Source organism: uncultured Sphingomonas sp., assembly GCF_937859915.1.
In the GTDB taxonomy this organism is placed as follows: domain Bacteria; phylum Pseudomonadota; class Alphaproteobacteria; order Sphingomonadales; family Sphingomonadaceae; genus Solisphingomonas.
This window is the reverse complement of sequence record NZ_CALMAW010000033.1, coordinates 1-54775: the sequence shown is the minus strand read 5'-3', so window position 1 is coordinate 54775 and position 54775 is coordinate 1. Positions and strand designations below refer to the sequence as shown.

Genomic DNA, 54775 nt, shown 5'->3' with positions numbered 1-54775 from the left:
ACGCTCGTTCAGCAACGGCAGGATCGGCGTGACGGTATTCTCGGTGAAGAGCTGGAGATTGCCCATGATCACGATCACGAAGCCGACGCTATACCCCAGCGACGACACCAGCGAGACCCAGGGCGCCTCGGGCAGCGCCATGTGGAGGAACGCCTCGGCGAGGATGGAGGCGCAGATCGCAACACCGGCGGCGAAGCCCGAGAAGAGCAGCGACAGGACCGGTCGGTCGAGTTCCTCGTCACCTTGGAGGCGGATGACCTCGTGGACAACGCGGGCGGATCCCGCCTTACGCTCGGCGACGGACTCGATCTCATGCTCGGACAAACCCGGCGACGGCTTGTCTTCCGCGCCGTCACGCTCGTCCGCTACATCCGTCACATCTGATCCTTGGAAGACCGGATGCTCGATATCCGGCTTGGTCGACCGAATCCGCGGCGCGGGAACCGGACGGAGGTCCGTCGCTTAGCGATCGCCGCCGGGCTTTTGCTCGACCTGTTCGGGTTTCGCCTTGGACTCGTGGCTGTCGTGCTGCTGTTCTGCCGCGGTGGTGCCATCGCGATGACGGTTGATGTCGCCGTGGCGCGCGCTGCGATGCAAGCCGTCGATGTCCGAATGGGGGCCGGAGGGCGGAGGAACTGCCATGGGAAACTCCTGTCTAAAAAACGCGAAACCTTATTCCTGCGGTTCGCGAGTCGAGCGATCGGGATGCGGAATGTCATCCTCGCCTTCGGTGGTTTCGCCCTCGAGATCATCCGGTACACCGCCGGGTAGCCCGCTCACCGGCGTATCGTCGACATCGAGATGGGCAAGATTGGCCGCGCTGTTCTCCTGCTCGGCCGCGTGATCGCGATCGCTGCCCGACATATCAATCCTCCTTCGCGGTCGCATTCGGATTGGCGCCACCCGAATAGGCGATCTCGGATTGGCCGCCATGGCCGAGGAACGAGCCCGGTCCGTTCGTCTTGCCCGGCTTGCCGCTGTGCGGATTGGGGTAGGCGCCGCCGCCCGATTCGCCCGCACCGCCCTGCCGAGACGCAATCTCGGCGCCATCCCCGGCCGTGGTACCACCGCCGTCGGCCTGCATGGGCTGCTTGTCGCTCATCGCGCTGTCCTTCCGCTATGGGGTTAAGCTGTCATGAAAACGCATCAGCGGCGATATCGGGCCCGATCACTCGCCAGGCGAGCGGTGCGATGACACCGTCAGCGGCAACCCGTGAGCCGCGAGCTCAGCAGCACCGCCAAAGATCGAGCCGGTACTTGTCGTGCCGCTCGCCATGCACCTCGGCGAACCCGTCACCCAGCGTCGCGCGCAGCGCGTCTACGGCCTCGTCGCCGCTCAGCGGATAATCGGTTTCGCCGATCCAGTGGACGAGCAGGAGGTGGCCGCCCGACCGCGTCGCGCGCTGAAGATAGGCGGCCGCGCGGTCGAGATCGCTACGGTCGAGATAATAGACGACCTCAGACAGCAGGATGAGGTCGAAACGTTCGTCGGGCATGTCCTGCGGTAGCCGGCGATTTTCGAAACGGATGTGCGACAGGTCGGCGCAGCGCGCGCGCGCGGCATCGAGCGCGGTATCGGACACGTCGACCGCCAGCAACGCGTCGCACCGCGCACCGAGTTGCGCGGTCAGCACGCCATTGGCGCAGCCGACCTCGAGCGCCGCCGTGAACCGGTTCGCGGGCAGTGCCGCGATCGTCCGCGCATATTTTGCCTGTTCATACGGGCTGGTCTCGAAACCCCAGGGATCGCCCTTCTCGCGATAGAGCTGCTCGAAATACTCGGGGTCGATCGATGTTTCACGACGCATGGCGGCTCCTTCGGGTGAGCAGGATGAGGCGCGGGCGCGCGGCGAGGTCGCTCATTGCCTTGGGCAGGCGGAACGGGTCCTGCGCGCCGGCAATACGCGTGCCGGTCTGGCTGCGATGACGGGCGATCGCGCGGCGCTGTCGCGTCCGCCCGCCGGCGACGTCGACGGACAGCGCCCGATAGCCGCGCAGCAGCCTGTCGACATCGGGCAGCGTCCATCCCCATACCAGATATTCGTAGAGCCGTCCGCGCAGCTTACGCGCAACGGCAGCAGCAAGCTCGGCAGCCGCCTCATGGTCGCAATGCGGCTCGCCACGCCAGGTCACCGCAATCGCGCGGATGCCGCGATACCGGCACCATGCGACGAGCGACCGGACGGTGCGCTCGAAGGCAAGGCTGCCGCGGGGGTGCGGCGCAGAATCCGGCCAGTCCAAATGGCGCGGCGCCTGTACAAGCCCGAGCTGGCGCAACGCGTCGCGCGCTTCCGCCGCCCGCGTCCAGCCGACGCGCGTGGGGCTCCAGCCGGGCGCCCCGCAATGCGATCCGGTGCCGTCGGTGAGGAAGGCGACATGCGCCTCGCCGCCCGCGCCGGCGATCTGGGCGAGCAGACTGCCGGCGCCCAGGCTTTCGTCGTCGGGATGCGGCGCGATCACCAACCAGGGGCCATGGCGCACCGCGTCGCCGATCGAGGTCCGCCGCGCCCGCAGCACGAGCCGTGCCCAGGCGCGCGCGCCCGGCGCTACCACCAGCGATCCTCGCCCCAGCAATCCGCCTCGAGCCATGCAGCGGCGGCGCGATCGCGCGCCTGGTCGGGCACGGGTTGGCGCAGGTACAGACCGAGGTCCCGCGTGATCCGGTCGATCGGATTGCCCGTGAAGAAGGACGCGGTGCCGACCGTGCGCGCCGCCGCCTCCATCAGCGCGAGCCCCGCCTCCTCGACGACGCCGCGGGTCATCAGCACGAACGCCACCGCCTCGTCCGCCTGGGCCTCGGCGAGTTGCGCGGCACGGCGCACCCAGTCGCCGGCACTGCGTACCGCGACGATACAGGCGGCGAAGCGCGCGCGCTGGATCGGATCGGCGCCCTTCCCGGTTGCAACGAGATGGTCGCGCAGATGCCGCGCAAGCCCTTCTACCGCGCCGAGCTGGACCGCGGTGAACCGCCACGCGCCCGCGCTGAAGCGCGGTTCGGTCTGATACACGTCCGGGCCACCGATCAGACTGTCGCCGCCCACCACGAGCCCCGAGAAATCGAACAGTCCGCTGATCGTTCCCTGCATGCCGCGGACGCGCCAGCCGTCGATATCGGCGCGCTGCTTCTCGGTCGAGAGGTCGACGCTGACGAGCTGCCTGGTGCCGTCCGCGCGCTGCGCGGTCACCAGCGCGCGGTCGACTTGGCCGGCACCGGTCGCGAACGATTTTTTGCCTTCGAGCCGCCATTGGTCCGGACCGAGCTCCAGGATGCGCAGACCCGGCGTCGGCTCGGTCGCCCAGACGCCGAACAGCGCGCCCCGCTCCGCCGCCTGCGCCATAGTCAGTTGCTGCTCGGCGCTGCCATAGGTCGCGACCAGCTGGAGACCGTTAACATGGCCCTCGAACAGTCGCCCGACGCTAAGATCGGCCCGCCCGATCAAGCGAAGGACATCCAGCAGGTCTTGGGCTTCGGGACCGGGCGCGACGCCGGCAAACGCTGTCCATGCGGTCGTCGCGCGCAAGGCCGCGATCCGCCCGGCGGGAAACGCCTCCTGGTCCCACGGCTCGCGCTCCCACTGCGCGACGAGGTCGCGGATCACCGACACATGATCGACCGAAAACGCCCCCACCCTATGATCCACTCGCTGATCCTCCCAATCCGGTGACATATGATCGGGCCGCGACACGGAAATGCCTCGGCTCAAAGACTGCATGGCGCAGATGTTGCTGCCCCACGAACGCGGCAGCCCCGTGCGAGTTCAGATCGCGCGCATCACAACGCTATGTCCGCCACGCAAGGGTGCGACCGATCGCCGGGACCGCCCACCATGGTCAGTCCGGGCGCCGGCTTTCCCTCGCGTCTGCGTTCAGGCGATGCCGACGCCACGCCGACACTTGATCATTCGTCCTTCACCATCCATATACCATCCACAGGGATGGTGGAGTCGACGATATGGCGGGCGTGCCGACAGAGCTGAGAGCCAAGGCCGACAGCGAGAAGATTACGATCAACCTCGGCTATGTCGATCTCGGTCATATCGATCTGCTTGTCCGCGAAGGCTTTTATGGCAATCGCACCGATTTCATCCGCACTGCGATCCGCAACCAGCTCGACCGCCACGCCGAGGCCGCGACCAAGTCGATCCGGCGGCTGCAGCTCGATCTGGGTCTGCGACACATCACGCGTTCCGAGCTCGAGACGGCGCAGAACCAGGGCGAGCAACTGGATATACGGGTGTTGGGACTGGCGACCATCGCGCATGACGTCTCGGCCGATCTTGCGGCCGAAACGATCGCGTCGCTGACGATACTCGGCGCGCTGCAGGCGAGCGCCGCGGTCAAGGCCGCGCTCGCCGACCGTATCCACTGATTGATCGAGCGGAGACCGATATGCGCCTGCCCCCATCGATGCTCGAAGCGACCCGCCTCACGCGCGAAGGCCGATTGAGCGAGGCCGCGGCGCTGCTGCGCGGCCTGCTCGTTTCCGCACCGACATCCGCGCCGGTGGGCGATGCCACCATCCTGCGACACCAGCCCGCGCGCCTTCCCGGCACGGCCGACCCGATCGATCGATCCGCGCGCGCGCCGGAAGCCGCCGCATCTCCGTGCTTCGAAGCGCTCGTCTATGCTGGTGCGCACCGCCGCCTGACTTACAAACTTTATATGCCGGCGAACGCAGCGGCCGGCGCGCCACTGCTGGTGATGCTCCACGGCTGCACCCAGACCCCCGATGACTTCGCCGCCGGCACGCGCATGAACCGGCTGGCGGACGAATACGGCTTTCTCGTCGCCTATCCCGAACAGACGCGCTCGGCCAATGCGTCGCGCTGCTGGAACTGGTTTCGGTCGGGCGACCAGCGTCGCGACGCGGGCGAACCGGCACTGATCTCGGGGATGACGCGCGAGATCGTCGACCGCCACGCGATCGATCCGCGCCGCGTCTATGTCGCGGGTCTGTCGGCAGGCGGCGCGGCGGCCGCGATCATGGGCGAGACCTATCCCGACCTCTATGCGGCGGTGGGCGTCCATTCCGGGCTGGCGTGCGGGGCGGCCAGCGACATGGCCGGCGCAATGATGGCGATGCGGCGCGGTGGCGCGCAAACGCAGATGCGTCCCGCGGCGACCTTCGTCCCGACGATCACTTTCCATGGCGATCGCGACACGACGGTCGACAAGATCAACAGCGACGAGATTATCGCGCGCGCCCGACATGGGGAGGCATCGGCACTGACCTTGGAAACGGTCCGGGGCGGCACGCCGGGCGGACGCAGCCACGTCCGCCGGATCCTCCGCGATCCGCAGGGGCGATCGCGCCTCGAGCAATGGACGATCCAGGGCGCGGGCCATGCCTGGGCGGGGGGCGATCCCGCCGGCAGTTATACCGATCCCACCGGCCCCGACGCGTCGCGCGAGATGGTGCGCTTCTTCCTCGCGCAAGGCGGCTGATCGTCGACACGCGTCCGCGCTAGGCCGCCCGAAAGCTGCCGCCTCGCCGGACCGGTCGACGGCTAGCGCTGCCGCGCCGGGCGAGGTTTCGGCATGGGTACGGTCGAGACGCCGATAGCTGAAACGCCAGCCGCCATCGGCGCCGCGCACATAGGTCTCATGATAGAAGCCGAATCCGCGCAGCCATTGTTTCTCGCCGTCGCGATGCCAGAACAGATTGTCCTCCATCGCCCAGATCCCGGTTGCATGGTCGCGGTCGCTGAAAGCGATCACCGGCGTATGGCTGTGATGGACCGTGGTGACGCCCGCGAGCAGCGCGTCGAGCGCCGCCGCCGCCGCCGGCCCGCCGACAACAGGCAAGTCGCCGATCGACATCGCGACATAGTCGTCGGTGTGGAGCGCGGCGTAGGTCGCCCAGTCCTTCCGGTCGACGGCATGGTCGCGCCGCGCCTTGAGGTCGTGGATCGCCTGGATCGCGACCAGGCGATCGAGATCGGTCATGCCGTCGGGACCATGCACATCCTGCTCCTCGAACGTAGGCCGGCTCAGCGCAGCGGCATGACATACACGTCGAGATGCCGCAGCTTGCCGCCCTCGGTGAATTCGTAGATCGTCACCGTGTTCGACACGTCGAGGACGCCGCCGATCGTATTGCGCTCCTCGAGCTCGAGCACCACGCGTCCCGGCACCTCGGTGATGTGGCGCAACGTCCCTTCCCACGCGGCGGCGCCGGCATATTGCGTCACATAGCGCTTGTAGGTCGGCCAATCGATGACCTCCGCCTTCGGCCCCATGAAGACCCCGATGCGCTCATAAGCGCCGGTATCGACGACGTCCTCGATCGCCGCCCAATCGGCATCGGACAGCGCGCCGCTCTTCGCCTTGGTCATGATGGCGGCGAACGCCGCGCTATAGCGCAGCACCGCGCGCGACAATCCGCTATAGGTCTCGGGATCGGGCATTTCATTGGCCATGTCGCTCTCCTTTTATGGGCGGTCGCCGGTTCGTGCCGCCTGTTCAACGCTTGATCGGCTTCGCCGGATCACAGCATGATCTGGCCGCCATCGGCATTGATTGTCTGGCCGGTGACGTAGCGTGCCTCGTCGCTCGCGAGAAACAGCGCGATCGGCGCGATGTCGTCGTCGGGGCTGCCGAAGCGACCAAGCGAGATCTCGTCGAGATATTTCTGCATCCGTACCGGATTGGCCTCGAGAAACCGCTCGGCGGCGGGACTCAGCGCCGCCGGGTTGATCACGTTGACGCGGATGCCGAAGCGTCCCCATTCGCGCGCCGCCGAGCGGGACAGCGCGCGCACCCCCTCCTTGTTGGCGCCATAGATGCCGTCGCCCGGTTCGCCGTAGATGCCCTGCCGGGTGCCGAAATTGATCACCGACCCGCCCCGCTCGCGCAGATGCGGGAACGCGGCCTGCATATGGTAGAGCGTCCCGAACAGGCCCGACCCGAAGGTCAGCGCGATCGAGTCGTCGGTGATGTCCTCGATCTTCGCCTGCCGGGTCGACTGCGCATTGTTGACGAGGATATCGATCCGGCCGAACCGCTCGATCGTCTGGGCAATCGTCCGCTCGACGTCCTCGCGCTGCGCGACATCGGCCTGCACGCCCAGCACCTGCGCGCCGGATGCGGCGAGATCGCGCGCGGCCGCCTCGATCGCGTCTGCGCGTCGGCTCGACACCACCACGGCCGCCCCCTCGCGGGCGAAGACGCGCGCCATGGCGAGCCCGATGCCCTGGCTTCCTCCGGTCACGATGGCGACCTTGCCGGCCAGACGGTCCATCCAGAGCCCCTTTGCTTGATCATATCGGCATCCACGGATCTTCCGTCCGATCTCCGGCGATTAGGCGGTCGCTCAAACTTTTTGCAAGAGCCGGCGTCGGCCATGGCGATACATCACCAGCGCGATAGTCACGGCGTCCGACTCGCATGGGCCGGAATTCATGCATATGCCTAACCCGATGAACCTTGGTCAGGCAGAGGAGGATCGGCCGCGCAGTGGCGCAGCAGCAGCGCGGATGCCAGTGCTGCCGCGTGCGGAGTGGACCGAGGCCGCGCGCGACGTGTTTGCCTTCTGGGGCGAACCTGGTGCGCGCGAGAACGGCTCGAAGACGAACATGGTGATGGTGCTCGCGCATCATCCCGCGCTGGCATTGTCCTATTATCATTTCGGCCAGCACCTGCTGATCGATTCGACGCTGCCGGCGCGGGCGCGCGAGTTGGTCGTGCTGCGCGTCGCCTGGCTGGTCCGCTCGGCCTATGAATGGCACTATCATGTCGGCTACGCGGTAACCCTCGGCTTCACGCTCGATGAGATCGCCGCGATCGGCATTGGGCCCGACGCACCGGGCTGGAACGACATCGATCGCGCAGTGCTGCGCGCGGTCGACGAACTTCACGGATCGTCGCAGCTGTCGGACCGGACCTGGGCCGCGTTGGCAGCCCCGTTCGACCGCCGGCAGATCATCGATCTGGTCTTCACTATCGGTAATTATGTGATGCTGAGCTGGGCGATCGCCGCGCTCGGCATCGAGATAGAGGACGGCATCGATCCGATCGGCTTCGATCTCGTCACCGCGTCCGGTGCCAAACCTGCCGCGCGGCAAAAACCTGGGGAGGGCGAGGATTGGACGTCGAACAGCGGCTGAGGCGCCTCGAACGCCGGCTGCGCGCCGCCGAGGACCAACTCGAGATCCTCGGACTGCTCAACAGCTACGGCCCGCTCGTCGACAGCGGCGCGTCGGGACCGGCCGCCGCCCTGTGGGTCGAAGGCGGCGGCTATAATTTCAGCGGCGGGCTGAGCGGCGGCACGCGGATCGCGGCGCCGCACGATCTCGTCGCGATGTACGAGACCGCCGGCCACAAGGCGCTGGTCGAGACCGGCTGCGCACACCTTACCGCCACGCCCCGGATCACGATCGACGGCGACACCGCCACAGCGGTCGGCTATTCCTTCGTCGTGCTCCGCGAGAGCGAGCGCTGGTATCTCTGGCGCGCGGCGATCAACCGCTGGACGCTGGAGCGCACCGCCGATGGCTGGCGCATCGCCGAGCGTTTCAACCGCGCGCTCGACGGTTCGGCCGAATCGCATGAGACGATGCGCGCGGTGCTGAGCTGATGACGCGGTTCGCGGGCCAGGTCGCGATCGTCACCGGCGCCAGCACCGGGCTTGGCCCGATCCTGGCGAGGATGCTCGTCGACGAAGGCGCCAAGGTCGTGATGACGGCGCGCCGCTTCGAGCTGGTCGAGGCCGCGGCGGCGGCGATCGGCGCGCATGCGGTGGCGCTGCGTGCCGACGTCACCAACGAAGCCGACGTCGCCGCAATGGTCGAGGCCGCGATGGTCCGCTGGGGCCGGGTCGACATATTGATGAACAACGCCGCGGTGCCCGGCACCGACAAATTTATCTGGGAGCAGACGCTCGACAATTGGAACGCGACCTTCGCGGTCGACGTCACCGCCGCGATGCTCTGCACGCGCGAAGTGCTCAACCGCTCGATGCTGGCACGCCGGTCCGGCGCGATCGTCAACTTCTCCTCGGGCGCCGGCTGGGATGGCATGCCGCGCAAGAGCCATTATTCCGCCGCCAAGGGCGCGCTGCGCATCCTCACCAAGGTGACCGCCAAGGAAGTCGGCGAATTCGGCATCCGCTGCAACTGCGTCGTGCCGGGCGCGATCGAGACCGAACTTATGGCGAATTGGATTAGGCGCAGCGCCGCCGAGCGGGGCATCGACGACGCCGAGATGCGCCACCAGACGATGGCCACAATGGCGCTCAAGACCTACAGCACGCCCGAAGACGTCGCCAATCTCGCGCTGTTCCTGGCCTCGGACCAAGCGCGCACGATCACCGGGCAGTCGATCAACGTCGACGGCGGCCAGGTCATGTCCTGAGGAGACGCAATGACGCTCGACGACCTGCTCGCCCGCGAGGGCATCCGTCAGACGATGGCGGCCTATACCGCGGCCGGCGACCGGCTGCGCGAGGACGAATTCATCGCCGTCTTCACCGAGGACGCGGTGCTCGAATCGGAGGGGGTGCCCGAGCGCGACCTGTTCCGCTATGCCGGCCGCGAAGCGATCCGCCAGTGGATCGCGCGGTGGCGCGAACCGCCGCAAGGCACCAGCCGCACGCATCAGGCCAGCTTCGTGCGCCACCATCTCTCGACCTGCCATATCGAACGCACCGGGCCCGACAGCGCGCAGGCGCGGACCTATTGGGTCGCGTGGACCGACATCGGCCCGGATCATGCCGGCTATTATCTCGACACGTTCCAGCGCGACGGCGAGCGCTGGCTGATCCGTCACCGCCGCATCCGCCGCGACTGGCAGGCGGCTAACAGCCTGTTCACCACCGCGGTTGCGCACTCGCGATGACACCCGCCATCCAGGAGGGCATGATGCTTGCCACCACCGACCTCGCCCCCGCGATCGGCACTGAAATCCGCGCCGACCTCGACACGCTGCTCGGCGGATCGCACGCAGCCGCGCTCCGCGACCTGCTCGAGCGCCGCGGCGTGCTCGTCTTTCCCGCGCTCGATCTGAGCCGCGAGCAACAGGTCGCCTTCGCGCGAACGCTCGGCGATATCGTCGGCCAGGGCGAAAACGGCATCTTCAAGGTCACGCTCGATCCCCGCGAGAATGTCGTGGCGGACTATCTGCGCGGCGCCTTCTACTGGCATATCGACGGCGCGATGGACGACGTGCCGACACGCGCCTCGCTGCTCACCGCGCGCACATTGTCGGACAGTGGCGGCGAGACCCAGTTCGCCAATACCTATGCCGCTTACGATGCGCTGCCCGAAGCGGAGCGCGAGACGCTCGACCAGCTGCGGGTCGTCCACAGCTTCGAGAGCGCGCAGATGATGGTCTATCCCGAGGTCAGCCATGCCGATCTGCTCAAGTGGCGCGCCATCTATGCGCCCAAGGTGCATCCGCTGGTCTGGCGCCACCGGTCGGGCCGACGGTCGCTGGTGCTCGGCGCCAGCGCGTCGCACGTCGAGGGCATGGCGTATCAGGAGGGGCGCGATCTGCTGCGCCGTCTGCGCGACTGGGCGACGCAGCCGCGCTTCGTGTATCAGCATAGCTGGACGGTGGGCGACCTGGTGATCTGGGACAATACCGGCACGATGCACCGCGTCACCCCCTATGCGCTCGACAGCGGACGGATGATGCACCGGACAACGCTGGTCGGCGAAGAGGTGCTCGCCTGATCATCGGAGGAGAAGCGGGATGACCCTGCGCGAGAGATACGGGCCCTGGGCGCTGATCACCGGCGGATCGGAGGGCGTCGGCGCGGCGTTCGCGCGGCAGCTGGGTGCGGCTGGCATCAATCTCGTCCTCGTCGCCCGCGCCGCCGCGACGCTCGATGCGCTTGCCGACGAGATCCGCGCGAGTGCGGGCGTCGAGGTGCGCACGCTTGCGCGCGATCTCTCCTCGGAGGATACGTTCGGGGCGATCGTCTCGTCCACCGACGGGCTCGAGATCGGGTTGCTGGTCCACAATGTCGGCGCGGTGTTCGGGTCGGGGCCGTTTCTCGATGGCGATCTTGACGACGTCCGGCGGACGCTTCGGGTGAACGCGATCGGTCATGCCACACTATCGCTACAGTTCGGCAAGCCGATGGCGGCGCGCGGCAAGGGCGGCATCGTGCTGGTCGGATCGCTGGCCGGTAACGCCGGCGGCGCTTCGATGGTGCTCTACGGCGCCAACAAGGCGTTCGCACAGAATTTCGCCGAAGGGCTGTGGGCGGAGCTCAAGCCTATCGGAGTCGACGTACTGTACGTCGTGCTCGGCGCCACCGACACGCCCAAGCGCGCGGCCTTGAACATCGTCGACGATCCGAGCACCATCGTCGCCGACCCCGCGGACGTCGCGCGCGACGCGCTCTCCAATCTCGACAACGGCCCCGTGCTCGTCCCGGCGCATCTCGAGGACGGCTTCCGCTTCTTCACGTCGGCGCCGCGCCGTCAGGCCGCCGAGGCGATGCGCGACTTGCTCGCGGGCTTCCAACCGGGGATCGGCCGCGACGATGGGTGACGTCCGAAGACGCGCCGCCAAGACACCCGGCGCGGCCGACAAACCGACCCGAACCGCGATCCTCAACGCCGCCGAGGCGATCATGCGCGAGGAGGGCTATGCCGCGGTCAGCTCGCGCCGGATCGCGGCGACCGCGGGCCTCAAGTCGCAGCTCGTTCATTATTATTTCAAGACGATGGACGAGCTATTCGGCGCGCTCCTCGCCCGCGTCGAGGAGCAATATTTCGGTCGGCTGGCGGCGGCGGCGGCGGCGAGTGCCCCGCTCCACGCGGTCTGGGCCATGCTGATCGACGAGAATGGGCCGCGGCTCACCAAGGAGTTCATCGCGATGGTGACGCATCGTCCGGTGCTACGCCGCGAGATCGCCGGATCGGCGGAGCGGACCCGATCGCTGATCACCGCGCTGATCGCCCGCGCGCTGAACGAGCATGCCCCCGATCATTCTCCGCCAGCGAGCGTATTGGCGGTGATGATGGAATCGATCGGACGGCTGATCGTGTCCGATGCGGGGCTCGGGGTATCGGCCACCCACGACGAGACGATCGCTTTTGTCGAAAGCCAATTGGCCCGGATCGAACCGGTCGCGTCCAAGACACCGGGTCGACGCGCCGCCGGTGCGAAACCGTCGTAAGCCCGCAAAGGGTCGTCAGGCGGGCCATCCAGCCTTCGACAGCCCGTTGGCAGCGCGCATAAGGTCCGTTCCTCTGGAGGATCGGCATGACCGCACATCTCAAGATCGACTTCGTATCCGACATCTCCTGCCCGTGGTGCGTCATCGGTTTGCGCGGCCTCGAGCAGGGACTCGCCCGCGCGGCGGACGCGGTCGCGGCGGAGATCGTCTTCCAGCCGTTCGAGCTCAATCCGGCGATGCCGCCCGAAGGCCAGAATCTCGCCGAGCATGTCGCGGAGAAATATGGTTCGACGCCCGAGCAGTCCGCCGCGAACCGTGCGATGATCCGCGAGCGTGCCGCGGCGCTCGGCTTCACCATGGCGACGACGCCCGACAGTCGCATCTACAATACGTTCGATGCGCACCGGCTGCTGCATTGGGCGGAACTCATCGGGCAGCAGAAGGCGCTCAAGGAGGCGCTGTTCGCGCTCTACTTCAGCGCGGGGCGCAACCCGTCGAACCATGACGACCTCGTCTCGGCGGTCGAAGCGGCGGGGCTCGATATGGCCGAGGCGCGCGCGATCCTGGCATCCGACCGCTATGCCGCCGAGGTGCGCCAAGCCGAGCAGCTGTGGCAGTCGCGGGGGATCCACGCGGTGCCCGCGGTCGTGATCAACGACCGCTATCTGATCTCGGGCGGCCAGCCCCCCGAAGCGTTCGAACAGGCACTGCGCAACATTGCCGCCGAGTTGGCGGTGCCGGCCCAGGTCTAGCGCGGTGGGCCAGACCGCCTCGGCAAGTGGCGTATGAACGCCACGCTCCCGCCCCCCGACATCACCCAGTCGATCGCTTCGTTCGAGGCGTGGATGGCTGATCAGCTCGGCGTTCTGCTCGTCGCCGACGAACTGCGTTTCAAGCATGAGCAGATGCGCGCCGACGTCTTCCTGTTCCTGCGCGGCAGCTGCTGGCGCTGGGCCGAGACCGCCGCCTTCGCCTGCCCGACGCTGGGCTTAGGCCCGGTGGCCGCGTCCGTCGGCGATGCGCATGTGGGCAATTTCGGGGTCTGGCGCGATGGCGAAGGCCGGCTGGTCTGGGGCGTCAACGATTTCGACGAGGCGGCCACCATCCCCTATCGGATGGACCTCGCGCGGCTCGTCACCAGCGCCGCCCTCGCGCGCGGCGACGAGGACGCCGACCAGGCGGACATCGCCGAAGCCGCGCTCGACGGCTACGCCGCCGGCCTTGCGGACCCCCGCCCCTGGGTGCTCGAGCAGGACCATGGCTGGTTGCGCGACCTGTTCTCGTCGAGCGACAAGCAACGCATCCGGTTCTGGGCAAAATTGCGCGACGCGGCGCCCGAACAACATGTGCCTTCCGCTTATCACCGCGCGCTCGACGCCGCGGTCGGGCCGTCAGTCGGCGCGACCGCGTTCAGCCGCCGCCGGGCGGGGGTCGGCAGCCTCGGCCGGCCGCGCTTCGTCGCGCTGGCCGACGATGTCGGCGGCCCAATCGCGCGGGAGGCCAAGGCGTTGCTGCCCTCCTGTTGGGATCGTGGCGCCGCCGCGGGCCCGCAATATGCGCTTGCCATCAGCCGCTACCGGGCACCCGACCCGTTTCTTCATGCGGGCGATGGCATCGTCGTGCGCCGACTGGCACCGAACAGCCGCAAAATCGATCTCGGCGCGCACAAGCGCCGCGTCCGCCGGCGTCTGATCGGCGCAATGGCGCGCGACATCGGGGCGATCCACGCCGCCGACGCGGCCAGCTGCGCGGCGATCAGTGCGCACCTCGCCGACCACGGCCGCCAATGGCTGGCGCAGGCGGTGCGCATCATGGTCGACACGACGCGTCGCGACTGGCTCGGCTATCGCGCCGCCGTGCGATAGCAGCCGCGACGACGCTAGCCCGCGGTGTTCAGCAGCCTGTAGCCGATGCCGAGTTCGTTGACGATCAGCGACGGCCTCGCGGGGTCGGGTTCGACCTTCTGGCGCAGGCTGCGGATCAACACGCGCAGATATTCGACGTGCCGCTCATAGTCGTTCGCCCAGATCGTCCGCAGCAATTGCTGGTGCGTGACCACGCGCCCGGGAAAGCGCGCCAGCTCGGCGAGCGCGATGAATTCCTTGGGCGTCAGGTGGACTTCCATGCCGTTGCGGACGACGCGGTGATCGGCGAGATCGATGCGCAGCGAACCGGCAGTGACGACCGACTGGCCGCCGTCCGCGATCAGCCGGTTGCGGAGCGCCGCGCGCACCCGTGCGAGCAGCTCTTCGGTGTCGAACGGCTTGGTCACATAATCCGCCGCCCCCAGATCGAGCGCGGCGACCTTTTCGTCAGTGGCGTCGCGCGCGGAGACGATGACGATCGCCGCGCGCGACTGTTTGCGTATCAACGGGATAAGCTCCAGCCCATCGCGGTCGGGCAGGCCGAGGTCGAGCAGGACGAGCGCCGGCGCGTCGGACGCCACCCTGTCCAGCGCCTCGCGGCCGGTCGCGGCCTCCTTGACGCGGTAGGACGCGCGCTCGAGCGTGACGCGCAGCAGCCGCCGAATCGCACTCTCGTCGTCAACGATCAGGATGATGGGTTCGTTGCTCACATTGAGCCCTCGCCGATGTCCCGCACGAGCAGCCTCTCCGGGAAGTGGATGTTGAAGCGGGCGCCGGGGCGATCGCTGCGATTGGCGGCGTCGACGGTTAACCCCATCGCCTCGGCGAAGCCCTTGACGATCGCGAGGCCGAGTCCGGTACCCGCCTTGGCCCGGTCCGATCCTTCGATCCGTCGGAAGGTCTCGAAGATTTCCTGCTCGCGCCCGACCGCGATGCCGCCACCCTCGTCGAGGATCGACAGCGTCAGCCGGTCCGGCGTCCGGCGCGCCGCGACCGTGATCGGCGTGCCGGCGTCGCCATAGCGGCCGGCATTGTCGAGCAGATTGAGCAGGCAATGGTGGAACAGCTGCGGGTCGACCCGCACCATCGGCAGATCGGGCGCGACATCGAGCCGGAGGTCGTGGCCCTCGAGCGACTGCCTGGTATCGTGGACCGCGCTGGCGATCGCGTCGGTCAGGTCGGTTGCCTCGACATGAAGGGTAAGCGCGCCCGCCTCGACGCGCGCCATGTCGAGCAGATTGGCGACGAAACGCTGCAGCCGCCGCGCCTCGGTCTCGACGCCATCGAGCAGCGCCGACGGCGCCTCGCGGCGCATCTCGGCGAGACCGCCCAGGATCGAGGTGAGCGGCGTGCGCAGATCGTGGCTGACCGACGACAGCAGCGCCGCGCGCAGGCGATCGCGATCCTTGAGCTGCGAGAGCTCGCGCATCTCGCTTTCGAGCTGGAGCCGTTCGAGCACCAGCACGCCCTGGTCGACCAGGCTCATCAGCAGCGGCAGCTGATCCGAACGGACTGGACCGGTGCCATCGTCGCGGGCGATGCCGATCACCGCAAGCCTCCGGCCCGCCGATGTCAGCGGATGGAACAGCCAATCGGAGGCGGTGAGCGTGTCCGAGCCGCGGCCGGCAGGCAGGCCCTTGTCGAGCGACCATTGCGCCGCGGCAAGCTCGATGGTGGCAAGCCGGTCCTCGGGCGGATTGGCGGCGGCGAGAACTGGTCCCGATGGCGATGGCAGCAGCAGCACCGAGCGCACGTCGAACAGGCGCGTCAGTTCGGCGCAGATCGCCTGTGCGAGTTCGTCCACATTGGTCGCTGCCGTCAGCAACCGTGCGAAGCCCGCGATCGCGGCATTCTGGCGCGCGCTCGATCCGGCCAGATCGGCCTGGACCTTGGCGCGCGACGCGAGACTGCTGGTCACGACACCGACGCCGAGCAAGACGAGCAGCGTCACGAGATTTTCGGGATTGCTGACCGTGAAGCTGTAGACCGGCGGCAGGAAGAAAAAATTATACGCCGCCGACGAGGCGAGCCCGGCGACCACGCCCGGCCACAGGCCGAACCGCGTCGCGGCGACCATGACCGGGAGCAGGTAGAGCAGCGCGACGTTCGCAAGCGCGAGGATATGGAACAGCTCGGTGCCGAGCGCCGTGACCGCCGCGATCATCAGCCCAATCGCCGAATAGGTCCGGCCGAGATCGCGCCGGTCGACCGTGCCCCGCCACCGTCTGGGCGGTGCTGCATATCGTTCGAGCGGCAACACGTGCACCGCAAGGCCCGGCGTCTCGCGGATCAGCTGGTCGACGACCGAGCCGTGGCGAAACTCGAACCAGCGCGAGCGCGCGGATTTGCCGACGACCAGCTGCGTCGCCCGGGCGTCGGCGGCATAGTGTTTCAACCCCTCGACCACCGAGGTCGCCGGCATGGTCGCGACCATGCCGCCAAGTTGCGTGACGAGGTTGAGCGTCGCCGCCAGTCGCAGCTGCTCGGCCTCGCCGAACGAGCGGCTGCGCGGCGTCTCGATATGCACGCCCGTCCAGGGCGCGTGGAGCGCGTCGGCGATGCGCTTGGCGGTGCGCACCAGTGTCTCGACGCCGGGCTGTTCGCTGACCGCGACGACGACGCGCTCGCTGCCCGCCCAGGTGCCCGCGAGGGCATGGCTGCGCACATAGTCGAGCATCTGGGCATCGACTGCCTGCGCCGCGCGGCGGAGCGCGAGTTCGCGCAAGGCGGACAAATTGGATTTGGAAAAGAAATGGCCGAGCGCACGGCTGGCCTCGTCGGGAATATAGACCTTGCCGTCCTTGAGCCGCTCGATCAGCTCGTCGGGCGGGATGTCGACGATCTCGATCTCGGCGGCCTCGAGCACGCGGTCGGGTACCGTCTCGCGGACGCGGACGCGGGTGAAGGAGGCGACGACGTCGTTGAGGCTTTCGAGATGCTGGATGTTGATCGTCGAATAGACGTCGATGCCGGCGACGATCAGCTCCTCGACGTCCTGATAGCGTTTCGGGTGGCGACTGCCCGGCGCATTGCTGTGCGCCAGTTCGTCGACGAGGACGAGCCCGGGCCGACGCGCAAGGATCGCATCGAGATCCATTTCCGGAAGCGAGCGGCCGTGCCACTCGATCTCGGTACGCGGCACGACCTCATAGCCGCGGGTCAGCGCCTCGGTCTCGATTCGGCCATGCGTCTCGACCACGCCGATCACCACGTCGGCGCCGTTGCGGCGCCGCGCCGCGCCCTCGGACAGCATCTCGAACGTCTTGCCGACGCCCGGCGCGGCGCCAAGGAAGACCTTGAGCCTGCCGCGGCCCTCCCGCGCGGCGATGCGCAGCAGGGCGTCGGGATCGGGTCTGTCGGTGTTGCCGGCTGTCACCGGCCTGCTGTAGCGCCGAGCCGGTCGAGCTGTCGATTGAGCGCGAGAACATTGACGTGGGCGTCGCCGAGAAAGGGCAGGATCGGCGTCTCGATGGCGCCCTCCACCAATGCCTCGACCCGCGCCTCGGGCAGCCGACGCGCGGCGGCGACCCGCCGAACCTGATACAAAGCCGCCTCGGGGCTGAGATCGGGATCGAGCCCCGAGGCGGAGGCCGTAACCAGGTCAGGTGGGATGGAAACCCCTGGCACGGGATGCAGATTCGCGATGTCGCCCTTGATCCGGTCGACCAGTGGCTGACTGGTCGGGCCGAAATTCGATCCGCCCGAGGCCATTGCGTCATAGCCCTTGCCGGCCGCCGACGGGCGAGGATGAAAATAGCGGTCGCTGGCGAAGCCCTGCCCGATCAGTTCGGAGCCGACGGCCTTGCCATGATCGACGACGAGGCTGCCATTGGCCTGATGCGGGAACACGGCCTGCGCGACGCCGGTCATGGCGAGTGGATAGGCGATGCCGAGCAGGACGGCGAACAGGCCGGTCATCACGAGCGCGGGGCGGAGCGAGGAGGTGAGGTCGTTGTTCATCTGCTTTTCCTTGTTCCCCGGCGTAGGCCGGGACCCGGGCGCCGCACGCGCAGCGCCTGGAACTCTGGGCCCCGGCGTTCGCCGGGGAAACGTTCAGGCAAGACCGAGGCCAGTGACGGCCAAGTCGATGAGCTTGATGCCTGCGAAGGGCGCGAGAATCCCGCCCAGCCCGTACACCGCGAGGTTGCGGCGCAGCAGCGGACCCGCGCCGATCGGGCGGTACTTCACCCCCTTGAGCGCGAGCGGGACCAGTAATGGGATGATCAGCGCGTTGAAGATGATTGCCGAGAGGATCGCCGACTGCGGCGTCGCCAGACGCATCACGTTGAGCACCGCCAGCCCTGGATAGAGCACGACGAACATCGCCGGGATGATCGCGAAATATTTGGCGACGTCGTTCGAGACCGAGAAGGTGGTCAGCGCCCCGCGCGTCATCAGCAGCTGCTTGCCGAGACCCACGATTTCGATCAGCTTGGTCGGATCGCTGTCGAGGTCGACCATATTGCCCGCCTCGCGCGCCGCCTGGGTGCCGGTGTTCATCGCGACGCCGACGTCCGCCTGGGCGAGCGCGGGCGCGTCGTTGGTGCCGTCGCCGCACATCGCGACGAGCTTGCCGCCCGACTGTTCCTGGCGGATCAGCGCGAGCTTGTCCTCGGGGGTCGCCTGGGCGAGGAAATCGTCGACGCCCGCCTCGGCCGCGATCGCCGCGGCGGTGAGCGGGTTGTCGCCGGTGATCATCACCGTGCGGATGCCCATCTTGCGCAGTTCGCCGAAGCGCTCGCGGATGCCCGCCTTGACGATGTCCTTGAGGTAGATCGCGCCGAGCAGCCTGCCGTCGCGCGCGACCGCGAGGGGCGTACCGCCGGCGCGCGCGATCTCCTCGGTGGCGCGGCGCAGATCGGCAGCGGGGGCGGTTTCGCCCGCGCCGGGATTGGCCTTGAGGATCGAATCGACCGCGCCCTTCTGGATCAGCGTGGCCCCCATCCTGACGCCCGAGATCCGCGTCTGCGCGGTGAAGGGGATGATCTCGGTACCTTCGGGCAGCGCGGTCGCCGTCACGCCGAATTTTTCGCGCGCGAGGACGACGACCGAACGGCCCTCGGGAGTCTCGTCGGCGAGGCTGGCGAACAGCGCGGCTTCGGCGAGTTCGGCCTGAGTGACATTGGAGACGGGCCGGAACTCGGTCGCGGCGCGATCGCCGATCGTGATCGTGCCGGTCTTGTCGAGAAGCAGCGTGTCGATATCGCCCGCCGCCTCGACCGCGCGGCCCGACTTGGCGAGCACGTTGAAGCGGACGAGGCGGTCCATGCCGGCGATGCCGATCGCCGAAAGCAGCGCCGCGATCGTCGTCGGGATCAGCGTGATCAGCAGTGCCGCCAGCATCGCGACGGGCACCGAGCCGCCCGCGTAGGAGGCGAAGCCCGGAATGGTGCCGACCGCGATGAGAAATATGATCGTCAGGCCGACGAGCAGGATGGTCAGCGCAATCTCGTTGGGCGTCTTCTGGCGCTCGGCGCCCTCGACGAGCGCGATCATGCGGTCGAGAAAGCCTTGGCCGGGATCGACGCTGACGCGCACTTTGATCTCGTCGGAGATCACCCGCGTGCCCGCGGTGACGGCGGAGCGGTCGCCGCCCGCCTCGCGGATCACCGGCGCGCTTTCGCCGGTGATCGCCGCCTCGTTGACCGAGGCGACGCCCCAGACGACGTCACCGTCCGACGGGATCAGCTCGCCGGTCGTCACCAGCACGACGTCGCCGACGCGGAGCGCGCTGGCGGGCACGTCCTCAATGCGGTCGCCCTTGACACGCTTGGCGGTCAGCTCCGCCTTGGTGGCGCGCAGCGACGCCGCCTGCGCCTTGCCGCGGCCTTCCGCGAGCGCCTCTGCGAAGGTGCCGAACAACACCGTCAGCCATAGCCAGACGACGAGCTGGAGCTTGAACCCAACCGACAGCCCGTCATGCCCGATGACGAGCAGCACCGTCATCAGCGTCGCGACGACGCCTGTCGTGAACATCACCGGGTTGCGGATCAGTTCGGAGGGATTGAGCTTGCGGAAGCTGTCGCCGACCGCGGGCAATATGAGGTCGGCGGTAAACAGCGATTTGGTTGCGGTGCGCGCCATGGCTCCGGTCCTCAGAAGGTCTTGCCGGCGATCATCGCGAGATGATCGGCGATGGGGCCGAGCGCGAGGCTCGGCAGGAAGGTGAGACCGCCCAGGATCAGCACGATGCCGACCAGCAGGCCCACCCACAGCCCGCCCGTGGTCGGGAAGGAGCCGGCGGTCTCGGGCGTGTATTTCTTCGCGGCGAGCGAGCCTGCGATGGCGAGCATCGGCACGATGATGAAGAAGCGCCCGACCCACATCGCGATCCCGATCATGCTGTCGTAGAAGGGCGTGCTCGCGGTGAGCCCCGCAAAGGCCGACCCGTTGTTCCCGACCGCGGAGGTGAAGGTATAGAGGATCTCGGTGAAGCCGTGCGGGCCCTTGTTGAGCGGTCCCGCCAGGCCGGCGCCGACCACCGCGCTTACCGCGGTGAAGCCGAGGATGATCAGCGGCAGCACCGCGATCGCCAGCACCGCGAGCTTGACCTCGCGGCCCTCGATCTTCTTGCCGACATATTCGGGGGTGCGCCCGACCATCAGCCCCGCGACGAACACCGCGAGGATGGCGAACAGCAGGAAGCCGTAGACGCCCGCGCCGACGCCCCCGACGACGACCTCGCCGAGCTGGATGTTGATCAGCGGGATCATGCCGCCGAGCGCGGTGAAGCTGTCGTGCATCGCGTTGACCGCACCGCACGAGGCGGCGGTGGTGACCGCGGCGAACAGCGCCGAGGCCGCCGCGCCGAAGCGCACCTCCTTGCCTTCCATATTGGGTCCGGCGACGCCGAGATGGTGGACGATCGGGTTGCCGCCGGCCTCCTGCCAATAGCAGACGCCCACGCCGACCAGGAAGATCATCACCATCGCCGAGAGGATCGCCCAGCCTTGCCGGGTGTTGCCGACCGCCTTGCCGAACGTCCAGGTGAGGCCGAAGCCGATCAGGAAGATCGAGAGCATCTGGACGAAGTTGGTCGCAGCGCTGGGATTCTCGAACGGGTGCGCGGAATTGGCGTTGAAGAAGCCGCCGCCATTGGTGCCGAGCATCTTGATCGCCTCTTGCGACGCGACCGGGCCGAGCGCGAGCGTTTGCTTGGCGCCCTCGAGCGTGGTGATGTCGACCGAGCCCGCCAGCGTCTGCGGCACGCCGCTCGCGACCAGATACAGCGCGTAGACGATCGAGATCGGCAGCAGCAGATACAGCGTGATGCGCGTACAATCCGCCCAGAAATTGCCGATGGTTTCCGCCTCGCGCCTAGCAAAACCGCGGAAGAAGGCGAAGGCGAGCGCGATGCCGGTCGCGGCGCTGAGGAAATTGTGAATGGTCAGGCCGAACATCTGCGACAGGTTCGACATCGTCGATTCGCCCGCATAGCTCTGCCAATTGGTGTTGGTGGTGAAGCTGATCGCGGTGTCGGCGGCGAGATGCTCGGGCAGCGCCGCCAGCTTGTTAGGGTTGAGCGGCAGCACCCCCTGCAGGCGCAGCACCGCATAGGTGAGCAGCATCAGCACCGCGTTGAACACGAGCATGTGGACCGCATAGCGTTTCCAGCCCATCTCCTCGGTCGGATCGATACCGGAAAGCCGGTAGAAGCCGCGCTCGACCGGGCCGAGCACAGCGTGCAGCGGCGTCCGCCGGCCTTCGTAAAGCGCGTGGAGCCATAGCCCCATCGGTTTGGTCAGCGCGAGCAGGACGCCCACGAAGACGAGGATGAGCAGCCATCCCTGGATTGTCATAGCTCCGCTCCTCTCAGAAGCGTTCGGGGTGCAGCAGCACCGCGACGAGGTAGAATAGAAGGCCGATTGCGGTGATCGCGGCCAGCCAGAGGTCGAGGGTCATGGCGTTTCCTCAGATGCTGTCGCAGAGGCGGACATAGGCGAGCGTCGCCGCCAGCAATCCGAGCATGATCGCGATCCAGATGATGTCCTGCATCGAACAGCTCCTTCAGCAGGCCGGGCGCGGCGCAGAAGTCGCCGACCGTCGCGGCCGACGCCCGGACGCCGTAACGGCGTTCGCCGGTTCGATTGCGGAAGAGGATCGCATCCCGTCGTCGCGCTGGCGCGGGTCGTGAAGCGGTATCGTATGAAGGCTGGTCATGGTCGTCCCCGTCAGCCGCGGATCGGACGCCGGGAACCGGTGTCCTATCTGCGAGGACAACTCATCTGACGGACGACGCGTAGGAATCCGAGACAGGACGCCGAACGTCTCCATAGGATTTCCATAGAATTCTATCCAAGCAGCCGTTTTTCGACGATCCCAGGGCTCGCGCCACGACCGACGGCTAGAGGCCGGCCTTGTCGAGGATCGCGGCGAACTCGTCGTTCATCTCTTCCGCATCCTTGGGCGTCAGGCGATTGAGTGCGGTCTGGATGCGGGTCTGTGCGACCTGCAGCGCCTTGTGACGGACTTCACGCGTGACGTTGGTCCGCCACGACCGGCTCTCGCCGAGCAACGCTGCCCACTTGGCCTCCTCGACCGCCAGGATGGAGAGTGCCAGTCGCAGGCCGTCCCGCCGCCCCTGCGCATAGTCATAGGACATAAGGATGCTTCCTGTTCGACCGTCGGCCCGACGACGCGTCGTACCAGAACGACAGCGCGCCCTGCCTAATACGCCCGCATGGGCGTGATCAAGCCGAAGGCCATTTCCCTCCGCCGATCCCGCAGCAACAGCGCTGTTCCATGCGCGCGCCGCCCCGCGGGATTCGCCGAAAGTGGTTTTGCGAATCAGCGCGAACTGTGATGTTACTGGCCAGGGCCGATGACCGATGGCCACGAAACAGCATGACTCGGTCGCTCCCGCTTATGTCGCTGGCGGGGAACTGGGGACGACGATGATGCTTGTGAGCGGTGATTTCCCCGAGATTGGCGCCTCCCCTACAGACACCGTCGCCGTCATTCAGGTGGCCTTGGTGGAGTCGTTCGGCAGCGACGCCGGTCGGGTCGCTCAACAGCAGGTCGCCAGAGGACAGCATGATCCGCAAATGGCCATATTGTGGGCGTCGGTTAACGACGGCTTGAGCGGCTGAGCAGCGCCGTCATCGCCCCGAAGCGTCGCGGAGCCGCGTGAGCAGGAAGGCGCTCAGCCAGGTTCGCGCGGCGTCCTCGGACATGAACGCCTTCGACCAGCGGCTGTCCATCGCCCGCCGGATCTGTAGCTTTGCCAGACTCGACGACACGATGATCGCGAGATGGTCGCCTTCCTGATAGACCAGACGATTGAGGCGATAGTAGCGCTCGATCACATCCTGACTTTGGACCCCGGTCTCCCGACGATCGACCATGACCAAAGCCGCGCCATAGGTCGACCGTGCCGCCGTGACGAAGCGCGTCAGTTCGACGTCGTAGCGATCGCAGTCCTTCGTAGTCCAGAAGCCGTGGAAGACGGAATGGACGACCCCTGTCTGCGGCTCGACGTGCAGGGTGAAAGCCGGATCCTCGACCCGCCCAAGCACCGGAATGGCAATGGCATCAAACTTACCCACAACATCCACCACGGTTGAACGCCTAGACTATCCTCCTCCCGAAACAGGATATTTCCGTTAAGTCTTCCCTACTTGCGCGCTACGGCCGCAGCGAAACAGACTAAGGTCTATGGCGCGATCACCGATGAGCTCGTCGACCATGTGCCCCGTCAGCGGCCGGCCGCATAGGGGCCGATGATCGTTCCGACAAAGCCGCCGGCCTTTTGCGTACTGAGAAAGCTGGCGTCGACATCGGTTGCGAGCGTGCGGGATTTGCCGCCGACGATGAAGATGGCGCTGGCCCTGCCACCGTTCAGATGGAGCGACAGCGTCACGTGGCGCCCGGTCAATGGCGCCGCCGCGACCACGCGTTCGCCGCTGTCCTTCGGCCGAACGATCAGCACGACCTCCACCCTGCCCTCGCGACGGACCAGTCCGAAGAAGAGATAGGCCTCGTCATTCTGCACAGCCGCAAGGCCAGCGCGATCGCCCGTTTGCTGCGGGCGGTCGTCGAGGTCGATCGACACGGTCGCGACCGCGGTCTGCTGGCGGCGACCCACGAATCCGGGCACAGACCGGAGATCGCCCAGCCGGCCGGCCGGTTGGAGACGCAGATGATGGTCCGCCACGGTTGCGAAGGCGTCCGACGGCCCTCGGATCCCGATCCATTGCAGGCCGAGCCGGCCGCCTTCGAACTCGTCCCGATAGGTCACGTCGCCGGCGAGGGGCACGGCCGGCACCGGGTCCGGTGGAAGCATCGGACGTTTGGCGGCGAACGGAATGCGTTGGCCGTGCGGCAGGATGACCGGCCAATCCTGCGGCCAGGTGACCGGGAGCAGAAACGTCTCGCGCCCGCTATTGTACAGGTCCGGCGCATAGGGCCGGACCGCCAGGAAGGTCGCCCACCAGTCCCCAGCCGGCGTCGTGACGAAGTCGGCGTGGCCGGCGCTGCTCACCGCATCAGCGCGGGTGGCGGGCAGGTCCCGCTGGGTCAGGATCGGATTGCCGGCGAATGGCGTGAACGGCCCGGTCGGGCCGGACCCGCGAAACACCACCTCGGAATGCTGGTCGGCGGTGCCTCCCTCGGCGGCAATCAGATAGACATAGGCGCCGCGACGGAAGAGGTGCGGGCCCTCGATCCAGACCGGTCGCTTGGCGATGTCGGTGCCGCCATTGACGATCTGGGTACGGGCACCGCTCAGCTTCAACGCGCGCCAATCGAATTGCTGAACCCATATCGCGCGATGGCCCTCATAGCGCGGGGCTTCGTCGGGTGGGCCATTATTGACGATCCAGGCGCGGTCGCCGTCCCAGAAGATCGAGGGATCGATGCCATCGAACGGGAGCCATGTCGGATCCGACCACGGACCGGCCGGATCGCGCGTGGTGATGACGTAGTTGCCCCCGCAGCCCACGCAGGTGTTGATGATATAGAACAGGCCGTCGTGGAACGAGATGTCCGGCGCGAAGGCGCCGCGCGACACGCTGAGCCCGGCGAAGTCGAGCTGGCCCGGCCGGCTGATCGCGTTGCCGATCTGCGTCCAGCTGACGAGATCGCGCGAATGGAAGATCGGGAGGCCGGGGAAATGCGCGAAGGACGAGTTCACCAGATAATAGTCGGCGCCGACGCGCACCACCGACGGATCGGGATAATAGCCATACAGGATCGGGTTGCGATAGTCGTCGCGACCGGGCGCGACGCGTTCCTCGGTCTGTCCCTGGTAGACGAAGTGGCTGAACGTGGCGGTACGTCCGGGTTGCGCCAGCAGTGCTTGCACCGGTGCCGCATGCGCGAATCCACCCGTCGCCAGGAGCAGCAGCATCGCAGCTTTCATCGTTCGTCTTTGGCTAGCGGCGAAACTGCGCCGCGGTTTAGGCGCGCGCGTGTCGGTGGCACCGTGGACGCCGAGACCACCCGGGTTTCCGGCACCGGGCCATAGGCCTGGCCAGCCCCGACAAACCGGATCTCGAAGCGATCGAGCGTCACCCCGGGATCAAGCGCATAGACCTCCAGCCTGTGGCTGCCGGGTGCCAAAGGCTGCTCGGCTGAGTCAGCGACGGCCGCATTGTCGAGCACGTTCTGCCGCCACTTCGCGCCATAATAGGCCGCAGTGAAGTCGAGCACGCGGGGCGTGGCCCCATCGATCGATACCGCGATCCGCATCTTGCCGCCCTTGTTGGCCGGGATCAGCGGCAACGCCACCGCCCTGATCGTCGCGAGCGCGTCGGTCACATAATTGGGGAAGCTATAGTCCCGGTCCGGCGGCCGCGTCGCAAAGCGGTAGAGCAGCCGCGGCGCCTTGGCCAAGGCCGCCGCGTCGCTCGGATCGATCGGCGCCATGTCGAGATCGGCCTGCACGTCCGCCTCGCTATGGCCGACGCCGTCCAAGACAGTCCAGGCCCCGCTGAGCTGATCGGCATGCGCGGCGTAGATCGATACGACGCCTTGCGCATCGACGAATGAGGCCGCCGTGTCCGCGACCGGCGGCGCAAGCCGGACATGGACGTCGATCGGCTTCTGACCGGCCGAGCATTGGACGTGGATCAGCCCGTCGACACCATCGCGCGGCGCCTTGGACCAGTCGACCGAGACGAAAAGCCGCTGCTCGAAGCCCGTTTCGGCGGAAAAGACACCGGCTTGCTTGTCGAGCGTGATCCATGGCGCGCCCGGCGTGGCGCTCCAGCGCGCGGCGACCGGCTGTTCGGTGAAGATATCGAGGAAATAGCGGCGGTCGCGCAACTCGGGGCTGAAACCCGGCAGCGTCGGAAACCACCAGCCTTTGTCGTCGAAGAAGCCGCCGCCCTCGACCTGGACGCCACAGCGCCGTTCGTCGGTCGGCATGGTCCAGTGCGGGATCGCGGGGGGCAGGTAATTGGGCAGGAATTGCGGATAGTCGGTGACGATCCCGTTCCATTTGCCGCCCTCGGTCGCCTGATTGTAGCGGCGGACATTGTCGACGATCGCCTGATGCGCCTGTTGGGCGTCCTCGGCATAGCGATTGGCGCTCGCGCGGCGCTGCAGGCCATAGGCCAGCGACTTGTCGAGATCGAGCTGTTGCAGGCTCATGTTGCCGCCGGTGTTGATCGTGTAGTCGACGAGTTCGAAGAAGGCCGACTTGCGATCGTCGGGCAGCGACGCCAGCAGACTCTTCGACTGTGTCATGATCGATCTATAGGCATCGGCGCGGCGCGCATTCTCATCACCGAAGTCGGTGATCGCGAACCGGCCCTGCTGGACAGGGGTCTCGGGGAAGGTGGTGGTGAAGCCGGTGAACTCGGGGTTCCGATCGAAGGCGAGCTTATAGTAGCACCACATGATGTCGGCGATCTGCGCGCCATGCTCGGCACCGAATGTCTGCGCTGCCCAGTCGCGCATATAACGCCGCGTCGATCCCGGTGTCGCGAACGCGTCCATGTCGAACGCCATCGCGAGGAAGAAATCGACCAGATATTCGCACGGCTTGATGTTGCCGACGTTGAGCATCCACACCGTGCGCGCATCGGCGTGATAGGCGCGCCGAAGCTCCTCCCACATCAGATTGGGGTCGGTCGATCCGAGCATCAGATAATTGCCGGGCGCGCCCCAGAAGGTCGCGTGATAATAGACGCCCGAACCGCCAGGCCGCTGGCGCTCCTTGGCGTCGTCAAGTTGAAGCATATAGCCGTAATTATCGTCCGGCCAGATGATCGTGACGTCCTTGGGCAGATCGATGCGACCGGTATTATAGGCGGCGGCGACCTCCTTATAGGGCGTAAAGACCTGCGGGATCTGATCGGCGGGCTTGTGCAGCGTCTCGGTCAGGATGTTTCGCTGTTCGGTGACGACATCGCGGAGGATGTCCCCCATTTTCTCGGCGGAGTCGGCGCCCTCCATCGGGAAGTCGTCGGCGCCGCGCATGCCGATCGTGTAGAGGTTGTCATACTGGCCCCATTTCTCGACGGCGCCACGCCAATAGTCCTTGAGGCGATCCTTGTTCTTGACCCAGTTATAGGGGCCCTTTGTCTTGGGATCCCATTCGAGCGCGTTGTTGCGCAACAGCATCTCGACATGCGATGTGCCACGGACGATCGCATAGTCAGCGGCAAGATTGTAGTTTTCGGGTGATGCATTGAAGGGCGGGTCGCCGCCGTTCATCGCCGGCCACAGCATGTTGGCCTTGAGCCGCCACATCAGCTCGTAGACGCGCTGATAGGTTTTCGGTCCGATGCCGCCGGCGGCCGGATCGTAGGTCTTGGCCGCCCAGACCTTGAGATTGTCGGCGTTGATGAAAAAGCCGCGATATTTGACAGCGGGTGGCTTGGCATAGCGCAGGTCGGCGGAGATCGCGATGCGATCGACCGTGCGGGTCTTCACATCCGCCCACCATTCCCAGGCAGAAATCCCGATCTCGCGGCTGAGATCGATCACCCCCCAAATCGTACCGCGCGTGTCCGATCCGAAGATCAGCAGCGCCTTCTGCTTCCCATTCCAGGGCGCAGGGATGACGACGCGGCCGTAGGTCTCCCATTGGCTGCGGATCGGCGTCGTATCGATATGGTTGGCCTTGAGCAGCGATGCGATCCTGGGGTCGTCGGCTCGGCCGATGATGACGCCGGTCCCCTCGCCGCCTTGCATGTCGGCGGCGAGCAGCGGCGCGCGGCCCGATCGCGCCGCGACGTCGTGGGCGAGCAGTTCGGCTGCCTTGGCAACCGGCGTGCCGCTGGCGCTGTCATAGGTGATGAACGGGACGGTCGCGCGGTCCGCCAGCACGATGGTTGCCGCAGATGCAGCGCCCGGCACGACCAGCACCAACGACAGCGCCAGAAGCCAGGCGTGACGCGGAACCAAGCGCCTGATGCGAGCGACGGCGCGATTCAAGCTGTTCGCTCCTGATGTCCACCGCATCGTCGCCTTGCTCCTTGGGTGCGGCCATCCGGACGTTCGGATCAGCCGCATTTTCGTGGTCCGTTCGCCAAAAAAAAGACCGGCATTGCGAGATGCCGGTCGAGGAGGGAGAACAGGAGGGGATGTCGCTTAGATCGAGACGCGGAAGCCCATCAGATATTCGCGACCGGGATAATAGACGCTGTACGGCGCGTTCTCGTAGCCGAACACCGTGCGGATCGGGGCGTTGGTCATGTTGAGCATGTCGAACGTCACGCGGAACGCCTTGTTGAGGAAGGGCAGCTGATAGCCTGCCGACAGATCGAGCTGGCCGCGCGAGTCGCTGCGGAGCGGCACGTTGATGCCGTTCTGCGGCGCGTTCGCGGCGATCGACTTGCCCGTCCAGACATAGTTGAGGCTGACCGACACACCATGCCCCTCGTAGAAGCCCTGCAGGTTGTAGGTCCAGGACGGCACGCCCGGCGCGAGCAGCCCGGTCGCCGAGCTCTGGTGCAGGTAGGTGGCGTTGGCGCGGTAGCCGAGCCCGCGGACCAGGAAGTCGAGCGGCATCACCCAGGTCGCCTCAATGCCCTTGAGCAGCAGACGGCCGTTGTTGATCGGCTGGGTTAGCTGGATCGGGAGATCGTTGACTGCGACGCCCGTATTGGCGGCGCGGTTGGTCAAGGCGCTCTGCTGCGTCGTCGTCAGCGTCGAGAACGGCACGGCGAGCGCGGAGAACGGCACCGTCGTCAGCTGGTTGACGGTGAAGCCGTCGGTGTCCTTACGGAACAGATCGAGCCCGATATAACCGATGCCGCCGGTATAGTATTCGCCGCCGAGATCGATGTTGTTGGAGGTATAGGGCTTGAGGTTGGCGTTGCCCGACGTCGCGATCTGCGCGCTGGGATCCGAGAAGGTCAGGCCCGGCAGGAGCGATCCGACATCGGCGCGGGTGATCGCCTTCGACGCGGCAAACCGCAGCTTGAGGTGGCGCGTGACGTCATAGGCCAGGTTGAACGACGGCAGCCAATCGTCATAGGACGAGTTGAACGCGCGCTGGACGATGCCGACGCCAGCGCGACCGGGGGCCGCGACCACCTGGCTGGTGTTGAAGTACCGGACACCCGCGTTGAAGTGCAGGTCGCGGTCGAGGATCTGCGTCGTCGCGTTAAGCTCGGCGTAGCCGCCGAAGGTCTTCTCGCGGATCGTGCCGACCGAGCCGCCCGTGACCGCGCCGGTGCCTTCCGGCGCGCTGTCGAGATACGACTGGTAGTTGGTCGCCTTCTCCAGCGCGGAGAGATTGTCCATGATGTAGCTGGTATAGCCGAAATTGCCGCTCGCCAGATGGCCGAAGTTGGTGATGCTGCTCGGCTGCAGATATTGGGCGAGCTGCGAATTCGGCACGGTGCCGGTCGAACCGTCGCAGGTCGCGCCGCAGACGGAGGTCTGGAAGGCGGTGCTGTTGTCGTAGGCGCGGACGCTCAGGAACGAATTGTCGTATGCGCCGCCAACCTTGATGTTGGCCTTCTCGTCGCCGAGGGTCGTATCAAGATGCGCGCCCTTGGTCGTCGTCTCACGACGCACCGCCGACACGTTGACGCGGTACCACTGCCAGCCGAGGTTCGGATTGTTGAGGTCGACATTGGGGACGATCGTCGGCACCTGACCACCATTGTTGGTGTAGGTGACCGACACGCCCGACTGCGGCGTCGTCTGGAAGTCGAACTGCGGCTGCTCGCGGAAGAAGGTGCTGTGGCCATAATTGACCTGCGCGTCGACGCGGATGCGGTCGGCGGGCTTCCAGGTCACGTTCGGGTTGATGTTGTAGAATTTGGTGGTCTGGTTGAACACGTCGTTCTCGAGGAAGAAGCTCGAATTGGCGAACGTGCCCGAGGTGACGACGTTGTTCGAATCGACGGTCAGGTTGAACGGCACCATGCCGCCGGTTGCGGTCGGCCCGGTGCCGGGACCGGAGTTGCGGACCTGCCAGTTCATGTTGAAGCGCTCATAGTCGCGCTTCGACACGTCGTAGAGACCGTCGAGTGCGAAATGCAGCGCGTCGCTGGGCCGCCATTCGAACGATGCCAGCGCCGAGATGCGCGAGCGCGTGCCGACGGTGATGCTGTCCCGGCCAAGGCGGGGAATCTGAGCGAGCGTGAGCTGCTGCAACGACAGGCCCGACGTCTGCGCGAGGTTGACGGGCGTGCCCGGCGTCAGGCCGTGGCCGGTGTTGTTGGGCACGGTCGTCGCGAAGCTGAAGCCGTTGCCGTCCAGCGCGCTGTTGTTGCAGCCGGTGCCGCAAGCCAGGTTCGCGTCGGTCCAGCCGATCGACTCGAAGCCGTCGATACGCTCCTTCTGGGTGTAGCCGGCAAAGCCCAGCAAGACGCCGAAGGTGTCGCCGAACGTCTTGCTGGCAACGACCGCGCCGCGCGGGCCGAACTTGCTGTTGGTGTCATGGCCGTCGGCCTGACCCACCACCGTGATATGCTCGCCCGGGCGGTCGAACGGCCGCGCATTGCGCAGGTTGACGGTGCCGGCGATGCCGCCCTCGAGCGTCGAGGCGACCGGCGTCTTGAGCACGTCGAGCCGGGTGAACAGCTCCGAGGGAAAGAGATCGAGATCGACGGCGCGGGTCGGACCGCCGCCGTTGGTGCCGCCGTCGGATGCGACGCCGATATTGTTGCCGTTGAGCAGGACCTTGACGAAGCTGGGCCCCAGGCCGCGGATCGAGACCTGTACGCCTTCGCCGTCGATGTCGCGGCTGATGTTGACGCCCGGGATACGGTTGAGCGTCTCGGCGAGGTTGGTGGCGGGCAGCTTGCCGATATCTTCCGCGAAGATCGAATCACCGAACGCGACCGACGACTGCTTCGCGATCGTCGCGCTCTGAAGGCTCTTGCGGATACCCGTCACGATGATCTCGCCGGCGCCGCCCGCGGTATCGGTGGGTGCGGCGACCGGCTGCGAGGCCGTCACCGGGCCGTTTACCGGCGCGGCAGGCGCACCGACGCGCGCATTGGTGTCGGCATTTTGCGTCGTGGAGTCAGGCTGTAGCACGGTCGCGGCAGGCGATGGCGGTGCGCTGGCCACGGGCGCGCCCTGGGCGAGCACGGGAGACGCGAAGGACGCGGCGCCGAACGCAACGGCAGCCAGCAGGCGCGCGCGGTTCGATGGACGATAGGCATGCGGAAGCACTGTTCAGATCCCCTGTGTAGTTCCGCTCGGACGGCGGATTGAATAGTGTCGCGTGATAACGCTAACACGGCTTATGTCTGACAAGACAAGTGATGTGTCAAGAGGTAACCGTACGTGATATTACATGTCGCAATCAGCGGTTACCGATAGGGATAGAGCCGCACGCGCTGGATCGAGAAGTGGCCGGCCTCGAGGCGGATGTGGCGACCCTGGTGGGTCTGATCGCCGTTCATGAGCCGCCCCGCTACCCAATGACCGGCACTGTCGAACACACCTTCCCACGCGCTGTCGATCCCAGCGAATGACAGCCCGCCGCTGATCGGTCGGAACGTGACGGTGATGCCGCTGCCCGCGATCAGGAAGTCGTCGGGCCCGGTCTGGATGATCAGCCCGCCGTGCGCGGCGGTATGCTGGTCGGCCTTGGGGATGGTGCTTTGCGCATCGACATAGCTCGTCGTGAATTCATAGCCGCCAAGGCGCGTCACGGTCGGCTGGTCGAGCACCGTACCATCCTCGAGCACGCGGGGCTTCATGCCGATGACGCGGCCGAGCCCCTCATTGGCCAGCAATGCGGGGGTCAGCTGTTCGAGCACCGCATAGGCCGAGGTCACGTCATTATCCGGCTTGTCGTCGATCGACTCGATCGAGAACGGGCTGTAGCCCATGGTCGCCAACGACCCGAAGGCGAAGAAGGCGTTGGCGCCGACCTCGGCCGACGTCGCGTTGTTCGCTTCAGGGATGAACAGCGGATTGTCGGCACGATGGTAGGTCGTGGTGAGATCGACGAAACTCGGGAAATAGACGTCGGGTGCGAGCATATCCAAATGCGGCGCGCCCGCCTTCCAGACGTCGATCAGATGGGGCAGCGGGCCGCCGCTCGGATATTCACCGGGCGCCTTGCCGATCCGGTTGAAGGCGATGTTGGCGTACATCGGCAGCGGATAGTCGCGCTGGCCTGCCGCCGCGACGGCGTCGGCATAACGGGCGTAGGACCAGGCGGTAAAGATCTCGGCGGTCGCATCGCCCGGGCCGAACAGCTCTTCCCAGCTGCCCGCGGTGCGCGCGCCATGATCATCCCAGGCGCGACGCAATTGCGGACGCAGCGTGTCGCGATGCGCGGTCAGATAATCGATCAGCATCGCCGGCACGGGCTGGCGGAAGGCCGCATCGGCGAGCGGCCCATAGTCGCGCGCGACCGGCAACATGCCCATCTCATTCTCGACCTGCACCATCAGGACGGTGTTGCGCTCGCCGTCCACCGCCTTGATGTGCGCGACCAGCGCGGCATAGGCCTTCGAGTCGGCGGCGAGAGTGGCGGGCGAGAAGGCGGACAGGATCTCGACGCTCTGGCCGTTGGGCAAGGCCGCGCGCGGAAACCGTGCCTGATCGCGCTTTACCCAGCCCGGCACATAGGTCGACATGCTGTTCTTCCACGCGCCGAACCACAGGAAGACGAGATGGAGGTCGTTGGCCCGCGCGTGTCGGATCAGCATGTCGACCGACGTCCAGTCGAACTGGCCCTCGCGCGGCTCGATCAATTCCCACGACACCGGTGCCAGCACGGTGTTGAGATGCATCGCACGCAGCCGCGCCCAGTGCGGCGCCATATAGGCTTCGCTCGACGCGCTCGAATTGCCGAGCTCGCCGGCCAGCATCAGCATCGGCTTGCCCTGGACGACGAGGCGGAAGGCGTCGCCCTGCTTCTCGATCCGCGGCGGCGCCGCCACCGCCATGCTCGAGACACTGGCGAGAAGACAGGCGGCGGTCAGCGTCCGAAGGATCATAAACCGGTTTCCTTGAGGGGCCCTGCCGTCATGCGATCTGCGCCGATGCGACGGGCGTGTAGCGGGGAACGAGGAAGTGGATCACCAGCAGCGCGACGAGATAGGCGCAGGCGGCGACCAGGAAGATCGGCTGATAGCTGCCGAGACGCGCGAGGATCGTGCCGGCGAACTTGGCCATCAGCATCCCGCCGACCGCGCCGCTCAGCCCGCCCAGACCGATCACCGAGCCGGCGCGTCCGCGCGGGAAGAGGTCGCCGGGCAGCGCATAGACGTTGGCCGAGAAGCCCTGATGCGCAGCGCAGGCGAGCCCGATCAGCAACACCGCCGACCACAGGCTGGGGGCGTGGGCCGCGAACGCGATCGGCAGCGCGAACAGCGCGCAGACCAGCATCGCGGTCTTGCGCGCACGCCCGGTGGTCCAGCCGCGCAGCAGCAGCCGCGACGACAGCCAGCCGCCGCCGATCGAGCCGATGTCGGCAAGCAGATAGACCGCGACCAACGGCGGTCCGAAATCGAGCATCTTCACATGATATTGCCGGTTGAAGAAGTCGGGTAGCCAGAACAGGAAGGTCCACCACACCGGATCGATCAGGAAGCGGCCAAGCATATAGGCCCAGGTCTGGCGCAGGCTGAGCAGCGTCCGCCACGCGATCGGACGTGCCGGTTCGGCGGGCTCGCGTTCGATCCAGGCGAGCTCGGCGGGCGTCACGCGCGCATGCTCGCGGGGCCGGCGGTAGAAGCCGAGCCAGGCGACCAGCCACAATACGGTGAGCAGCCCGGTCGCGACGAACGCCATTCGCCAGCCGAAGGTGACGGCGATGATCGGCACCACCAGCGGCGTCACGATCGCGCCGACGTTCGAGCCGGCATTGAAGATGCCGATCGCCAGCGCGCGCTCGGACTTGGGGAACCACTCCCCCGTCGCGGCGAGGGCTGCGGGGAAGGCCCCCGCCTCGCCGATCGCCAGCGGCACGCGCGCGATCGCCATCCCGGCAGTGCTGGTGAACAGCACATGCGCGACATGGCCGATCGTCCACAGCGTCACCGCCAGCGCATAGCCGATCCGCGCGCCGACCCGGTCGACCAGCCGCCCGAACAGCACATAGGCGAGGCCGTAGGCACCCTGGAACCAGATGGCGAGATCGGCATAGCCCTGCTCGGTCCAGCCATAGCGCGCCTGCAGGCTGGGCTTGAGCACGGGCAGCACGAGACGATCGACATAGCTCAGCACCACCGCGGCAAACAGCAGGCCGCAGATCACCCAGCGGACATTGCCGCGTGGCCGCGCGATCTCCGTCACCAGTTGAACATCGTGCCGTCCTCAAGACGGTTCACGGGCAGATAGGCGCGCTTATAGGCATATTGCGCGGCAAGGACCTCGTCGATCTCGACGCCGAGGCCGGGCTTGTCGCCGGGGTGCATCATGCCGCGATCGAAGCTGTAGGCGTGCGGGAAGACCGCGTCGGTCTCGGGGGTGTGCCGCATATATTCCTGCACCCCGAAATTGGGCACCGACAGGTCGAAATGGAGCGCCGCCGCCATGCACACCGGCGAGAGGTCGGTCGCGCCATGGCAGCCGGTGCGGATCTGGTAGAGATCGGCGAGCGCCGCGATCCGGCGCAGATGCGTGATGCCGCCGGCGTGGACGACGGTCGCGCGGATATAGTCGATCAGCTGGTTCTCGATCAGATGCTTGGCATCCCAGATCGAATTGAAGATCTCGCCGACCGCGAGCGGCGTCGTGGTGTGCTGGCGGATCAGGCGGAAGGCGTCCTGATTTTCGGCCGGCGTCGCATCCTCCAGCCAGAACGGGCGATAGGGCTCGAGATCCTTGCCGAGCCGCCCGGCCTCGATCGGGGTCAGGCGGTGGTGGATGTCGTGGAGCAGATGCACGTCCCAGCCGAGCGCCTTGCGCGCCGCCTCGAACAGCTGCGGGACGACGCGCAGATATTTCTCGGTCGACCACAGATTCTCGGTCGGCAGATCGGCGTCGGCGGGCTCGTAGAACATCTTGTCCTTGGAGACGCCGTAGGTCGAAGGCAGCCCCGGCACGCCGCATTGCAAACGGATCGCCTTGTAGCCCTGGCGCTGATAGTCGAGCGCGACCTCGACCGTCTCCTCGATCGAGACGCCGTTGGCATGGCCATAGACCATCACGCCGTCCCGCGATGCGCCGCCGAGCAACTGGTAGACGGGGAGCCCGGCGACCTTGCCCTTGATGTCCCACAAGGCGGTGTCGACCGCGGCGATCGCGCTCATCGTCACCGGGCCGCGGCGCCAATAGGCGCCCTTGTAGAGATACTGCCAGATATCCTCGATCCGGTGCGCGTCGCGGCCGATCAGCATCGGCACGATATGGTCGCTGAGATAGCTGGCGACGGAGAGCTCGCGGCCGTTGAGCGTCGCATCGCCGAGGCCGTAGACGCCTTCGTCGGTCTCAATCTTGAGCGTCACGAAATTGCGGCCGGGGCAGGTGACGATGACCTTGGCGTCGGTGATCCTGGGCATGACTACTCTCTGTTCAGGCGATGGTGAGGAGGGCGGACTGGAGATCGCGGCTGTTCGCGCCGACCAGGATGTCGAAGTCGCCGGGTTCGACGACCTCGCGCATGTCGAGGTTCCACAGCGAGAAGGCGTCGGGGCCGAGCGTGAAGCGCAGCGTGCGGCGCTCGCCCGGCTTAAGCGTCACCCGCTCGAAGCCCTTGAGTGCCTTGATCGGCTGGGTGACGGAGGCGACCCGGTCGTGGACGTAGAGCTGGACGACCTCGTCGCCGGCGCGCGGCCCGACATTGGCGACATCGACCTCGACGGTGACGCTGCCCGCCCGCGCGATCGTGGCCGCCGAGAGCCGCGGCGCGCCGATCTCGAAGCGCGTGTAGGACAGGCCGAAGCCGAACGGGAACAGCGGCTCGGTGGTGTCGAACAGATAGCCGCGATGCGTCGACGGCTTGGCATCGTAGAACAGCGGCAGCTGGCCGACGCTGCGCGCCACGGTCACCGGCAGCTTGGCCCCCGGATTGACGTCGCCGAACAGCGCCTCGGCGATCGCGGTGCCGCCCTCCTGCCCGACATACCAGCATTCGAGCAGCGCATTGGCCCGGGCGACGACACTCGGCCAGGAGGGCGGTCGGCCGTTGATCGCGACCACCACCACCGGCTTGCCGAGCGCATGGAGCGCGTCGAACAGCTCGGCCTGCTCGCCGATCAGATCGAGCCCGGTGCGGTCGCCGAGATGCGTCTTGGCATAGCCTTCGCGGCTGGTCTGCTCGGTGTCGCCGATCGCGAGCAGGATGAGGTCGCAGTCGCGCGCCGTCTCGACCGCTTCGGCAATCAGCGTGCGGTTGCGTGCCGGATCCGCGAGTTCGACGGCATTGGCCGAGCGATCCTCGTTGCGCGTGATGAACACGCCTTGGGCGTGCCGCACCTCGGCCTTGCCGGCGAGCCTGGCGCGCACGCCGTCGAGCAGCGAGACGGTCTGGCGTGGCTCGCTCGAATAGCCGCCGAGCCGCGCGACCGCGGCGTTGGGGCCGATCACCGCGACACGACGATGCGCCCCGGGGTCGAGCGGCAACGTCCCGTCATTGACGAGCAGAGCGATCGAGCGCCGCGCCGCCTCGAGCGCCAGCGCGCGCGCGGCAGCGTTGCCGGTCAGGCGTGCCGATGCCTTCGGATCGATCGGCGTCCGCTCGAACAGCCCGGCGCGGAATTTGAGCGTGAGCATGTGGCGGCACGCCTCGTCGACCGCGCTGGGCGCGACCAGACCGGCGCGAACCTGGTCGGCCAGCGTGCGATAGGCCTGGCCGTCGGGTAGGTCGCAGTCGACCCCGGCGGCAAGCGCGAGCCGGGCGGCGCCCTGTGCGTCGGCGGCGATGTGATGATAGCTCGCCAGTTCGCCGATCGCGGCATAATCGCTGACGATCATGCCCTCGAACCCCCACTCCCCGCGCAATATCTGGCGCAGCAGCCAGTGGTTGGCATGGCTCGGCACGCCGTCGATCTCATTGTAGGAGGGCATCACCGCGCCGACCCCGGTGCGCGCGACGACGGCGCGGAAGGGCGGCAGGAAATAGCTGCGCAGCTCGCGCTCGGCGATCGGCGCGGGCGCGGTATTCTCGCCGGCCTCGGGCTGGCCGTGCCCGGTCATGTGCTTGAGCGTCGCGAACACCTTGTCCGGGCCGAGCGTCTTGCCTTCGCCCTGCAGTCCGGTGACCGCGGCAACCCCCATTTCGCCGCACAGATAGGGATCCTCGCCAAACGTCTCCTCGATCCGGCCCCAGCGCGGATCACGCGCGATGTCGACGACCGGGGACAGCGCGAGCACCGCGCCATGCGCGCGCACCTCCGCGGCGATCACCATGTTGACCCGCCGCACGAGGTCGCGGTCGAACGAGCCGGCGAGCGCGATCGCCTGCGGGAAGCTGGTCGCGTCGGGCGCCATATAGCCGTGCAGCGCTTCCTCGTGGAACAGGATCGGGATGCCGAGCCGGGTCTCGGTCATCGCCCAATGCTGCGCGGCGTTGACAAAGGCGATCGTGTCCGCCGGCGTCCGCCAGCGTCCACTGACCTCGGCACCGGTGTTGGTCGCGGTCGCCGCGCCCGTGCGGTCCGAGGGGCGGGCGATCTGACCGATCCCGTCGGGATGGGTCTGCTTCGCGCGGGCCGGGTCGAAGGCGAGCGCCGCATCCATCACGTCGCGCTTGCCGGTCGACAGCGCGATCAGCTGCGCGACCTTCTCGTCGAGCGTCATCCGCGCCAGCAGGTCGCGGACGCGCAGATCGATCGGGACATGTGGGTCGCGATAGGGAAGACGGTCGCTCGCCCCGGTACGGGGCATCGCCGCGGCTGCGATGGTCGAGACCGAGGCACCCGCCAGCCAGCCCAGCAGAAGACGGCGATCCGGACGGAAACCGATCGCGTCACGCACGCGGACCTGCGGGTCTGCGCACGAATCGCCGGTACGGACTTGGCTCACGACGATCACTCTCCCCTGCGCCTCGCGCAACGGCATCCTTCAGGACGCTCTCAATTTGATAGCGCTACCATTTCAGATAATGGCGACGCTTGTCAACGCTGGGTACGACATGCGCTCGCGTTCACTGTCCGGCGCAGACGCGCGCCTCCCGGCGCAGCAGATAGATGTCCATGATCCAGCCGTGCCGGGCGCGCAGCGCGGCGCGCTGATCGGCGATCTTGGGACCCGCCGTTGCGAGCGGTCCATGGACCAAGGCTTGCTGCGGCAGACCGAGATAGGCCCCCCACCAGATGTCGACGCCGTGCGGTGCAAGCGCCTCGAACGCGCATCCCGCATCGAGCATCACGACGACGCTCACCGCTCCGCTCGGCCAGCCATGGTCGCGAAGCTGGCGCCCGGTCGTGATCGTCACCGGCGCTGCCAGCGTGTTGAGCGGGATGGCATGCGCGGCGGTGAGCGCCTGGATGCTGGTGATGCCGGGAATCACGCGCAGATCGAGCGCGCGCCCGGCGGCACGAAGCCGCTCGGCGATACGCAGCGTGCTGTCGTAGAGGGCAGGATCGCCCCACACCAGCAATGCCAGCGCCCCGCCGTCGGGAAGATGCGCATCGATCTCCGCGCTCCAGGCAGCAGCAATGGCATCGTGCCATGCATCGACGTCGCTGCGATAATCAGGCGTCGCCGCGCGGGTCGGCAGATCGAACTCGACGACGCGGGTAGCGCCGGTCAGCACGGTTCCGCAGATCGAGCGCCGCAGGTCGATTAGCTCGGCGGTGCGCGCGTCCTTGCGTGGCAGCAGGATCAGGTCGGCGGCGTTCATCGCGTCGACCGCAGCGCGGGTGAGATGATCGGGGTTGCCCGTACCGATGCCGATGAGCGCGAGGCGGATCATAGCCCGGCGGACACACCCGCGCCGGCGATCGGCGCCACCTCGCGGGAACCGCCGTCGCGCGTCACGCCGGGTCTCCCGGAAAGCGCGGATCGGCACCGTTCGGCCGGAAGCGGCGATCATAGTCGGGCGCGTACAGGCGGCTCTCGGCAAAACCCTCGCCACCCACGGCCGGGCCGACCAAGATCAGCGCGGTCCGCTCCATGCTGCCGGCGACCGCGACCGCGACCGTGGCAAGGGTCGCGCGGACGATGCGCTGTTCGGGCCAGCTGGCGCGCCATACGATCGCGGTCGGGCAGTCGCCGCCATAGGCCGGCGCGAGGTCGGCGACGACCGCCGCAAGGTTGTGGATCGACAGATGGATAGCGAGCGTCGCGCCCGTCGCCGCGAAATTGGCCAAGGTCTCGCCCGCCGGCATCGCGCTCGCACGGCCTGGGGTGCGGGTGAGGACCACCGACTGGGCAAGGCCGGGCAGGGTCAGCTCGGCCTCCAGCGCGGCGGCGGCGGCGGCGAAGGCGGGAACACCGGGGGTGACGCTGATCGGGATGCCCAGCGCGCGCAGGCGGCGCAGTTGCTCGCCCATCGCCGACCAGATTGAGAGGTCGCCCGAATGTAGTCGCGCGACGTCGTGTCCCGCGGCATGCGCGGCTTGGATCTCCGCGATGATCTCGTCGAGCGAGAGCGGCGCGGTGTCCACGATCCGCGCGGCCGGCGGGCAATGCGCGAGCATCGCGGCCGGCACCAGCGAGCCCGCATAGAGGCACACCGGGCAGCGCGCGAGAATGTCGCGGCCGCGCAGGGTCAGCAAGTCGGGCGCGCCGGGGCCGGCGCCGATGAAATGGACGGTCATGGGCAGGCGCCTCGGGCGATGGCACAGGTCGCGAGGCGATCCGGCGAGATATGACGGGCGCCAAGCAGAACCGCGCCTTCGCCCGCGGCGGCGAGCGCGGCGGCCTCCGCAACGCTTCCGGTCCGCCGCGCGGCGATGCTGGGCGCGGACCGGGTGGCCGTATCGGCCGCCGCCAGCGCATCGGCGGAGATGGCGATGATCGGCAGGCCGAGCGTGTCGGCGAACAGCGCGAAGGCGGCGCGCTTGTCGTCGGGTACGGCAAGCGCCTCGATCGTCGGCAGGCCGTCCTGCGCCAGACGCAAAGCGCCCTCGAACGAGGCACACGTAGCCGCCCGACGAAAGCCGAAACCCGCGACGATCACAGCGTCACGCTCCACTGCACCACCGGATAGCTCGACCGCCAGCCGCGACGCGTGCCGAGCGGCGCGGCCTCGGCGAGCTCGATCCGCAGCAGCGTGCCGCCTTTCGCGGCATGCCATGTCGCAAGCAGCGCCTCGGATTCGAGCGTCACCGCGTTGGCGACCAGACGCGTGCCGGGTGCGGCCAACGTCCAGATCGTGTCGAGCATCGGCTGCGACAGGCCGCCGCCGATGAAGATCGCGTCCGGCGATGGCTGCCCGGCCACGATCGCGGGCGCGCGCCCTTCGACGACATCGAGCCGATCGACGCCCAGCGCTGCGGCATTGGCACGAATGCGCGGCGCACGGCCTGGATCGGCCTCGAACGCGATCGCGCGGTTCGCGGGATGGGTCAGCAGCCATTCGATCGCGATCGATCCCGACCCCGCACCGACGTCCCACAGCATCTCGCCGGCGCGCGGAGCCAGCGCGGACAGACTGAGTGCGCGCATCGGGCGTTTGGTGATCTGTCCGTCATGCGCGAACAGCGCGTCGGCGAGCCCCGCGCTGCGCGGCAAGCCCGCGCCACCTTGTGCCTCGATGGCGACCGCGACCGGATGCGCGATGTCGGCGAAGTCGAGCGCATCGGCGGTCGTGGCGCGAATGCGCTCGCGGGGGCCGCCCAGCGCCTCGAGGACATGGAGTCGGGACGCCCCGAAACCGAGATCGGCGAGTAGGTGCGCCAATTCCGCCACTGCGGCGCCATCGCGGACCAGCACGAGCAGCGACCGGCCTGCCGCCAGATGGGGGCGGATGCGAGCCAGCGGGCGCGCATGCAAGCCGAGACAGGTGGTCGCCTCCAGCGGCCAACCGAGCCGGGCGGCGGCCAGCGCAAAGGTCGAGCGCGCCGGGTGCGCGACCCACTCGCCGCGATCGAGCCGCTGCGCCAGAACGCTGCCGGCGCCGAACCAGAAGGGATCTCCCGACGCCAGCATCACGGTCGGGCGCCCGCGCAAGGCGATGAGCGGCGCGATACCGTCCGCGAACGGCACCGGCCAGACGCGCGTCTCGGCGGCGAGATCAGGCAGCAGGTCAAGATGCCGCGCCGATCCGGTCACGATCTCGGCGGCATCGAGCGCGGCCCGGCTCGCGGGGGATAGCCCGGCGAGGCCATCCTCGCCTATGCCGACGATCGTGAGCCAAGCCGCCTCAACCACACCCAACATCCTGCTGCTCGGCGGCACCACGCAGGCGAGCGCGCTCGCCGAGGCGCTGGCCGCACGCGGCCTGCGCGCGACTTTGAGCTATGCCGGGCGCACCGCCCACCCCAAGCCGCAGCCGATCCCGGTGCGCGTCGGCGGCTTCGGCGGGGTGAAGGGCCTCGCGGCCTATCTGCAGCGTGAGCGCGTCACGCATCTGATCGACGCGACCCATCCCTTCGCCGCGACGATGCGGCGCAATGCCGTTCTCGCGGCCGCCGAAACCGGCACCGCGCATATCGTGCTGACCCGGCCGCCGTGGCGTGCGGTAGAGGGGGATCGCTGGCGGCATGTCGCCGACATCCCCGCCGCGGTCGATGCGTTGTCCGGCCCACCGCAGCGGGTGATGCTCGCGCTCGGCCGGATGCATGTTGATGCGTTCGCCGCGCAGCCGCACCATGCCTATCTGCTGCGCTTCGTCGATCTGCCGGAGACGCTGCCGGATTTGCCCCGGCACGTGCTTGTGGTCGATCGCGGGCCTTTCGACCCAGCCTCCGATGTTGCGCTGCTGCAGACGCATGCGATCGACCTGCTGGTCTGCAAGAATGCCGGCGGCAGCGGTGCATCGGCCAAGCTGATCGCGGCGCGCACGCTCGGACTTCCGGTGCTGATGATCGATCGTCCCCCGGTTTCGGCGGCGGCTGAAGTATATGATATCGGAACGGCGTTGCGCTGGCTTGGTCACGCTGCCGACCTCGGCGTGTAGAGCCAGCTGCCGCCCGGCCGTTCGATCGTCCGCGTGCGGCTCGAGCCGACGATCACCATCGTGCGCATGTCCGCCATGTCGGGCGAAGCCTCGCCGAGCGGGACGATGCGCAACGTCTCCTCGGCAGTGCTGACAGCGCGCGCGAAGAGGATCGGGCGATGCGCGCCGCAGGTCTCGCGCAGGATCGCGAGCACATGCGCAAAGCCCTCGGGCCTGGCGACGGAGCGCGGATTATAGAAGGCGATCGCGAAGTCCGCTTCGACCGCGAACCGTATGCGGCGTTCGATCAGCGACCAGGGCTTGAGATTGTCGGACAGGTTGATCGCGCAAAAGTCATGGCCGAGCGGCGCCCCGGCCCGTGCGCTCGCCGCCAGCATTGCGGTTATGCCGGGCAGCACGCGGATATCGAGCGCTCGCCAGTCGGCAGGCCCCGCCTCCAGCGCCTCGAAGACGGCGGCGGCCATCGCGAACACGCCGGGATCGCCCGACGAGACGATGACGACGCGCTTGGCGTCCGCCGCCATCGCCAGCGCATGCGCGGCGCGGTCGAGCTCGACGCGATTGTCGGTCGCATGCAGCGTCAGTCCCGGCCGGGGCGCGATCCGGGCAACATAGGGGATGTAGCCGACGACATCGGTCGCCAGCGCGAGCGCCTCCGTCACCTCGGGCGTGACCATGCCGGCATCGCCCGGCCCGAGCCCTGCAATCGCAAGCCAGCCGGTCACGGCCGACGCCCCTGCCCGTGGATCAGCACGATCGAGAAATAGGGCGCGACCGCGCCGACATCGCAAAGCCGGGACACGCGCTCGCCCGGCATCGTGGCATATTCGACCAGCCATGCCGCATCCTCGCGCCCCGCCGCGGCGAGCGCGCGGCGCAGCTTGGGGAGATGCCGCCCGATCTTCATGACGACCAACGCATCGGTATCGCGGATCCGCCGGACGAGTTCTGCCTCGGGCAGCGTGGCCGTCAGCACGGTGAGCACATCGTCGCCCCAGGTGATCGGCACGCCGCTCGCGGTCCAGGCGCCAGACATGCCGGTGATCCCCGGCACAACCGTGACCGCCGCCCGGCCCGCCAGCCGGGTGTAGAGGTGCATGAACGAGCCGTAAAAGAAGGGATCGCCCTCGCACAGCACGACGATATCCTCGCCGGCGGCGGCGAGCGCGACCAGTCGCTCGATACAGTCGGCATAGAAGCCGGACAGACGGTGCTTATAGTCGGGATCGTCGAACGCGATCTCGGTGGTGACGGGATATTCCATCGCCAGCTCGACGGCGTCGGCGCGCAGCAAGCCGTCGACGATGCGGCGCGCCTGCCCCGGATGCCCCGCCTTGCGGAAATAGGCGATGTGGCGTGTCGCGCGGACCAGCCGATCGGCGCGCACGCTGAGCAGGTCGGGGGCACCGGGACCGAGCCCGACGCCGTGGATCGTACCGGGCGTCATTCGGCGCGGCTCGCAAGCGCATTGACCGCCGCGACCGTGATCGCGCTGCCGCCCATCCGGCCCTCGACGATGCAGCAGGGCACCGGACACGCCGCCCAGAGCGCCGCCTTGGATTCGATCGCGCCGACGAAGCCGACCGGGCAGCCGATGATCGCGGCCGGACGCGGACATGTCTCGTCGTCGAGCATGTCGAGGAGGTGGAACAGGGCGGTCGGGGCATTGCCGATCGCGACCAGCGCACCGCCCAGATGCGGCCGCCATCGCTCCAGCGCCGCGGCCGATCGCGTCGTTCCCATCGATTGCGCGAGCGCGGGCACCGCCTCGTCGTGAAGCGTGCACAGGATCGGGTTGGCCGCGGGCAGTCGCGTAAGGGTGACGCCTTCGCTTACCATCCGCGCGTCGCACAGGATCGGCGCGCCGCGGACCAGCGCCTCACGCGCCGCGGCGACGAAGCCGGCGGAAAAGCGGATATGCTCGGCCAGCCCCACGATCCCTGCGGCATGGATCATGCGCACCGCGACGCCCTCCTCATCCGCCCCGAAGCGGGCCAGATCGGCTTCGGCGCGGATGATCGCGAAGGATCGCCGGTAGATCGCAGCACCGTCGGTTTCATAGACATGGGCCATCAGGCCGCTCCCAACCGGGCAAGCAGCGTCGCCGGCGTGACGCCTTCGTGCCGCGGCGGCGCACCGGCGCGGGCGGCAAAAGCGATATCGAACCGCCCGTCCCGCCCGGTCAGCACGATATCGGTGGACCGCCTGCAGGCGCAGCCCTTGGCGCAGCCGGAGACATGGAGCGTCCCCGTCATCCGCGTCGCGAGTGCGGTTGCGAGCGGACGCGTCGCGACACTCGCCTGCGGGCAATCCGGAGCGCCGGGACAGGCTTCGACCCGCAGCATCGGACTTGCGGCGTCGTCGATCAGGCCATCGCGAGCGCGGGCCGCCGCCCCTTCGAGCAGCAGTTGCCGCCAGGGCGTGAAGCGGACGGCGTCGGCATCCGCCAGCGCAGCCGCGAGCGTGTCGGCCTCGATCGTGCCGAACGCGGTGCCATATATTGCGCCGAGCGCGTGGGCACCCGGCCAAAGCGGCGCGCGAGCCGGGGCGGGGCGGCTGCCCCCCTGCGCCCAAGCGGGGAGCGGCGCGAGGTGATGCGCCATCCGCCCGGATCCGATGCCGCCGCTCTCGACGAACCAGCGCGCCAGCGCGACCAGAGCATCCGCGGCATCGCGAGGCTCCAGCGCCATGCCCGTCTCACGACCATCGGCACGCACCAGCAAACCGCCGTCGCTGTCGCGCTCAACCCGGAAATCGGCGGACGCCTCGCCAAGCATCGGGGCGACACCGGCATCGATGGCGAAACCGACCTTGCCGGGCACGCTTGGCAGCGCGTCGAGCTGGGCTAGCAAGGCGGTGGCGATGCGGTGGCTGTCGTCGCCGTCGCACCAATCGGGCACGACCAGGACATTGCGCTTAGCCTCGCGGGCGGGATCGGGATCGACAAGCCCCAGTGCCAGAAGCGCTGCGACGAGATCGCGCCATGCGCCTTCGCCGACGCCGCGGACCTGAAGGTTGGCGCGCGCCGTGATCTCGATCCGGCCGCGACCGTACGTCTTGGTGGCCTCGCATAGGCCCAGGACCTCAGCACGGGTCAGCTGGCCGAGGGGCGGACGGACGCGCACCAACAGGCCGTCGCCCGCCTGCATCGGCCGCCATGCGTCAGGACACCAGCCTTTTACCTCGAAGCCTTTCATAGCGAGCCACGCCCGCGGGCCGGCACTGGCGGCACCGATCGTGACACGCGCGTCGCGTCCGATGTCGAGCGACATGGTGGCAATCGTGAGGGAACGAGCATGGACACGGATCTCGGGCGCCGGCGACGAAGGACGAGGGCGTCCGCGCGTGCGGTCGGTGCGCATGGCCCGGCGGACGCGACGCCTGCCCATGCGAACCGATGCGGCCCCCGCCGCAGGTTCGTCGCTCCGACGGAGCTTCCGTGCCATGGCCAATCCCTGGGCCGAGGCAAGAGCGACCAGAACGCCGGCAGGTCTCCTGGCTTGCGGGTCAACGCGCGATGCACGGTCTTCCCAGGGTCGGCACGCTGTGCGTCGCCCAGTGACTGCCCCGTGGAACACCCCGAGGCGATGTGCATCCCGCTCGCCGCTTACAGTTGCAGGGACAGCTGCGGCTTTGGATGCAGCTTTTCCGCCATCACCCTCACCGCCTTCCCATTTTAAGCCCCTTGCGAGGCACCGGCGCGATCTCGGATCGCGCAAGATGCGCGACCCGGCACGACCATAGCGGCGCGGACGGGCAGCGCCAACGCCTGAGTTCGAACCCCGGCATTTTGCGCGGGTCCGGCCGGCCTGTCGCCGCATCGTATCTGCCGCATCAGCGCGCACCCTCGCGGCCAAACGGTCTATATCGCGATCCGCGCGTTGCAGGACTTGTACCGACCGACCCCGTAGTGTTGAGCGGGACCCCCGTCGTCGAGGAGACGCGAGATTCGCCAGGTTGCCGCCCTGCCCTATTGTATCGAGACCGATGGCAGCATGCGCGTGATGCTGATCACGAGCCGCGAGACGCAGCGCTGGGTGATACCGAAGGGTAATCCGATCAAGGGCTTGCGGGCGCATGAGGCGGCGGCGCAGGAGGCGTTTGAGGAAGCCGGGGCGGAAGGCATCGCCTGCCCGACGCTGATCGGCAGCTATTCCTATGCCAAACGCCGCAAGACGGGGCTGACCAAGACGATCGCGGTTGACGTCTTCCCGTTCGCGGTCACCGGCCAGGCCGAGGAATGGCCCGAGCAGGACGAGCGCAATACCGCGTGGTTCACGCTGCGCGACGCCGCGGCCGCCGTCGACGAGCCCGAACTTAAGACCATCATCACCTGTTTTCGCGAGCCGCCCGCCAAGGCTGGCCTCGTCGACCGCATCCTCGCGGTCGGCGAGACGATCGGAAGGACGATCCCCATGATACGCTGGTTCCAGTCGCTAATGCCCACGCAGGGCCGCTTTTTCGATCTGTTCGAGGCGCACAGCGCGACCCTGTGCGCAGGCGCCGACGCGCTGGCGAGGCTGATGCAGGGCGGCGACGATCTCGAGACGCACATCCGCGACATCGTGCTGCAGGAGCAGCGCGCCGACGACATTGCCCGCGACGTGCTGCAGGATGTCCGCCGCACCTTCGTCACCCCGTTCGACCGCTCGGCGATCACCGGGCTGATCGGCGTGATGGACGACGCGATCGATCAGATGCACCAGACCGCCAAGGCGGTCGCGCTGTTCGAGGTACGTGAGTTCGCGCCGCAGATGCGCGACATGTCGGGGATCATCGTCGAGGCCGCGCGCGTCACCGCGGAGGCGATCCCGCTGTTGCGCGCGCTCTCGACCAACGCCGGCCGGTTGCACACGCTGACCGCGCGACTGATCGAATTGGAGGGCCATTCCGACGAGATCCACGACCAGGGCCTCAAGGCGCTGTTCCGACAGAGCCGCGACCAACCGATGGACTTCGTCGTCGGGCAGGAAATCTACGCGCATCTCGAGAAGACCGCGGATCGCTTCGAGGACGTCGCCAACGAGATCCAGGGGCTGGTGATCGACCATGCGTGATCGTGCGCGCGCCGACGAATGGATCGTGACGTTTTGACCCATCTCGCGCTGCCGCTGCTTGTCGCGCTGATCGCGGTCGCCCTGGCGTTTGACCTGCTCAACGGGCTTCACGACGCCGCCAACTCGATTGCGACGGTCGTCTCGACGCGCGTGCTCAAGCCGCATCATGCGGTCGCTTGGGCCGCCTTCTTCAACTTCATCGCCTTCCTGGTGTTCGGCACCCACGTCGCGACGACGATCGGTACCGGCATCGTCGACGGTCATGTGATCGACGCCGCGGTGATCTTCGGCGCGCTGATGGGCGCCATCATCTGGAACCTCGTCACCTGGATCATGGCGATCCCGTCCTCGTCGAGCCACGCGCTGGTCGGCGGCCTGATCGGGGCGGGGACCGCAAAGGCGGGTTTTTCGGCGGTCGTGTGGAGCGGCGTGATCAAGACCGCGCTCGCAATCGTGCTGTCGCCCGCACTCGGCCTTGTGCTCGCCCTGCTGCTGGTGCTCGTCGTCGCCTGGTCGTCGGTCCGCTCGACCCCGCTGCAGGTCGATCGCCGCTTCCGCAAGCTCCAGCTCGTCTCGGCGTCACTCTATTCGCTGGGGCACGGCGGCAACGACGCGCAGAAGACGATGGGGATTATCGCGGTGCTGCTCTATTCGCAGGGTCTGCTCGGGCCGACCTTCCATGTGCCGCTCTGGGTGGTGCTCGCCTGTCAGACCGCGATGGGGCTGGGCACGCTGCTGGGCGGCTGGAAGATCGTCCATACGATGGGCTCGAAGATTACGCGCCTGACGCCGCCGCAAGGCTTCTGTGCGGAGACCGGTGGCGCGATCACGCTGTTCATGGCGACCTATTTCGGCATTCCGGTCTCGACCACGCATACCATCACCGGCGCGATCGTCGGCGTCGGCGCGTCGCGGCGGATGTCGGCGGTACGCTGGAACGTCGCGTCGAGCATCGTCGTCGCCTGGGTGGTCACGATCCCCGCCGCCGCAATCGTCGGCGCGCTGTTCTACTGGATGACGCTGCTGTTCTGAGCGGGCCGCGCTAGACACGCGGCGGAGCGGCGTGGCGACGGTCCACGGGCAATGCCAGGCCTCAACCGACGGCGGCGACCTCCAGAGTGCCGACCGGCAGCGGGCGGATCAGCTGCTGCGCCGGGATCGACGGATCGAGCCAGTCTATCCAGGACGATGGATCCAGTATGACGATCTGGCGATCGTGATAGGGCTCGATGTCGGGGCCAGGCGGCATCGTCAACATCGTGAACGCCTCGCCGATCTTTGGATCCGATCGCCAAATCCCCGCGATGCAGAACCAGCTGCGGCCCTTCATCGTGAAGAGCCATTTGTCCTTGCGCTTCTTCTTCGGATCCGTCGGCGCTGTGAACTCGTAGAAGCCGTCGGCGATGATCAGGCATCGCCCCTCCCCAAAGCTGCGGCCATCGGAACGGAAGTTGTAGACCGGCTTGCCCGCGGGGCCCGGCCAGCTCCATCGGCGTTGAACGAGGTCACCAACTCCGCGGCCGACTCCGCGCATGATGGGAGCGACGTCGGTGATGCGTACGTCGGCTCGCGGCTCGAGGTTGGGCCTGCCCTCCGGGAAGTCGACGCGGATCTTCAAATCCTGAAAGCCCTCCTCGATGGACGAGAGGTCAACCAGCTGACGATAGTCGTTACACATCGCGCAACCTGTCGACCTCTCGCTTGACTCGCCTTGTTCGTTCTATCTGTGTTCCTTGGCCTGCAGGCAACATCGTTTGATCAGGACACCTCGCAGGACATCTCCCGGGCCGCCGTCAGACGACACGTCACGGCCTGCGTCGTTCGCCATTCCGACCGCCGTTCCGTTCGTTCGTTCGTACCGCGCCGGGACGGGGACTATCGCCACGGCGTCACCGCTTGGCCGCCGAAGATGCGCTCGCGCGGCAGCTCGAAGATGAAATATGGATTGAGCAGCGGAAGCGCTCCGGCCGCGTCGAGCCTGCCCTGCTGGTCTGCCGACAAGACGACGTCGAGCGACGCGATGTTCTGGTCGAGCTGCTCGGTTCGGCTGGCCCCGATCAGCGTGGACGAGACGCCAGGCCGGTTGGCCACCCAGGCGAGCGCCACCTGGGCCATCGGTCGGCCGACCTCCTCGGATACGGCGCGGAGTTCATCGACGACGTCGAAGTTCTTCTCGGTGAACAGCATGCCGCCATACGGATTGTCGCCGTTGAGGCGTCCGTTGCTGCCGCCATCGGGCGTCTCGCCCGCGCTGTCGGGAAGGCTGCCCGCTGGCCCCGTTTCTTGGATCTTCTCGCGACCGTACTTACCCGTCAGCAAGCCCGCAGCGAGCGGGCTCCAACAGACGAGCCCCATGCCGAGTGCGGTTCCGGCGGGAATAAGGTCCAGTTCGACGCCCCGGTCCAGAAGCGAATAGGAATATTGGAGCCCCACCGGCTCCGGCAACCCGTGCGCCCGCGCGAGCGTCGCGATCTGCGCGGCGTACCAGGCCGGCGCGTTCGAGAAGCCGTAGTACAGGATATCGCCGCGCCTGACGGCGTCGGTCAACGCGCGAAGCACCTCTTCCGGCGGCGTCGTGCGATCCCAGACATGGGTCCAGTACATGTCGATCCGGTCCGTGCCGAGGCGCTGCAGCGAGCCCTCGATGCCATCGCGGATGTTGCGGGCACTGTTGCCGCCCGCGAGCGGCGTACCCTGTTCCCGCGAGAAGCCGGCCTTGGTGGCGATGACCAGCTTGTTCCGCAGCTTCCGCTCCGCCACGAAGCGCCCGAGCATCCGCTCGCTCTCGCCGCCGGAATAGACGTCGGCGGTGTCGACGAAATTGCCGCCGGCCTCGACATAGCCGTTGAGGATGTTTCTGGACGTTCCCTCGTCGGCGCCCCAGCGTCCGGCCCCGAACGTCATTGTTCCCAGAGCGAGCGGGCTGACCACCAGCCCCGATCGGCCGAGTGTGCGGTAGCTGTTGAGCGCCATTGGTGAATCTCCTTGCATGACGCAGCAAGATAGGGCTCGCCGCTGCCCTGCATTAGAGCCGGGACTCGGCAAGGGCTTGTGAGGATTTTGCAGCAATGCGACGCGGCGAACTGGACGATCTGGCCGCGTTCGCGGCGGTCGCGCGCACGCGCAGTTTCACGCGCGCCTCCGCCGAGCTCGGTCTGTCGCCGTCCGCGCTCAGCCATGCGATGCGATCGCTCGAGACCCGACTGGGGGTAAGGCTGCTGGCCCGGACGACACGGAGCGTCGCCCCGACCGCCGCAGGTCAGCGCCTCCTCCAGTCGCTGGATCCCGCCCTGGCCCAAGTCGCCCTCGGCCTGTCCGCACTAGCCGATTGGCGCGGCGTCCCGTCGGGGACCATCCGCCTGACGACCTTCGGATATGCGGCGCGAACGATCCTTTCCCCGCGTCTTCCCGCGTTCCTCCTCGAGCATCCCGACGTGTCGGTCGAGGTGATCGTCGACGACCGCCTCGTCGATCTCGTCGCCAATGGATTCGATGCCGGCATTCGGCTCGGCGAGACGGTGGAGCGTGACATGATCGCGGTGCCGGTCGGTCCCACGCTTCGGACCGTCGTGGTCGGGACGCCGTCCTATTTCGACCGCCACCCTCGCCCCGAGACCCCCGGAGACCTCGAGCAGCACCGGTGCGTCAACTACCGCATGATCGGTGGCGGCGGACTTCTGCCTTGGGAATTCGAGCGAGACCGCCGGGACATCAAGATCCGCTCCGACGGACAGCTGATCGTTAACGACGAAAGCCTCGCTGCTGCCACGGTTCGGGCGGGCGTCGGGCTGGGGTACATCATGGAGCACGACGTCGCCGAAGAGATAGCCGACGGACGTCTGGTGCAGGTGCTGGCGGATTGGTGCCCGACGTTTCCGGGTTGCCACATCTACTACCCGAGCCGGCAGGTGCCCCCTGCCCTGCGGGCATTGGTAGATAGTCTGCGATGGGTCGGCACATAGGATCCGGACAAGACGCGAGATAGAACGACCGAGCGCTCGCCTGTTCGATAATCGGGAAGCCGGAAATAGCTTTTCCCACTCCAAGTCGTGATCGGTGCGGCGGTATAGCCGGTCGAGACGATCGCCGTTGTCTGCACAGCGAACGATCTGGTCAGTGACGGCGGAAAAAGCCCACGCCGGCTATGGAGAGCAGGGAACGCAAGGATGAAAGATATTTGGACGCCTCCCAATGGCCGCGCGCGCAGCGCGTCGCGCGGGATCTGCCGATCGATTTGCGGAGCCGGGCTCCTCGCCGCCGCGTTCACGGCGAGCGGCGCGGTGGGGCAGACGCCCTTTCGGGAGGCGCTCAGGCTCGGACGCGACAGGATCAGGTGGAGGATCGTTCGTTTCCCGCGCGTCGGGCGATGATACGCCGCAGCGCCGCGAAAGCGGCTCTGCCGTAGGTGTCAGGTCCGGCATCATCGCCCTTCAGCCAGGCGTCGGTCGAGAGCTTGAGGATGCCGATCGCGGTCGCGGCGGTGACGCGACAGTCTATGTCGTCTTCGTCGAGCCCTTTGCGGGCCGCCAAGGCGGCTGCGACCACGCGTTCCACTTTCTCATATTTGGCGTGATCGCCCGCACTGAGCGCGGGCGTGTCATGGATGAGCCGCGCTAGATCGCGCGCTTGCGTCGTCTGATGCTCCACCGCCAGATCGAGCAAGGCATTTTCGATCATGTCCAGCAGCGGTTCGTCCACCGGGCGCCGGCCAATCGCCTCGGCGATCATCTTCGGGAAGTCGGCCTTGGTGGAGAAGACGATCTCCTCCTTGGAGGCGAAATAATGGAACAGCGTGCGGCGCGAGACGTCTGCCGCACCCGCAATATCATCGAGCGTCGTAGCCTCGAAGCCACGCTCGAGGAATAGGCGCATGGCATCGCCTTGAATGCGGGCATGCGTCTCGGCGCGCTTGCGGCCGCGAAGGCCGATGGGCTTGATTTCCTGCACTGCTTGCATATTTGCATGGAGTGCATATTAAAGCAAGCAGCGCTCGCCGATTTACGCGTCAGCCCGAGGATCACGATCATGGCAAGTTGGACCACCAAGGATATTCCCGATTTGTCGGGCAAATTGGCAATCGTGACCGGCGCGACCGGGGGATTGGGGCTGGAGACCGCGCTGCGTCTCGCGCAAGCGGGCGGCGAGGTGATCCTGGCCGGGCGCAACGCCGACAAGGGACGCACGGCCGAGGCGTTGGTCCGTGGGCAATGCGCGAACGCCACTGCGCGATTCGAGATGGTGGATCTCGCCAGTCTCGCTTCGATCGCGGCCTTCGCCGACCGGATCCTGACAGCCGGCCGGCCGATCGACATTCTCGTCAACAATGCGGGCGTGATGGCGCTGGCCAAGCGCGAGACAACCGCCGACGGGTTCGAGCGGCAGTTTGGCACCAACTATCTGTCGCACTTCGCGCTGACCGCACGCCTGCTGCCGCTGCTGAGCGTCGCGAAGGCGCGCGTCGTGCAGCTTTCCAGCATCGCGCATCGCAATGGCACGATCCGCCTTGACGACCTGAACTACGAGGCCGGCTACAAGCCCTGGCCGGTCTATTCGCAGAGCAAGCTGGCGATGCTGATGTTCGCACTCGAACTCGGCCGGCGGAGCGACGCCCATGGCTGGGGTTTGACCAGCGTGGCCGCGCATCCTGGCGTCGCGACGACCGATCTGATGGCAAACGGTCCGGGCGCCGGTGGCGGGATCATGGCGTGGATCAGCGGCATGGCCGTCAACGTAATCGGCCAGCCGGTGGCGCAGGGCGCGCTGCCGCAAGTGATGGCGGCCGCTATGCCTGACGTCTCCGGCGGCCGATATTTCGGGCCGCAGGGCTTTCAGGAGTTGAAGGGCGTACCCGGGCCGGCCAAGATCGAGCCGCAGGCGCTGAACGCCGCCGTCGCCGCCAAATTATGGGCTGCATCGGAAACCCTGACTGGCGTGACGTTCGGCTGACTGCTGTTGCGGCCGGCGATCAGCCACGGCAAACGGAGCGCATTACCGCTGCGAAGGGATTTGCGCAGTGTCGGCGATCGATACGGGATCGCGCCAGTCTAGGCCCTGACCGGCCATTCATGGCACCATTGTCACGCCGGAAGAGCGGATTGCGGTTCGTGCGCTAAGTGCTTTTTGCGCGCCGACGGGATCGTTGTGGAAGGCCTCCAATCAGGATTGGGTATCACAGCCATGCGTATGGAGGGCAGTCTCCTCACCGAGACGATACCAAACGCGACATAGAATGGAATGGCGCTTCCGGGAACGCCACGATTTCGCGCAGACGACGATATCTGGGGCGAAAACCGTCCGGCAATTCTGTCCCCGAGACCGGCCGGACCGCTCCGGACGCGGATCGCGGCGGTCGAATGGACGTGATCGGCACGGGACATCGGATTTGCGATAGGCATCTTTCAAGCGCAGGAACCGCCTCAGCTGTTTCCCAAAACGACGGGCGATCGTGGACGACGGCCGTTGATTAGAAGCGGATGAACGCTTCCACGGTCTTCGCGAACGTCTCCGGCTGATCGTACATGATGAAGTGGCGCGAGTTGTCCACCCGCACTAGCGTGACGTTCGGCATATCCTTGTAAGCGTTAGCGGTGATGCTGTCCGCCAGCGCCTGCGTCGGCTTGGTGCCGCCCGGAAAGACTAGCGTGGGGTCGAAGGCATAGAGTACCAGCGTCGGCGTGCTGATCGTCGCCAGAGCGGGCCGCAGGTCAGTCTGAAAGTCTGCAAATGTGGCCTCGGCCACAACCTTCGGATCGCTCGCCAAACCATCGGCCACGATGCGCTCACGGCCTTGCAGGGTCAGCGCCAGCGTCTCGGCGGTGTGTTTCTCCATAGCGGCGCGTTGCTCGAGAGTCTGCGTCAACATACCGTCGCGCATCGTTCGGGCAGCTGTGGTGGTGCTGGCTACGGTCGCCTGCGGCCCGAACATCAGGCCGATGAAGGGCAAAGCATCGACCACAACAAGTTTGGATAGGTCCTCAGGGTATTTCTGCGCCAGCATAAGGCCCATCAGACCGCCCAGGGAGTGCCCGACCACGACGGGGTGCATATGCCGGGTTGCAATGTATTCGTGAAGCTGATCGACAATCGCCGGTAGCAAGTCCCCGGGTGTAGCGTTCACGCCTGCAGGTTGATCGCCGAACCCGTTTACCTGCACAAGGTGAAGGTGATAATTTCCCTTCAGTCTGGCTCCCTCTGTATCCCATACGGCTCGGCTGCTGGTCAGGCCGGGAAGAAGGATTACGTCCGGCCCGTTACGCGGTCCCTGGTCTACCACCGTGAAGCGGGTAGGCCCGTAACTGCTCACCTGGTTGGCGAGTGACAGTCTGATCAGGCGACGGCGAAGGAG

At 67.2% G+C, this 54775-nt stretch carries 53 protein-coding genes, 2 pseudogenes and 1 riboswitch; of the genes and pseudogenes, 18 read left to right on the top strand and 37 right to left on the bottom strand.

All coding sequences use genetic code 11. The features are described from left to right. Positions 1–105: 105 nt before the first annotated feature. The 7 genes and pseudogenes from Q0326_RS18055 to Q0326_RS05065 all read right to left on the bottom strand — a co-directional run. A pseudogene (locus tag Q0326_RS18055) lies at positions 106–378 on the bottom strand (formate/nitrite transporter family protein); the annotation flags it as partial. Positions 379–462: 84 nt separating this feature from the next. Then, a complete protein-coding gene (locus Q0326_RS05090; protein ID WP_298687790.1) occupies positions 463–642 on the bottom strand; it encodes a hypothetical protein in 180 nt (59 codons plus the stop codon). Positions 643–672: 30 nt separating this feature from the next. Then, complete coding sequence (locus Q0326_RS05085) at positions 673–864, bottom strand: hypothetical protein (RefSeq protein ID WP_298687787.1); 192 nt, start codon at positions 862–864, stop codon at positions 673–675. A gap of 1 nt (position 865) precedes the next feature. Next, positions 866–1102, bottom strand: coding sequence for a hypothetical protein (locus tag Q0326_RS05080; RefSeq protein ID WP_298687785.1), 237 nt, complete (start codon positions 1100–1102; stop codon positions 866–868). Positions 1103–1226: 124 nt separating this feature from the next. Beyond that, positions 1227–1808 carry an SAM-dependent methyltransferase gene (locus Q0326_RS05075; RefSeq protein WP_298687783.1) on the bottom strand — a complete coding sequence of 194 codons (582 nt, stop codon included), beginning with the start codon at positions 1806–1808 and terminating at the stop codon, positions 1227–1229. Next, complete coding sequence (locus tag Q0326_RS05070) at positions 1798–2553, bottom strand: PIG-L family deacetylase (protein WP_298687780.1); 756 nt, start codon at positions 2551–2553, stop codon at positions 1798–1800. Before Q0326_RS05070 ends, Q0326_RS05075 begins: the two co-directional genes overlap by 11 nt. After that, on the bottom strand, positions 2547–3629 hold the full coding sequence (locus Q0326_RS05065; protein WP_298687778.1) for an acyl-CoA dehydrogenase: 1083 nt from the start codon (positions 3627–3629) through the stop codon (positions 2547–2549). Before Q0326_RS05065 ends, Q0326_RS05070 begins: the two co-directional genes overlap by 7 nt. Positions 3630–3961: 332 nt before the next feature. On the opposite strand from Q0326_RS05065, the gene Q0326_RS05060 reads away from it, so the two are divergent. Together Q0326_RS05060 and Q0326_RS05055 are read left to right on the top strand one after the other, a co-directional pair. Beyond that, the gene (locus tag Q0326_RS05060) at positions 3962–4369 is read left to right on the top strand and encodes a hypothetical protein (RefSeq protein WP_298687776.1); all 408 of its coding nucleotides are present in this window, start codon (positions 3962–3964) and stop codon (positions 4367–4369) included. Positions 4370–4389: 20 nt separating this feature from the next. Next, a complete protein-coding gene (locus Q0326_RS05055) occupies positions 4390–5445 on the top strand; it encodes a PHB depolymerase family esterase (RefSeq protein WP_298687774.1) in 1056 nt (351 codons plus the stop codon). A gap of 168 nt (positions 5446–5613) precedes the next feature. On the opposite strand, the pseudogene Q0326_RS18050 reads toward Q0326_RS05055, so the two are convergent. The 3 genes and pseudogenes from Q0326_RS18050 to Q0326_RS05040 all read right to left on the bottom strand — a co-directional run. Continuing rightward, positions 5614–5946: pseudogene (locus Q0326_RS18050) on the bottom strand (nuclear transport factor 2 family protein); the annotation flags it as partial. Positions 5947–5990: 44 nt separating this feature from the next. After that, entirely contained in the window at positions 5991–6419 is a 429-nt protein-coding gene (locus tag Q0326_RS05045; RefSeq protein WP_298687770.1) for a hypothetical protein, read from the bottom strand. A gap of 68 nt (positions 6420–6487) precedes the next feature. Then, positions 6488–7240: an SDR family NAD(P)-dependent oxidoreductase gene (locus Q0326_RS05040; RefSeq protein WP_298687768.1), complete on the bottom strand. Its 753-nt coding sequence runs from the start codon at positions 7238–7240 to the stop codon at positions 6488–6490. 235 nt (positions 7241–7475) lie between these two features. On the opposite strand from Q0326_RS05040, the gene Q0326_RS05035 reads away from it, so the two are divergent. From Q0326_RS05035 to Q0326_RS04995, 9 genes are all read left to right on the top strand, one after another. Then, on the top strand, positions 7476–8105 hold the full coding sequence (locus Q0326_RS05035) for a carboxymuconolactone decarboxylase family protein (RefSeq protein WP_298687766.1): 630 nt from the start codon (positions 7476–7478) through the stop codon (positions 8103–8105). Beyond that, on the top strand, positions 8084–8575 hold the full coding sequence (locus Q0326_RS05030) for a nuclear transport factor 2 family protein (RefSeq protein WP_298687764.1): 492 nt from the start codon (positions 8084–8086) through the stop codon (positions 8573–8575). The genes Q0326_RS05035 and Q0326_RS05030 overlap by 22 nt, the downstream gene beginning before the upstream one ends. Then, on the top strand, positions 8575–9351 hold the full coding sequence (locus Q0326_RS05025) for an SDR family oxidoreductase (protein WP_298687762.1): 777 nt from the start codon (positions 8575–8577) through the stop codon (positions 9349–9351). Before Q0326_RS05030 ends, Q0326_RS05025 begins: the two co-directional genes overlap by 1 nt. A 9-nt stretch (positions 9352–9360) precedes the next feature. Beyond that, positions 9361–9834 carry a nuclear transport factor 2 family protein gene (locus tag Q0326_RS05020; RefSeq protein WP_298687760.1) on the top strand — a complete coding sequence of 158 codons (474 nt, stop codon included), beginning with the start codon at positions 9361–9363 and terminating at the stop codon, positions 9832–9834. A 23-nt stretch (positions 9835–9857) separates the two neighbouring features. Next, positions 9858–10670 carry a TauD/TfdA family dioxygenase gene (locus Q0326_RS05015; RefSeq protein ID WP_298687758.1) on the top strand — a complete coding sequence of 271 codons (813 nt, stop codon included), beginning with the start codon at positions 9858–9860 and terminating at the stop codon, positions 10668–10670. Positions 10671–10689: 19 nt separating this feature from the next. Beyond that, positions 10690–11496 (top strand): SDR family NAD(P)-dependent oxidoreductase, encoded by an 807-nt coding sequence (locus Q0326_RS05010; RefSeq protein ID WP_298687756.1) that lies wholly within the window; start codon positions 10690–10692, stop codon positions 11494–11496. Beyond that, a complete protein-coding gene (locus tag Q0326_RS05005; RefSeq protein WP_298687754.1) occupies positions 11489–12127 on the top strand; it encodes a TetR/AcrR family transcriptional regulator in 639 nt (212 codons plus the stop codon). Before Q0326_RS05010 ends, Q0326_RS05005 begins: the two co-directional genes overlap by 8 nt. An 86-nt stretch (positions 12128–12213) precedes the next feature. Continuing rightward, positions 12214–12879 carry a DsbA family oxidoreductase gene (locus Q0326_RS05000; RefSeq protein WP_298687752.1) on the top strand — a complete coding sequence of 222 codons (666 nt, stop codon included), beginning with the start codon at positions 12214–12216 and terminating at the stop codon, positions 12877–12879. Positions 12880–12912: 33 nt separating this feature from the next. Further along, positions 12913–13992 carry a DUF2252 family protein gene (locus Q0326_RS04995; RefSeq protein WP_298687750.1) on the top strand — a complete coding sequence of 360 codons (1080 nt, stop codon included), beginning with the start codon at positions 12913–12915 and terminating at the stop codon, positions 13990–13992. A 14-nt stretch (positions 13993–14006) separates the two neighbouring features. Here Q0326_RS04995 and Q0326_RS04990 read toward each other — a convergent pair whose 3' ends face one another. The 6 genes from Q0326_RS04990 to kdpF form a co-directional block, all read right to left on the bottom strand. After that, positions 14007–14702: a response regulator transcription factor gene (locus tag Q0326_RS04990; protein ID WP_298687748.1), complete on the bottom strand. Its 696-nt coding sequence runs from the start codon at positions 14700–14702 to the stop codon at positions 14007–14009. After that, the gene (locus Q0326_RS04985) at positions 14699–17368 is read right to left on the bottom strand and encodes a sensor histidine kinase KdpD (RefSeq protein WP_298687746.1); all 2670 of its coding nucleotides are present in this window, start codon (positions 17366–17368) and stop codon (positions 14699–14701) included. The genes Q0326_RS04990 and Q0326_RS04985 overlap by 4 nt, the downstream gene beginning before the upstream one ends. After that, the gene (gene kdpC / locus Q0326_RS04980) at positions 17365–17952 is read right to left on the bottom strand and encodes a potassium-transporting ATPase subunit KdpC (protein WP_298687744.1); all 588 of its coding nucleotides are present in this window, start codon (positions 17950–17952) and stop codon (positions 17365–17367) included. Before kdpC ends, Q0326_RS04985 begins: the two co-directional genes overlap by 4 nt. 93 nt (positions 17953–18045) lie before the next feature. Further along, positions 18046–20076: a potassium-transporting ATPase subunit KdpB gene (gene kdpB / locus Q0326_RS04975; RefSeq protein ID WP_298687741.1), complete on the bottom strand. Its 2031-nt coding sequence runs from the start codon at positions 20074–20076 to the stop codon at positions 18046–18048. A gap of 11 nt (positions 20077–20087) precedes the next feature. After that, on the bottom strand, positions 20088–21791 hold the full coding sequence (gene kdpA / locus Q0326_RS04970; RefSeq protein WP_298687739.1) for a potassium-transporting ATPase subunit KdpA: 1704 nt from the start codon (positions 21789–21791) through the stop codon (positions 20088–20090). A 13-nt stretch (positions 21792–21804) separates the two neighbouring features. Further along, on the bottom strand, positions 21805–21894 hold the full coding sequence (kdpF, locus tag Q0326_RS04965; RefSeq protein ID WP_298687737.1) for a K(+)-transporting ATPase subunit F: 90 nt from the start codon (positions 21892–21894) through the stop codon (positions 21805–21807). 64 nt (positions 21895–21958) lie between these two features. Between kdpF and Q0326_RS04960 the strand changes: the two genes are divergently transcribed. Continuing rightward, on the top strand, positions 21959–22126 hold the full coding sequence (locus tag Q0326_RS04960) for a hypothetical protein (protein WP_298687736.1): 168 nt from the start codon (positions 21959–21961) through the stop codon (positions 22124–22126). 210 nt (positions 22127–22336) lie between these two features. On the opposite strand, the gene Q0326_RS04955 is transcribed toward Q0326_RS04960, so the two are convergent. Then, complete coding sequence (locus Q0326_RS04955) at positions 22337–22594, bottom strand: hypothetical protein (protein WP_298687734.1); 258 nt, start codon at positions 22592–22594, stop codon at positions 22337–22339. A gap of 226 nt (positions 22595–22820) precedes the next feature. Here Q0326_RS04955 and Q0326_RS04950 point away from each other — a divergent pair, with 226 nt between their 5' ends. Next, positions 22821–23081, top strand: coding sequence for a hypothetical protein (locus tag Q0326_RS04950; RefSeq protein WP_298687732.1), 261 nt, complete (start codon positions 22821–22823; stop codon positions 23079–23081). A 9-nt stretch (positions 23082–23090) separates the two neighbouring features. On the opposite strand, the gene Q0326_RS04945 is transcribed toward Q0326_RS04950, so the two are convergent. The 12 genes from Q0326_RS04945 to cbiE form a co-directional block, all read right to left on the bottom strand. Beyond that, the gene (locus Q0326_RS04945) at positions 23091–23549 is read right to left on the bottom strand and encodes a hypothetical protein (RefSeq protein WP_298687730.1); all 459 of its coding nucleotides are present in this window, start codon (positions 23547–23549) and stop codon (positions 23091–23093) included. Between the two features lie 137 nt (positions 23550–23686). Then, on the bottom strand, positions 23687–25339 hold the full coding sequence (locus Q0326_RS04940) for a glycoside hydrolase family 43 protein (RefSeq protein WP_298687728.1): 1653 nt from the start codon (positions 25337–25339) through the stop codon (positions 23687–23689). An 8-nt stretch (positions 25340–25347) separates the two neighbouring features. Beyond that, positions 25348–28344, bottom strand: a complete 2997-nt coding sequence (locus Q0326_RS04935; protein ID WP_298687726.1) for a glycosyl hydrolase 115 family protein — start codon at positions 28342–28344, stop codon at positions 25348–25350. Positions 28345–28530: 186 nt separating this feature from the next. Next, on the bottom strand, positions 28531–31356 hold the full coding sequence (locus Q0326_RS04930; protein WP_298687863.1) for a TonB-dependent receptor: 2826 nt from the start codon (positions 31354–31356) through the stop codon (positions 28531–28533). Positions 31357–31715: 359 nt separating this feature from the next. Beyond that, complete coding sequence (locus Q0326_RS04925) at positions 31716–33359, bottom strand: DUF5597 domain-containing protein (protein ID WP_298687724.1); 1644 nt, start codon at positions 33357–33359, stop codon at positions 31716–31718. A gap of 28 nt (positions 33360–33387) precedes the next feature. Beyond that, on the bottom strand, positions 33388–34659 hold the full coding sequence (locus Q0326_RS04920; RefSeq protein ID WP_298687722.1) for an MFS transporter: 1272 nt from the start codon (positions 34657–34659) through the stop codon (positions 33388–33390). Then, positions 34656–35867, bottom strand: a complete 1212-nt coding sequence (manD, locus tag Q0326_RS04915; protein ID WP_298687720.1) for a D-mannonate dehydratase ManD — start codon at positions 35865–35867, stop codon at positions 34656–34658. The genes Q0326_RS04920 and manD overlap by 4 nt, the downstream gene beginning before the upstream one ends. 13 nt (positions 35868–35880) lie before the next feature. Then, positions 35881–38193, bottom strand: coding sequence for a glycoside hydrolase family 3 N-terminal domain-containing protein (locus Q0326_RS04910; RefSeq protein ID WP_298687861.1), 2313 nt, complete (start codon positions 38191–38193; stop codon positions 35881–35883). 259 nt (positions 38194–38452) lie between these two features. Continuing rightward, positions 38453–39223: a precorrin-6A synthase (deacetylating) gene (gene cobF, locus Q0326_RS04905; protein ID WP_298687718.1), complete on the bottom strand. Its 771-nt coding sequence runs from the start codon at positions 39221–39223 to the stop codon at positions 38453–38455. A gap of 61 nt (positions 39224–39284) precedes the next feature. Next, positions 39285–40070, bottom strand: coding sequence for a precorrin-4 C(11)-methyltransferase (cobM, locus tag Q0326_RS04900; RefSeq protein ID WP_298687716.1), 786 nt, complete (start codon positions 40068–40070; stop codon positions 39285–39287). Next, complete coding sequence (locus Q0326_RS04895) at positions 40067–40432, bottom strand: cobalamin biosynthesis protein (protein ID WP_298687714.1); 366 nt, start codon at positions 40430–40432, stop codon at positions 40067–40069. Before Q0326_RS04895 ends, cobM begins: the two co-directional genes overlap by 4 nt. Continuing rightward, on the bottom strand, positions 40429–41634 hold the full coding sequence (cbiE, locus tag Q0326_RS04890; RefSeq protein WP_298687712.1) for a precorrin-6y C5,15-methyltransferase (decarboxylating) subunit CbiE: 1206 nt from the start codon (positions 41632–41634) through the stop codon (positions 40429–40431). Before cbiE ends, Q0326_RS04895 begins: the two co-directional genes overlap by 4 nt. On the opposite strand from cbiE, the gene Q0326_RS04885 reads away from it, so the two are divergent. After that, complete coding sequence (locus tag Q0326_RS04885) at positions 41591–42373, top strand: cobalt-precorrin-6A reductase (protein ID WP_298687710.1); 783 nt, start codon at positions 41591–41593, stop codon at positions 42371–42373. The genes cbiE and Q0326_RS04885 overlap by 44 nt on opposite strands. Here Q0326_RS04885 and cobJ read toward each other — a convergent pair. Genes cobJ through Q0326_RS04865 form a run of 4 tightly spaced genes read right to left on the bottom strand, consistent with a single transcriptional unit; the run spans position 42349 to position 45645 of the window. After that, positions 42349–43098, bottom strand: coding sequence for a precorrin-3B C(17)-methyltransferase (gene cobJ / locus Q0326_RS04880; RefSeq protein ID WP_298687708.1), 750 nt, complete (start codon positions 43096–43098; stop codon positions 42349–42351). The two genes, Q0326_RS04885 and cobJ, sit on opposite strands and share 25 nt — an antisense overlap. Further along, on the bottom strand, positions 43095–43820 hold the full coding sequence (gene cobI / locus Q0326_RS04875; protein WP_298687706.1) for a precorrin-2 C(20)-methyltransferase: 726 nt from the start codon (positions 43818–43820) through the stop codon (positions 43095–43097). Before cobI ends, cobJ begins: the two co-directional genes overlap by 4 nt. After that, positions 43817–44446 carry a precorrin-8X methylmutase gene (locus tag Q0326_RS04870; protein WP_298687704.1) on the bottom strand — a complete coding sequence of 210 codons (630 nt, stop codon included), beginning with the start codon at positions 44444–44446 and terminating at the stop codon, positions 43817–43819. Before Q0326_RS04870 ends, cobI begins: the two co-directional genes overlap by 4 nt. Then, on the bottom strand, positions 44446–45645 hold the full coding sequence (locus Q0326_RS04865; RefSeq protein WP_363303702.1) for a cobalamin biosynthesis protein CobG: 1200 nt from the start codon (positions 45643–45645) through the stop codon (positions 44446–44448). The genes Q0326_RS04870 and Q0326_RS04865 overlap by 1 nt, the downstream gene beginning before the upstream one ends. Before the next feature lie 195 nt (positions 45646–45840). Beyond that, positions 45841–46088, bottom strand: a riboswitch (cobalamin riboswitch). A 232-nt stretch (positions 46089–46320) separates the two neighbouring features. Between Q0326_RS04865 and Q0326_RS04860 the strand changes: the two genes are divergently transcribed. After that, complete coding sequence (locus Q0326_RS04860; RefSeq protein ID WP_298687857.1) at positions 46321–47430, top strand: DUF47 family protein; 1110 nt, start codon at positions 46321–46323, stop codon at positions 47428–47430. A gap of 18 nt (positions 47431–47448) precedes the next feature. Further along, entirely contained in the window at positions 47449–48462 is a 1014-nt protein-coding gene (locus Q0326_RS04855; protein WP_298687702.1) for an inorganic phosphate transporter, read from the top strand. A gap of 61 nt (positions 48463–48523) precedes the next feature. Here the strand turns inward: Q0326_RS04855 and Q0326_RS04850 are convergent, their stop codons facing one another. Both Q0326_RS04850 and Q0326_RS04845 read right to left on the bottom strand, forming a co-directional pair. Next, entirely contained in the window at positions 48524–49108 is a 585-nt protein-coding gene (locus Q0326_RS04850; protein ID WP_298687700.1) for an SOS response-associated peptidase, read from the bottom strand. A 197-nt stretch (positions 49109–49305) separates the two neighbouring features. Continuing rightward, positions 49306–50403 carry an aldo/keto reductase gene (locus tag Q0326_RS04845; RefSeq protein WP_298687698.1) on the bottom strand — a complete coding sequence of 366 codons (1098 nt, stop codon included), beginning with the start codon at positions 50401–50403 and terminating at the stop codon, positions 49306–49308. A gap of 95 nt (positions 50404–50498) precedes the next feature. Here Q0326_RS04845 and Q0326_RS04840 point away from each other — a divergent pair, with 95 nt between their 5' ends. Further along, entirely contained in the window at positions 50499–51392 is an 894-nt protein-coding gene (locus tag Q0326_RS04840; protein ID WP_298687696.1) for a LysR family transcriptional regulator, read from the top strand. A 367-nt stretch (positions 51393–51759) separates the two neighbouring features. Here Q0326_RS04840 and Q0326_RS04835 read toward each other — a convergent pair whose 3' ends face one another. Next, complete coding sequence (locus Q0326_RS04835; RefSeq protein WP_298687694.1) at positions 51760–52302, bottom strand: TetR family transcriptional regulator; 543 nt, start codon at positions 52300–52302, stop codon at positions 51760–51762. Positions 52303–52323: 21 nt separating this feature from the next. Here Q0326_RS04835 and Q0326_RS04830 point away from each other — a divergent pair, with 21 nt between their 5' ends. Next, entirely contained in the window at positions 52324–53376 is a 1053-nt protein-coding gene (locus tag Q0326_RS04830) for an SDR family oxidoreductase (RefSeq protein WP_298687692.1), read from the top strand. A gap of 517 nt (positions 53377–53893) precedes the next feature. Here the strand turns inward: Q0326_RS04830 and Q0326_RS04825 are convergent. Then, the coding region (locus tag Q0326_RS04825; protein WP_298687690.1) for an alpha/beta hydrolase at positions 53894–54775 on the bottom strand (882 nt) is incomplete at its 5' end.

Excerpts from the sequence above, each read along its gene's own strand:
- Q0326_RS05090 (WP_298687790.1), bottom strand. The coding sequence starts at position 642 with ATGGCAGTTCCTCCGCCCTCCGGCCCCCATTCGGACATCGACGGCTTG.
- Q0326_RS05085 (WP_298687787.1), bottom strand. The coding sequence starts at position 864 with ATGTCGGGCAGCGATCGCGATCACGCGGCCGAGCAGGAGAACAGCGCG.
- Q0326_RS05080 (WP_298687785.1), bottom strand. The coding sequence starts at position 1,102 with ATGAGCGACAAGCAGCCCATGCAGGCCGACGGCGGTGGTACCACGGCC.
- Q0326_RS05075 (WP_298687783.1), bottom strand. The coding sequence starts at position 1,808 with ATGCGTCGTGAAACATCGATCGACCCCGAGTATTTCGAGCAGCTCTAT.
- Q0326_RS05055 (WP_298687774.1), top strand. The coding sequence starts at position 4,390 with ATGCGCCTGCCCCCATCGATGCTCGAAGCGACCCGCCTCACGCGCGAA.
- Q0326_RS05045 (WP_298687770.1), bottom strand. The coding sequence starts at position 6,419 with ATGGCCAATGAAATGCCCGATCCCGAGACCTATAGCGGATTGTCGCGC.
- Q0326_RS05040 (WP_298687768.1), bottom strand. The coding sequence starts at position 7,240 with ATGGACCGTCTGGCCGGCAAGGTCGCCATCGTGACCGGAGGAAGCCAG.
- Q0326_RS05035 (WP_298687766.1), top strand. The coding sequence starts at position 7,476 with ATGCCAGTGCTGCCGCGTGCGGAGTGGACCGAGGCCGCGCGCGACGTG.
- Q0326_RS05025 (WP_298687762.1), top strand. The coding sequence starts at position 8,575 with ATGACGCGGTTCGCGGGCCAGGTCGCGATCGTCACCGGCGCCAGCACC.
- Q0326_RS05020 (WP_298687760.1), top strand. The coding sequence starts at position 9,361 with ATGACGCTCGACGACCTGCTCGCCCGCGAGGGCATCCGTCAGACGATG.
- Q0326_RS05015 (WP_298687758.1), top strand. The coding sequence starts at position 9,858 with ATGCTTGCCACCACCGACCTCGCCCCCGCGATCGGCACTGAAATCCGC.
- Q0326_RS05010 (WP_298687756.1), top strand. The coding sequence starts at position 10,690 with ATGACCCTGCGCGAGAGATACGGGCCCTGGGCGCTGATCACCGGCGGA.
- Q0326_RS05005 (WP_298687754.1), top strand. The coding sequence starts at position 11,489 with ATGGGTGACGTCCGAAGACGCGCCGCCAAGACACCCGGCGCGGCCGAC.
- Q0326_RS05000 (WP_298687752.1), top strand. The coding sequence starts at position 12,214 with ATGACCGCACATCTCAAGATCGACTTCGTATCCGACATCTCCTGCCCG.
- Q0326_RS04995 (WP_298687750.1), top strand. The coding sequence starts at position 12,913 with ATGAACGCCACGCTCCCGCCCCCCGACATCACCCAGTCGATCGCTTCG.
- kdpC (WP_298687744.1), bottom strand. The coding sequence starts at position 17,952 with ATGAACAACGACCTCACCTCCTCGCTCCGCCCCGCGCTCGTGATGACC.
- kdpB (WP_298687741.1), bottom strand. The coding sequence starts at position 20,076 with ATGGCGCGCACCGCAACCAAATCGCTGTTTACCGCCGACCTCATATTG.
- kdpA (WP_298687739.1), bottom strand. The coding sequence starts at position 21,791 with ATGACAATCCAGGGATGGCTGCTCATCCTCGTCTTCGTGGGCGTCCTG.
- kdpF (WP_298687737.1), bottom strand. The coding sequence starts at position 21,894 with ATGACCCTCGACCTCTGGCTGGCCGCGATCACCGCAATCGGCCTTCTA.
- Q0326_RS04960 (WP_298687736.1), top strand. The coding sequence starts at position 21,959 with ATGATCGCGATCCAGATGATGTCCTGCATCGAACAGCTCCTTCAGCAG.
- Q0326_RS04955 (WP_298687734.1), bottom strand. The coding sequence starts at position 22,594 with ATGTCCTATGACTATGCGCAGGGGCGGCGGGACGGCCTGCGACTGGCA.
- Q0326_RS04950 (WP_298687732.1), top strand. The coding sequence starts at position 22,821 with ATGGCCACGAAACAGCATGACTCGGTCGCTCCCGCTTATGTCGCTGGC.
- Q0326_RS04940 (WP_298687728.1), bottom strand. The coding sequence starts at position 25,339 with ATGCTGCTGCTCCTGGCGACGGGTGGATTCGCGCATGCGGCACCGGTG.
- Q0326_RS04925 (WP_298687724.1), bottom strand. The coding sequence starts at position 33,359 with ATGATCCTTCGGACGCTGACCGCCGCCTGTCTTCTCGCCAGTGTCTCG.
- manD (WP_298687720.1), bottom strand. The coding sequence starts at position 35,867 with ATGCCCAGGATCACCGACGCCAAGGTCATCGTCACCTGCCCCGGCCGC.
- Q0326_RS04910 (WP_298687861.1), bottom strand. The coding sequence starts at position 38,193 with ATGCCCCGTACCGGGGCGAGCGACCGTCTTCCCTATCGCGACCCACAT.
- cobF (WP_298687718.1), bottom strand. The coding sequence starts at position 39,223 with ATGATCCGCCTCGCGCTCATCGGCATCGGTACGGGCAACCCCGATCAT.
- cobM (WP_298687716.1), bottom strand. The coding sequence starts at position 40,070 with ATGACCGTCCATTTCATCGGCGCCGGCCCCGGCGCGCCCGACTTGCTG.
- Q0326_RS04885 (WP_298687710.1), top strand. The coding sequence starts at position 41,591 with ATGCCGACGATCGTGAGCCAAGCCGCCTCAACCACACCCAACATCCTG.
- cbiE (WP_298687712.1), bottom strand. The coding sequence starts at position 41,634 with ATGTTGGGTGTGGTTGAGGCGGCTTGGCTCACGATCGTCGGCATAGGC.
- cobI (WP_298687706.1), bottom strand. The coding sequence starts at position 43,820 with ATGACGCCCGGTACGATCCACGGCGTCGGGCTCGGTCCCGGTGCCCCC.
- Q0326_RS04870 (WP_298687704.1), bottom strand. The coding sequence starts at position 44,446 with ATGGCCCATGTCTATGAAACCGACGGTGCTGCGATCTACCGGCGATCC.
- Q0326_RS04865 (WP_363303702.1), bottom strand. The coding sequence starts at position 45,645 with ATGTCGCTCGACATCGGACGCGACGCGCGTGTCACGATCGGTGCCGCC.
- Q0326_RS04855 (WP_298687702.1), top strand. The coding sequence starts at position 47,449 with ATGGATCGTGACGTTTTGACCCATCTCGCGCTGCCGCTGCTTGTCGCG.
- Q0326_RS04850 (WP_298687700.1), bottom strand. The coding sequence starts at position 49,108 with ATGTGTAACGACTATCGTCAGCTGGTTGACCTCTCGTCCATCGAGGAG.
- Q0326_RS04845 (WP_298687698.1), bottom strand. The coding sequence starts at position 50,403 with ATGGCGCTCAACAGCTACCGCACACTCGGCCGATCGGGGCTGGTGGTC.
- Q0326_RS04840 (WP_298687696.1), top strand. The coding sequence starts at position 50,499 with ATGCGACGCGGCGAACTGGACGATCTGGCCGCGTTCGCGGCGGTCGCG.
- Q0326_RS04835 (WP_298687694.1), bottom strand. The coding sequence starts at position 52,302 with ATGCGCCTATTCCTCGAGCGTGGCTTCGAGGCTACGACGCTCGATGAT.
- Q0326_RS04830 (WP_298687692.1), top strand. The coding sequence starts at position 52,324 with ATGCGTCTCGGCGCGCTTGCGGCCGCGAAGGCCGATGGGCTTGATTTC.